Here is a 57,671-nt window from a genome sequence, read left to right on the forward strand (position 1 = left end):
GTTGATGAATAATCAATAAGTGTAGGATTGCCTCGATAAGCTGTAATGGAAGCTGTATTAATAATGGTACTTCCCTTCTTCAGATGCGGCATTGCCGCCTTAGTCAGGAAGAACATGCTAAATATATTCGTACGGAATGTACGCTCTAATTGTTCCTTCGTAATATCTTCAATGCGTCCTTGAGGATGTTGCTCGGCTGCATTATTAACAAGCGTATCTAACTTGCCAAGTTCCTCTACCGTTTGCTGTACAGACGTTTTGCAGAAATCCTCATCTCCAATATCACCTGCAATTAGAAAACATTTACGACCTTCCTGCTCTACTTGGCGCTTCGTTTCCTTCGCATCGTCATGTTCATTCAGATACATAATTGCTAGATTTGCACCTTCCTTGGCAAAAGCGACTGCTATCGCTCGGCCAATGCCGCTATCTCCACCTGTAATTAAAGCAACTTTACCTTCAAGCTTACCTGCTGCTTTATAATCATTAGCCTCATATTGAGGGCGTGGGTTCATCTTACTCTCTATTCCAGGTTGCTCATCCTGATGCTGTGGAGGTAAGGTCTTCTTGGTTTGTTGATTGTCTGGCATGTTACATTCTCCTTTCATATGCATACTTGTTAGGATGTCATAAGTGAGGTTAAATATACTTCCATGCTTCAAGCACAACGAATCAAGCTTTATTACTACATTGTCGCAGTCATTAAACACTAAATTTCAAGACGTAGTCACAAAAAAGAGACTGTCCTAAGATCTGATTAGACCTACTAGGACCGTCCCTCGACGAAACGATATTACATTTCGAATCGTGTATTATATAACTTGGCTAAATACCATTAAATAAACCATAACAAGCATGCACACTGCGATGATACTACTCATCATACGTAGTTTTCCTGTTTCTACTGCAATGCTTTTATTTTCCTTAATCCCTGCAATAGCCGCCTTTAACGGTTTGCTCATCATGCCACTTACAGCGAATAAAGCAACCAGTAGTACGATAACTACAATCATCCAAGCAACTGAATAACTTCCCTTTGACAACATATAACCACCTGATATGAACTGTACGAGTAGTCCAAATTGAGCAATAATGTTCAAGCTACGAATCGCGACAGCGCTTCCTTCTTGAGCCGGCAATGACAACTTAGAGATTTTAGCAACTACAAATGGTAACAATAAATAGAAACCTACTGATAGAGAACCCAAAATATGTACAAAATACATAACTGAACTCATATTTACGCCTCCTTATACCTTTTCTATGATATCAATCACATTTTATTATACTAAACTAAACTAATAAGTAAAAGAAAAGAAACCTCCTAAACCCATTTAGATGGATCTTGGAGGTTTCATTATCAATCTCTATGCGCTTACTACTGCAATAACATTCCTTACGGAATCAGCGGATTTATCCAGTGCTGCTTTCTCAGAGGATGTTAACTCTAATTCAAAGATCTTCTCGATACCGTTACCGCCTAGAATACTCGGTACACCCATGAATAGGTTGTCGTATCCATACTCTCCTTCAAGTAGAGCAATAACTGGGATGATCCGTTTCTTATCCTTCAATACCGCTTCTGTCATTTGCACCAGCGAAGCAGCTGGAGCATAATAAGCGCTACCGTTTCCTAGTAGATTGACGATTTCCCCGCCACCAACACGAGTACGTTGTACAATCGCTTCAATACGTTCAGAGCTAATTAACGTGTCAATTGGAATACCTCCAACACTAGAGTAGCGTACTAGAGGAACCATATCATCACCGTGACCCCCAAGAACAAAGCCACGTACATCTTCTACAGAAACATTTAGCTCTTGTGCAATAAACGTACAATAACGAGCAGTATCTAGAACACCTGATTGTCCGATAACACGATTCTTAGGAAATCCTAACGTTTGATAAGCTACATAAGTCATAGCATCAACAGGATTACTCAGAATAATTACAACGGAATTCGGTGCATAGGTCTTAATATTCTCACAGACTGACTTAACGATTCCAGCGTTAATATTAACTAGGTCATCCCGGCTCATGCCTGGCTTACGTGCAACGCCTGCTGTAATAATAACGACATCAGAATCAGCTGCATCCTCATAGTTAGAAGTACCTGTGATCTGACTGTCAAATCCTTGAACAGGACTCGCTTCCATCATATCCAGCGCCTTACCTTTAGTTGGATTCTCAAGTGCAGGAATATCAATAAGTACAACATCCCCTAGTTCCTTCTGCGCTAACATAAGTGCTGTAGTTGCTCCGGTAAACCCTGCTCCGACTACTGAAATCTTATTCCGTTTCAAACCCATGAGTAATATCTCCCCCTAGACTACATATTATTAATAACTTCGTCTGCAAACTCCGAACATTTCACTTCTTTAGCGCCTTCCATTTGACGGGCAAAATCATAAGTTACTGTCTTAAGGTTAATGGATGTCTCCATACCTTTGTAGATCAAGTCAGCAGCTTCTGTCCATCCCAAATGCTCAAGTAGCATAACTCCGGATAGAATAACGGAACCTGGATTCACAAGGTCTTTATCCGCATATTTCGGTGCAGTACCATGCGTAGCTTCAAAAATAGCATGTCCTGTGACATAATTGATATTTGCTCCTGGAGCAATACCAATACCACCAATTTGTGCTGCTAATGCATCCGATAAGTAATCTCCATTCAAGTTAAGCGTAGCAATAACGTCAAAATCGGTAGGACGTGTAAGCACTTGTTGTAAAGCGATATCCGCAATCGCATCTTTCACGATGATCTTGCCCGCTTCTTCTGCTTCCTTCTGTGCTGCATTAGCTGCTGCTTCACCATCTTTTTCCTTAATGATGTCATACTGAGCCCACGTGAATACTTTATCTCCGAACTCTTGTTCAGCTACTTCATATCCCCAGTTCTTGAATGCACCTTCGGTGAACTTCATAATGTTACCTTTGTGAACTAGCGTCACCGTTTTGCGGTTGTGCTCGATAGCATATTCAATCGCTGCACGAACAAGACGCTTAGACCCATCTTCAGATACTGGCTTGATCCCAATTCCCGATGTTTCTGGGAAGCGAATTTTGTTCACACCCATTTCATCTTGTAGGAACTTAATAACTTTCTTAACTTCTTCAGAACCTTCTTGATACTCTATACCTGCATAAATATCCTCCGTATTCTCACGGAAAATAACCATATCCACAAGTTCAGGGCGTTTCACTGGAGATGGAACACCTTTGAAGTAACGTACTGGACGTAGACAAACATATAAGTCTAACTCTTGGCGCAATGCCACGTTCAAGGAGCGAATACCTCCACCAATCGGAGTTGTCAAAGGTCCTTTAATCGCTACGATATATTCACGGATCGCTTCAAGCGTATCGTTCGGTAGCCACTCTCCGTAGTTGTTAAATGCCTTTTCACCTGCAAAAACTTCATACCAAGCAATTTTCTTAGAACCGCCATATGCCTTATCAACAGCTGCATCCAGAACACGCTTCGAAGCTTTCCAGATGTCACGTCCTGTTCCGTCACCTTCGATGAAAGGAATGATCGGGAAATTAGGAACTTTCAGTACCCCATCTTGAATTTCAATCTTGTCACCTTCAGTAGGAAGTTCGTACTTTTCAAGTTTAAACATATTTAATATATCCTCCTTACAAGTTTTATTTATCAATGCAAGATGTACCTGCTCTAGTCATTCTATCTTAAATTAACGTAACTCAATAGGAATATATTTCTGATCTAACAATCCTACATATTCCGCACGTGGACGAATAATACGATTGTCTACCCATTGCTCTAGAATATGCGCAGTCCATCCTGATACACGACTTATAGCAAATATCGGAGTGAACAGTTCACTCTCGATGCCAAGTTGAGTGTACACAGATGCGGAATAGAAATCAACGTTAGGTCTTAGTCCTTTTTGTGTCGTAATCATTTCATCAATTTTAATAGACATATTATAAAGATTCATATTTTCTTTCATTTCACCAAGCTCGCGGGACATCTTCTGAAGATGCTTAGCACGTGGATCTCCGTTCTTGTATACACGATGACCAAATCCCATAATCTTCTCTCGCTTGTCTAGCTTTTGCTGAATGTAGCTCTCAACCTGATCAACCGTTCCGATACTTTCTAGCATTTTCATAACTGCTTCATTAGCTCCACCGTGTAGGGGACCTTTGAGCGCTCCAAGAGCCGATGTAACGCCTGAATAAATATCAGAGAGTGTAGCTACAGTTACACGTCCAGCAAACGTAGAAGCATTAAACTCATGATCCGCATGTAATACAAGAGCTTGATCTAAAGCTTTAATAGAAGTCTCATCTGGTTGCTCATCTCTAAGCATGTAGAGGAAGTTCTCTGCAATAGACAATCCCTTTTTAGGAGCTACAGGTTCCTTACCTTGGCGAATACGAGATAAAGCGGCTATTATGGTTGGCAATTGCGCTTGCAATTTAATAGCCTTCTTCTCATTCGCTTCACGACTCATATCATCTGCTTCTTCGTCATACAAGGCAAGTGCAGATACGGCTGAGCGAAGTGCTGCCATCGTATTGGCGTCTTTGGGATACAGCTTTATTTGCTCAATAAGATGCTGTGGGATAGGTGCATAGGTGTCCAAATCCTGCTGTAACTTCTGTAATTCAGCAGCATTTGGTAACTTGCCAAACCACAATAAATAAGCTACTTCTTCAAAGCTCGCATGTTCCGCAAGGTCATCTATATCAATGCCTCTGTATGTAAGAACACCGTCCACGATTGAACTAATGGAAGAAGTTGCGGCTACAATGCCTTCCAATCCTTTGGTAGCTGTCATCGTACATCTCTCCTTTTGTAAAAAATGAAATTTAAACGAGGACTCAATAACCATGAAAACATTTACATTTTAAAATATTAAAAATGCTGCCAAACGATGGAACCTTTAATTATCATACTGGATTTTGTCTGATATGTGAACATTGGACGCGCTTTTTCACGCATTAAATTGTTTTATCGCTACTATAAACATTTTTTTTGTAACCCTTTTCAAAAAAAAATATTTATACCCTTAAATTTGTATTTTTACATTTATTTGACTTTGTTATATAATTCCAATAAAAGGGGAATGACTCTTGGACAAAGTGATGACCAAACGAATTTTAAGAGGGTTATGGGTTTGTGTTGCTTTTGTTAGTTTAGGATTCGCCATATACTGGCTCCTCCCTCTGTTATACCCTTTCGTGATAGCTTGGTTAATCGCTTATCTTATCCATCCGTTGGTCACTTTTCTACACCTTAGAATAAAATTTCCGAAGTGGCTCGCCGTCACTTTCTCTATATTCGTAACCTTCGGGGGAGCTATTCTTATCTTTTCCGCGGCAGTGACAAGAATCGTCAAAGAATTAATAGGATTAAGTCAGACTTTTGATCTACATACAGAAACGTGGAGGGACTTTTTTACCTCTTGGACGGATAATGCCCACATACAGAGTATCATCAGCGAAATTAATAAATTCTACACAGACAATCCCAATTATCAGAATGCCATCAATAATAATATTAGTAAAACTACACAAACCGTGGGTACAGCGGTAACAGACTTTGTCACAGGATTCTTTAACGTTGTGCTTGGATTCATCTCTGCATTACCCTCTATGGGGACTATTCTAGTCATCATCCTTCTTGCTACCTTTTTTCTCAGTAAAAACTGGGATCAACATAATTCGACACTAATCGGTTTATTTCCTTCTCGAGTTCGTCAACCTATCCGTGAGATTTGGAGTGATCTCAAAAAAGCTTTTCATGGATACATCCGAGCACAGCTTATTCTCATTTCAATTACTGCTGTCATTGTAATGACCGGTCTTCTCATCCTTCAGGTTCCCTCAGCTTTTACAATTGGTCTCATGATCGGTCTGGTTGATTTACTACCCTATCTAGGTGTTGGCATTGTATTGGTTCCTTGGGCCATCTACACACTTCTAATTGGGGATATGGTTCTAGGGATCGGATTATCCATTCTTTATCTAGTGATTCTAATTGTGCGTCAGATTATGGAGCCCAAAGTTCTAGCAAGCAGTGTAGGTTTAGATCCTCTAGCAACACTCATTGGCATGTTCGTTGGACTTAAGCTATTTGGGGTATTGGGCCTGTTAATTGGCCCCGTCAGTCTAATTATTATCGGTGCATTCAATGGAGCTAACGTATTTAGAGATCTCCGTAATTACATTGTGGGGGGGGGAGATTACGATGACCTGAGAAAGTAAACGATCTGTTAAAGTCTCTTGTGGAATGTCATATTTCCATTATCAATCTTTTTCTTGATCCATTTCAGTATCATGAAGCGGTATAAAGGGCGTGTGAGTGGGAATAGCATCGTAAAACCGATAGCATCAGTCACAAACCCAGGCAACACTAACAACATTCCTCCTATAAAAACACATAACCCATCTACCATGTTTCTACCCGGGATTTGGCCAGAATTCATCTGAACTTTGGAGTTCTCAATGACCTTACGTCCTTCAAAGCGCATCATAACAAATCCAATAGCTGAAGTCATAATGGTCAAGAATAGTGTGTTGGTTCCTCCGATTCTATCTGCAACCCAGTTGAAACCAAATATTTCAACCATAGGGATAGTAATAATAGCTAATACGATCCATTTCAACATGATGATTCCTCCCTTACTTATGTGCTATATAACAAATCATAACGTTTCCAGATGTAATAATCCAGTCGACTAGTCGAGAGCCCCTAGGATGATGGGTAAATATTAAAAAAACATTTCACAAATTGCCTCCGGAGGGTTGTATGAGACTACAAATCCAAAAAAGCAGTAGCCCATAACGGCTACTGCTTCCAATCTAGCTATAATAAAGCAATTATAATTAAGTTAATTCTACACTAGGCTGATTTTGATAAGGTTCGTGGAACCTGAACGGCCAAGTGGAACACCAGCTGTAATAACAACTAGTTCGCCTTCTTTAACTAGTCCGGAATCAAGACCACCTTTAAGAGCATAATCAAACATTTCATCCGTTGTAGATGCTAGCATACCTTTAACTGGAGTAACACCCCATGTAAGAGTTAGACGACGCATTGTACGATCTTCCGTCGTTACAGCAATAATCGGTGCCTCAGGACGATACTTGGATACGACACGAGCCGTATGGCCTGTCTCTGTTGAAGAGATAATCGCCTTAGCATGCAAGTCCAATGCAGAAATGGCAACAGATTGGCTGATTGCTTCCGTAATGGTTGTTTCTTGAGCTGTACTTTGTTTCAAGAAAAGATCACGATAATTAAGTGCTGATTCTGCTTTCTCAGCAATGCGAGACATTGTGAGTACAGATTCAACTGGATATTTACCAGCAGCTGTTTCACCAGACAACATGATAGCGTCAGTTCCATCAAAGATGGCATTAGCTACGTCACTTGCTTCAGCGCGAGTAGGACGTGGGTTACGTTGCATGGAATCCAACATTTGAGTAGCTGTGATGACAGGCTTACCTGCACGGTTGGATTTTTGAATCATGCTCTTCTGTACCAATGGTACTTCTTCAGCTGGAATTTCAACCCCAAGATCTCCACGTGCAACCATTAGGCCGTCAGAAACTGCTAGAATTTCATCGAGATTATCTACACCCTGTTGGTTCTCAATCTTGGAAATAATGTGAATGTGACCCGCATTGTGACTGTTCAACAATTCACGAATTTCAAGAACGTCTGATGCTTTACGAACGAAAGAAGCTGCAACAAAGTCGATGTCCTGTTCGATTCCAAAAATGATATCATTAGCATCTTTCTCTGTAATACCTGGCAGAGAAATGTTAACACCCGGTACGTTAACGCCTTTTTTGCTCTTAATCGTACCTCCATTGACAATGCGGCATTTAATTTCAGTTCCCTGAACTTCTACAACTGTCAGACCAATCAAACCGTCATCGATAAGAATAGTTGAACCCGCTTGTACATCTCCTGGAAGGTCAGAATACGTTATCGAAAGACGATCTTTGTCTCCCAAAATTTCTTCCGTTGTCAGAGTGATAAATTCATCCTGAACCAGTTCAATCGGTTCTACTGCAAGCTTACCTGTACGAATTTCTGGGCCTTTAGTATCAAGCAAGATGGCAACAGTCTTGCCTAGTTCCTGACATGCTTGACGAATGACTTTGATCCGGTTTCCGTGTTCTTCAAAGTCACCATGAGAAAAGTTCAGGCGAGCTACGTTCATGCCAGCTAGAATCAATTTTTTGATGTTTTCTAACGACTCACTAGCAGGACCGATAGTACATACAATCTTAGTTTTGCGCATTAAGGATTTCCTCCGTTTTTATGTTATCTCTGTTTGTAATCTTTTCAACTATTAAATTTACTACATTTACATCAATTTGTATAGGAACTTTATCATACTATTCATTAATTAACGGCTGAGGATTAGCCGTATCTGAGGGTAAATTCTGTTCAATGGCGAACTTACCAAGCTTACGGAATTTAAGATAACGATCTTCCTTCAGTTCTTCAGCATCCATCGCCAAGAGCTCTTCCACATGCCGAGTTAAACTGTTCTTAATCGCATCTGCTGTTATTACATAGTCCCGTTGCGCTCCCCCTTGAGGTTCAGGAATAATTTCCTCAATCACTTCAAATTGGAGTAGATCTTGGGCCGTAATTTTCATAGCTTGTGCTGCTTGATCCGCTCTGGTGGCATCCTTCCAAAGAATCGAGGCTGCTCCATTAGGGGAAATAACAGAGTAGATCGCGTGCTCTAGCATAAGTACCCGATTTCCGACTGCCATCGCAAGTGCTCCGCCACTTCCACCTTCTCCAATGACCACACAAATAACAGGCACGCCCAGAATAGACATTTCCCGTAGATTTCGAGCAATTGCCTCAGATTGACCTCTCTCTTCAGCAGTATTCCCAGGATATGCTCCCTTAGTATCAATAAACGTAATGATAGGGCGCTTGAACTTGTCCGCTTGTTTCATAAGTCGAAGCGCTTTTCTAAAACCTTCCGGGTGTGGACTTCCAAAGAAACGAGCAATATTCTCTTTAGTATCCTTGCCGCGCTGATGCCCTAGAACCGTTATAGGAATACCATTCAGTTTAGCAATTCCGCCAACAACAGCTAGATCATCTCCGAACATTCGATCCCCGTGCAACTCAATAAAATCTGTGAATATAAGTTGTATTAAGTCTAGCGATGTTGGACGTTGTTGATGCCTTGCAAGATGCATTTTTTGAGGTGCTGAAATTTGAGAATAAATTTCCTTCTCAAGTGTGCTATAACGTTCTTCTAATCTGGCAATCTCATCGGTAAAGTCAATCTCTTTTTCATGTCCGAACGTCTTTAGTTCTTCAATCTTCTTGCGCATTTCAACTAAAGGCATTTCAAAGGGCAACTCCCCCGCCATTTAAATGCCCCCTTTCACACAATGAAATTCCAAAAGATTTGCGAGCATCGTGCGCATCTCTTTCCGGTGCGTAACTAAATCCAATTGGCCATGAGCCATATTATATTCCGCTGTTTGGAAATCGTCTGGAAGTTTCTGACGAATGGTTTGTTCAATAACAAGCCGACCTGCAAAGCCGAATACTGCCCCTGGCTCCGCGATATTAATATCACCAAGCATAGCAAAGCTAGCAGACACGCCCCCAGTAGTCGGGTCAGTGATTACAGAAATATAGAGCCCTCCCTGTTCATTAAAACGTGCAAGAGCCGCACTTGTCTTGGCCATTTGCATTAGGCTGAGTATACTCTCCTGCATTCTGGCACCACCAGATGTTGAGAAAATAATGAGTGGTAGCTGTCTTTCCGTAGCTGTCTCAATAGCTCGGGTAATTTTCTCCCCAACCACTGATCCCATACTTCCACTAAAGAAGTCAAAGCTCATAACCGCTACTACAACTGGGTATCCTGAGAGAGTACCTTGTCCCGTAATAACAGCTTCACGCAGACCGGATTTCATGGCCTGCTCTTCAAGCTTTGTCACGTAACCTGGAAACTGAAGTGGATCTACAGATATCATTTGACTATCAAACTCTTCAAATCCTTCTGGATCTAAAGTGATCTGTATCCGTTCTACAGCATTTAAACGCATATGATAACCGCAGGTAGCACAAACCTTCAAATTCTTCTCCAGTTCTTTACTATACTGGATTGTGCCGCACTTACTACATTTGCTCATTAGACCTTCCGGAACTTCCCGTTTTGGGCGTTCGCCCTCTACGTTGCTATCCCGTCCCATGCGTTCTGAAGGAATGGTCGCGTATTTTCTTTTTTTCTGAAATAAGTCTTTAAACACAACTACACCTCTTCAGCCGTTGATTTGTTGGCCGTTCTTTCCTTTAAACCTCTATTATACACAATTTAAAAAATCTTATAAAATAACGTTACGGACGTAAAATAGAATTTAGCACTTCCTGAACCTCTTCAAGTTCTCCAGAAGGAACCAAAATCTCAAATTGTTGTTTGGACAGGTTGATTGGACGGCTTTGAACCAAAAATCCTTCTTCTGTTAACTTGGCTTGAATCCTGTCCGCAACCTTAGCGGTAGGCGCGATGTAGATTACCGTCCACACTTCAAATGCCCCCTAATCTCATTTTCTGAGCTGATATAATGAACTCATAATACCATAATTATCTTTTTTTTCGCAACAGAGGGGGCCTAATTCAGGCCCGTTTCAACATCCTCAGATAGTAAATAAAGAGTAGCTCCTTCAAATCGATGTGCAATTCTCGCTGAAGCAGCAGCGGCCAATCCGGCAACTAAATCATCCAAAAATACATGGATCTCATCTTTTTTACTGTTTAATCTATCAATAATGCCTACCTTTTCTTTATCCAAATAACCAAAACTTGTAAGTCCGATCATTCCATAGACATTAATAATACCGAGCGCCAAAGTCTCGTCTACTCCATACAACGGCTCATCCGCTTCCATAATGGATTGCAGTGGCTGTGGTAGAAGCTTGCGCTCTGCTAATTGATCTAGGGCAATACCTGTATAAAGTGTATATTGTACTTCACGTTTATTAAGCACTGATCTGACACTGAGCAAGCATTCTTCTACTGTTAACTGTGGATGATACACAATCTGAAGTTTATATACGATCTCCGCTATATCTTCAATTGTGACTCCTCTAGATTTAAGCAAAGCTTCAGCTATTGCATATGACATAGTCATTCCTCCCGCATTTGGATACACCTATAGTTAAATAGTTAAATTTGTCCATGTTGAGTATGTTGTCCTCAGGTGTTCCTAAGTGTATGCGAGAGGGTTCTGAAATGTTCATATTATATTCAAGATCAACGCTAAAACTAGTGTTTGAACAAAAGTAATAGTGCCGATAGATGATCGCTACGCTGAAAGATTGTTCTTCCGATCGCTGTTGCCCCCAGACTTCCTGATTATACCGCTTATTAAGGTAAAAATTCGATTCATAAGTGTATGCTTTCGAAGTAGCTTTACACAGGAAAGCTTTTAGGCGAACGCTAACGCTTCTCCAGAACAATTCCGTCCCCTTCGCTACGATTTGCATAGACTTCTGTTTTCAGCAATGACAAATTATGATTTAGAGCCTACATTCATTATCATTACTTTATTCGTACCGACCCATCGCCTAACATTTGCTCCATCTCATGGATAAGCTCATCAGATGGCTCAATACGATATTGGTCACTGAGCGCTAGCAACTTCTGACTTTGTTCATAGAACAATACCGTCGCGACAGAACCTGGATGCTCCTGTAGTAGTATCTTCAAGCGTGTAAGAAGCTCAGGATTCTCTGCCTGTGCTCCAATCTTGACAAATACACGACGTTCTACAGCCGCCTTATCCTGCTGTTTCACATTATTAGGTGCAGCTTGAGTCAAGGTGGAAGCAACCTTAGGAGCGTTCTCCATAGACGTTTGGTTGATAGAACTAGGACTAACTTCAACAACCTTATCCATGACTTTTGGCTGTATAGAGGACATCGTCTTTCTGGATATAGCTGTGGGTGCAGTTCGAGTTGACGCCCCCCGTTTCACCAATTGCTGTAAAGCAGTTGCATCTAAGGGTAGAACTTCTTCTGCTAGTAGCTTAAAGCCCTCATCTTGTTGCTGCACTCTAGCTCGTAGTCCAAGCAAGGCCCCCTTCTCAATCGATGATGCACTCTTCTTCCATGTCTCAGGGAAGAGCACTACTTCACAGCGCTCAATCTGGTCTTCTATATCCATGAATGCCATCGCTTTACCTTGTTTCGTCATAATAATCTTCGTCGAGACGATCATTCCTGCAACGATTACTCTCGAATCATCAGGCACTTCACTAAGATCCATTAAGCGATCTACACCCGCTTCATTTATTAAAAGATCATAATCATCCAAGGGATGCCCTGAAAGATATAAACCGAGTAATTCACGTTCTAATTCGAGCTGCTGAGCTCCAGTAAATAATGGAATGTCAGGATACTCAATATTCCAATTCGCACTTTCTACGAAATCGAACAATTGAATTTGTAAGTCATCTCGTTCTTTACGCCACTTCAAAGCGGCATCGACGGTCTCATCCAACATCGCTAGCAGCTGCGCCCTATGGCCAGGTAATGAGTCAAATGCACCTGCCTGAATCAAAGATTCAATAACACGTTTATTACATACGCGTAGATCAATACGCCGACAGAAATCCAAAAGACTCTCGAATGGTTTCTCTTCTCTAATCAGAATTATATTCTCTACAGCCTGAGTACCGACATTTTTAACTGCGCCCAGTCCAAATCGAATATTCCCCTGTACCGGTGTGAAGAGCACACCACTTTCATTCACATTAGGTGAGAGAACGCCAATCTCCATTCGGCGACACTCCAGCACATATTCAGCTACTTTACGATGACTTCCCATTACGGCAGTCAGCATAGATGCCATGAATTGGACTGGATAATGTGCCTTTAGATAGGCGGTCTGGAATGCCAATACACCATATGCAGCAGCATGGGCACGTGGAAATCCGTAATCAGCGAACCTGACGATCATATCGTATACACGATTAGCTTCTTCTTCCACATACCCTTGATTAAGGCTTCCTTCGACGAAGTGACCCCGCTCTCGGTCAAGCACTTCGCGTTTCTTCTTTGAGACGGCGCGTCGCAACAGGTCCGATTCTCCAAGCGAGAAACCAGCCATAAGAGAAGCGATTTGCATAATCTGCTCCTGATATACGATGATGCCATGCGTATCCTTAAGAATAGGCTTTAGATCTTCATGCGGATACTCCACTTCTAGTAGCCCATGCTTGGCCTGAATATATTTAGGAATGAATTCCATCGGTCCTGGACGATACAGAGCTAGCACAGATATGATATCTTCGAATTCTGAGGGCTTAAGATCCTTCAATACACGCCTCATTCCGGTGGATTCAAGCTGGAATACCCCTGTCGTATCTCCACGTCCTAGCATGTCATACGTGAGTGTATCATTATCAGGGATATGGTCGAAATCAGGCACATTCCCTGTCATTTCTTTAATCCATTTCATGGAACGTTCAATAATAGAAAGAGTTCTTAATCCTAGAAAGTCCATTTTCAACAACCCGATACTCTCCAGATGTTCCATCGAATACTGGGTTAAGGCTGTCTTCTCACTGCCGACTTGTAAAGGGACTACGTCCGTTAAAGGATCACGTGAGATCACGACACCTGCGGCATGTGTAGAAGCATGGCGAGGCATTCCTTCAACCTTCATAGCCATATCCAACATATTGCTGATTCTACCGCCTGCATCATGCAGCTTCTTCAGCTCTTCATTCAGTTCAATCGCACGATGAATGTGAATACCCAATTGAGTTGGAATAAGCTTAGCTGCTCTATCTACTTCTCCATAGGGCACATTCAGTACTCGTCCTACGTCTCTTACCGCAGCCTTTGCAGCCATCGTTCCGAATGTAATAATCTGAGCCACATGATCTTTCCCATATTTATCAACGACATATTCGATCACTTCATCGCGCCGTTCATCACTGAAATCGATATCGATATCTGGCATACTGATTCGTTCAGGGTTAAGAAAACGTTCGAAGAGTAAGTTATATTTCATAGGATCAACATTCGTGATCTGAAGCACATACGCCACGAGACTCCCCGCTGAAGAACCCCGTCCCGGGCCAACGACAATCCCCTTTTTATGCGAATATGCGATAAAATCCCACACAATGAGGAAGTAATCCGCAAATCCCATGTTCTCAATCACACCAAGCTCGTAAGAGAGACGTTGTTCAAGCTCTGTCTTAGTCTCCGGCTCGTTCCAACGAATCGTTCCTTGATACCTTTGCTCAAGTCCCTTTTGACACAAATGACGTAAATACATAGCTGAAGTCAGATCATCCGGAATGGGATTAAATTCAGGTAGAATATATTTCCCAAACTCAAGCTCTAAATGACATTTATCCGCTATGGCAAGTGTGTTATCAAGAGCCTGCCGAATATGCGGAAACAAGCGGGTCATTTCCTCCCCACTTTTGAAATATAACTGATCTGTGGGCATTCGCAGTCTCTGTTCATCCTCAACGTTCTTGCCAGTACCAATGCAGATTAATACATCCTGCATTTCTGCATCCTCTCGCTGGAGATAATGTACATCGTTCGTCGCTACGAGTGGGATTCCTGTCTCTTCACTGAGTTGAACTAGGCTCGGGTTGACTCTCTTTTGCTCAGGTAATCCATGATCCTGTAACTCAAGATAGAAATCCTCGCCGAATATTTCTTGGTAACGAAGTGCCGCCTTACGCGCCTCTTCATACCGTCCATGTAATAAATGCTGGGGAACTTCTCCTCCAAGACAAGCACTAAGACAAATAATACCTTCGCTATAATTTCTGAGCGATTCTAAATCTATTCTAGGTTTATAATGAAAACCTTCTAAATGCCCAATTGAGCATAATCTCATCAAATTACGGTAACCGATCTCATTCTTAGCTAACAATATTAAATGATGAATAGGCTGATCCTTACGGCTGCCTCGTTCTTTACGTGAACCTGAAGTGAAATAAGCTTCGCAACCAATAATAGGCTTAATCCCTTTAGCCTTACATGCTTTATAGAACGGAACAGCGCCATACATGACTCCATGATCCGTCAGTGCTAGTGAGGTCATCCCGTAATCGGCAGCTTGCTGCACAAGGTCTGTTATACGTGCTGCTCCATCCAGAAGACTATATTCACTATGAACATGAAGATGAACAAAAGAAGCCATGTCACTCCTCCTTTTCGCTGATATTTCAATTTGCCAAGAAGAAACGGCTTCGTCGCCGTGCTGAAAGTTACAGTAACCGTTTCTCGTAGAAAAATAACCAAATTATAGTGAAAATTTATGCTTTCTTATATTTTCAAATAAGTCTTTCTCTTATTTTATCATAATCCACTAGGCAACGCCCATAGAATGGAATATAAAGGTCCCTCGGACAGGCGGTATGAGGAACCTTCTGTACTAGGAAAGGGGAACTATTCATGAGCACTTTTATAACCAAATCTATATTGGACTTCTTCATTGCCTTCGGCATCGTATTCGGAGGCGCAATGCTCGGCGGTGTAGGGGCTGTGGCTTCTCTGCAACCTCCCACACAGACCATGCTCGATATAGCAGATCGAATTAAAATATGGGCGCTAGCTGCCGCAGTTGGTGGAACCATTGATCCCATGCGTGTCATCGAGAGCAATTTCTTGGGAGGAAACCTATCACCAGCTATCAAACAGATTCTCTATCTACTATTTGCTTTTCTAGGAGCACATATGGGCAGTGAATTAGTGAAGTGGATATGTAATGGTAGAGATTAGAAATGCGAGTTCCTCCATTTAAGCGCTTCCGTCCATTCTCACAGTTGGCCTCTATCTTTGTATTAGGTATGATCGTAGGAAGTGTCATGTATAACGGAATATTTCATGCCAGTTATAATAATCTATGGCTCAAATATCAAGAATCTAGGATCCAAATAGAGCAATACGCTGAAGACATTAAAACTTTAAAGAAATATAATAAGCAGCAAACGGTGATCAAAGAAATTAGAGTTCGTGCCGAGCAGCAAGATCCACCACTAGATTCCATTACTGTGAAGGAGGTTCTGCTCAAGCTCAGCAACGACTTAGATGTATTAAGGGGACGTAGTGTATTCGAAATCGATACTGATAACAAAATCACAAGATCATTACTGAACGGAAAAATCTATACTGTGCGTGATAAAGAATATGAAGTTCAGATCAAAACCATGCTGATCTTGGAAGGTGTACTGCAAGTTTGGGTCGAAATCACTGTTTCTGTGCGTTCCTAGCTTAATCGTGATAAAATATAAGCAAATTTATGGATAGTCTAAGGAGAACAACATTGTATGATTACTTTTATTAAATATCTACTGTTTCTATTATTAATTTCCTCTTGTGTCGCTTCTGCATACTACAGTCTTCGTTCACGTCGTTCTTCAAATCCTATGGATCGTGGGTTATATGGTGCTCAGATGAATATCCTGATGGGTGTTATGCTCGTTATTCTATCCATTATTTTCATGTTCATATTCAAAGGATCAACCCCATCTATTATAGTTGAGTGCTTATTCCTGGTCCTCGGTGCATTTAATATCTTTGCAGGCATTCGTAATCGTAGCTTCTATACGAACCAGAAAATCAATTCATAAAGCTGCTTCACATTTACATTGCGTTCTAATAAGCCCACATCATTCTACAGAACTAGGATGATGTGGGCTTATTAGGGGTGAGAGATTAACCATGTTCAATAGACTGTAGCATCATTACTGCCTTAGAGACGAGACTATCTTGATGGGTAATTTCGATCTCCAGCTTACAGGTACGTCGGCTCATTTCGAGTAGCCTTGGCATGATCACGATAGGGTCCTCAATCTGAACTGGGCGTACGAAATAAGTTGACATGTTATCCAGCACATAATCGTAACCCGAAATATCCTTAGCTGACTTAAATGCCGCCTGTGTCATCACAGTAGCTAGTATACCTTCAGAAATCGTACCTAAATGCGTCGCCATCTGAGGCGTTATAAATCCATGAAAGAACAAGCGATTTTCCATATCTCGTTCTTCAGCAATACCATTCCATATCAAATGATCAAAGGTCTCACCCAAATGAGGCTGTTGTTGCGCGTTTCTCATTGCCTGCAACACCTCTTTACGTAGAACCGTAGCTACTAATTTACGATTACGATCCACAATCGGTAAGAAATCTATACCTTCCCACATCATAATCTGAGCTGCCGAAGCGAGCGACGTCTGCAAGCTTGTCGTAATGGGATTACGAATCAGAACCTTCTCTATACTATGATCTTCTGCTAGACCACTGACATCCCGTAAGTTAACGATACCGATCACCCGATTCCATTCATCGGTAACTGCGAATCTCTGTTCAGCAGTCCGTTCTGCCAGTGTCTTACATTCTGCTACAGTACTCGATATTTTAAGAGAGTTGAGTCTCGGCTTATGCCCTACGATATCTTCAACAATCATAATTTTCTTCTTAATTAATCGATCAAATATCGCACGATTGATCATAGAGGCTACAGTAAATGTATCATGCCGAGATGAGAAAATAGGTAAACCTAGTTGATCAGCAAGCACTTTCACTTCACGGCTGATTCCAAATCCACCTGTGATTAATACACCTGCTCCTTGCTCCAACGCTAGCGAATGTGCGTCATCACGGTTACCAACAATCAACAAGCTTCCTGCATCTATGTAACGCACCATCGCATCAATTTTCATCGCACCGATGACATATTTATGCAGGTTTTTATGGAGTCCATCAGCGCCCCCAAGGACTTGACCTTCTACAATATCTACCACATCCGCAAAGCTTAATTGCTCAGAAATGTTACGAGGCTTCTTCTCAACACGAACGGTACCAATCCGCTCTTTCGTGATAACAATGCCAAGATTCTCTGCTTCCTTCACTGCTCGATAAGCAGTTCCCTCACTGACCCCCATTTCTTTGGCCAATTTGCGAACCGATATTTTGCTCCCTACTCTTAAACCTTCAATGTGTTGTAGCAACTGCTCATGCTTAGTAATCGTATCGTCACGGCTCTCCAACTGTTACACCCCCACCCTAAAATCTGTACTATACTGTACTTATTATATCATGTTATTCCTATAAAATACTAATTACAAATAGCAGCTCTTTAATTTAAGAGCTGCTACGAATAACAAGATAATAAACGCCTTAGACCCTTATACACTCTTACTTTTCTGGGGTTCTTCAGACCATTTCAATTGCCACTGAGCAAGCTTGGCAGCTCTAATCCGATCAAGTGCTTTCTTCTTCTCCTCATCTACACCTAAAAGGAAATGTAGATGAGCTCCAATCACCAAGAAAGCAAACATCACCCATACGAGACCAAATACAGAAACCCAACCATTACCTGTGCTAAAGGATAGGTTTGGAAGAGCATACAATAGCATGCCTAAGGCCAATAGCATGTACAAGAAATTCTTGAATTTCCCTTTTTTCTTCATCCGCCATACAACTCCTTCATCTTGAATCTATATTTCTATTCTATGAAGAGTTCAGATGAAATATGATAGAAGATTTACAAGAATTGCAGAATCACATCTTACATCGTTGGTCCGTATACATGTTGAAGACTATCTGAAATAATTTTGTTCACATCTTCAATGATGACGCTAAGACGACGCTCAGCCTCGAACAATCGGCGAATATTTAGGTTCAATGTAAGGACATCAAATGTCTTCTCCATGGTTTCCATTTCTTCTGGTGAAGGCATATCTCCAGACATCATGCGTTGTTGAAGTTCCATTTGGCGCTCACGGAAATCCTCAAGCATTTGTTTCCCTTCAGGGTCTGTCTCAATAATGCTCATAGCAGAGCTAATTTCTTGAACCTCTTCACTTTCTTTGAGTGCCTTAGCTAGATCATGTGCTTTGTCATAAATATTCATTGTGTATTTCCTCCTTAGAATTCCTCTTCATTTCGAAAAATGGTCAATCACCAAGGGATATATGTCCTCATATGATGAATTACATGCAATGTTCAGATACAATCCATATCTGACTCAAGACATCAAGTTGTTGTTGGAAGGAGATCCACGATGTCCAAAAAAAAGATATCGGTCCAAATGTTCAAACCGGGCATTGTGCAGGAAAATACGATCTTGCTCGGCGAGCGGCTTGTTAAACGGTGGAAAATACCCACAAATCGCCCTCTGCAATTAGCATTTGGTTCCTTCAGACAGGAGATTATCGTCATACCTATTCCTAAATACATGGGTATGAGAATCAGTACAACGTTATCTAGGCAAATGGGTCTTCACTCTGCCCCCCTTCTGAGAATCAAATATAACGCAGGAAGTCGGACGCTTCGTATAGGACCACTAATCGGCGTCATGATCAGTCGTGATTACCCTGAAATGCCTGATAAACCATTTGGTTCCATCTCCCTGTTCTGCCACGAGCTAGTCAATGCCTGCAAGAAGCAGGGCGCATATGTATACTTCTTCACCCCGGATCAGATCAATCCGAATCACAGCACAATGAAAGGCTGGATCTATGATCATGGCTGGCGTGTGACTGACATGCCCGTCGCAGATGTCGTGAACAATCGCTTGACTTCACGAAAGTTAGAGAATAAACCTAGCGTACAGCATTTCATGAAAGAAGTAAAATCCTTGCACGGAAGCCACGTTTTTAATGAGAAATTTCTCGATAAGACTGAGGTTTTCGATTATTTAAAGCAAAACACTTCTCTCATACGCTTTATGCCGGAGTCTTATTCCCTGAATGGTTATGATGTACTGAAGAAAATGTGTGCTCGTTATCCTGTCGTATTTCTAAAGCCAATCCGCGGAAGTCTCGGTAAGGGAATTATTCGTATTACAAAACAAACTAACGGTACCTTTCATACTTTATCCACCAATGTGGGCGGTACACACAGGCAAATATATGCAACTCTTCCCAAGTTACTCTCAGCAATTTCAGGAAAAATGAAAAGTACACGGTATCAAATTCAACAAGGACTCAATCTGATTGACCACGGTAAGCATCCTGTCGATTTTCGAGCTTTGGTGCAAAAGAATGGAACAGGGAAATGGAATGTAACGTCCATTGTGGCTCGAATAGCAGGTGGTAACCATTTTGTATCCAACTTAGCCCGGGGTGGTAGTCTCAGTAATGTTAAGGAAGCTGTAAATAAAAGTAATATGCCATTAGCTGCCAAGAATTCCGCCTTTGTCAATCTACAACAAGCCTCTTTACAAATTGCTACGGGTCTAGACGCTCTCATTCCAGCACATTTCGGGGAACTCGGAATCGACCTTGCAATGGATAACACAGGGAAAATATGGTTGTTAGAGGTCAATTCCAAGCCATCCAAGAACGATAACACGCCCCTGAATGAACAAAAAATAAGACCCTCTGTCAGACAGCTCATTCAGTATTGCTGTTATTTGTCAGACCTTTAAAGGAGACGGTCATGACTCCTACTATCATCGGAACGCTAGGAATTTACTGTTGTAGTAAACTCGGAGATCCTCCATTCACCGAGCAACAATTCTGTCGTAATCTAAGCCTTGCCGGTATCAAGTACGGTCTTCAGGTCGTCGTGTTCTCCTCTGAGGGAGTACACGCTGATCAATCAAATATACACGGGTATAAATATGAAAAGGGGCGCTGGGTAAAAGCCCAGTTTCCATGGCCAGATATGGTCTATGATCGGTTTCATTATCACAAAGGAATCCCTCTGGGTGCAGCGTCGAAGGTACTCTCCATGGCTTCTAGAAGCAAATCTTGCACGATGTGGGCCAGAGGATTACCCGGCAAGTACAAAGTTTATAACGTCCTACAACAAGACCCTGACATTCGTTCCTATCTTCCCCCCACCTTTCCTTACTCAGGTCCCAAATCTTTAGAGAAGTATTTACTTGATTATGAGGGGCAAGTGTTTATGAAGCCCCAAGCAGGTTCACAAGGTAAATCAACCCTTCATATCCAGCTAGACGATCATCAGACGGGGTTGCTTAACATCCATGGTCGTGATCGCTACAACAAATCATTCATACGGAAATTTAGGAATCATGATGATGGTTTTAAGTGGATTCATCATTTCATTAAGCAAACCCCGTTCATCATTCAACCCTACTTACACCTCTATAACAAGCAGCAGCATCCTTTTGATGTACGTGTGCTGATGCAGAAAGAGTCGCATGGAAAGTGGATGCTTACGGGCATGGCGGTACGTGAAGGAAACTCAGGCGAGATCACCTCTAATCTGCATGGTGGTGGAACAGCAACCTCCGTCTTTCCCTTCTTAATCAAGGAATTTGGAACTGCGCAAGCTGAGCAGATGGTGGCTGTTCTACACAAAATATCGAGGGATATTCCACCAATATTAGAAAATTATTATGGTCGTTTAGGCGAACTTGGCATCGATATCGGTATTGATTTCGAGGGAAATATTTGGCTACTTGAAGTGAACTCTAAACCGGGACGCACCTCCTTTAATCATATAGGTGATCCCCGTAGTGCAGTTCTGGCAGCAGAGAATCCGCTTCGTTACGCCCGTTATTTATTGCTTCGACAACTTAGGAGGGTAAATTCATGAGTTTGACTTTTTGTAACATTCATTTTTCGCAGCAGCCCGAGAAAGTCGTCTACATTTCAAATACACTAAGGAAAAGTCTAAAGCTATCTGACAAAAATAAAATTCAACTTCGCTTAGGGACGTATATGGTTCCAGCAGCACTCAAAACGATAAATAAAACCGGAAATCACCTTTATTTAGGATCCGGTGTGCGCAACAACATCTATGTCCCTAAATCAGGTGGAGTCTATGTTCGTAACTTGGAGGAAAATGAATTCCAACTTGGTCCCCTTGTCGGTATTTTATCTGATGGTCTCACTTCCTCTGCTTTACAACCCTTCGGTTCAAGAACGGGCTTTATCAAGCAATTGCTTAGGGAAGGAAATAAGAAGTGCTACATCTTTGTTTTCACACCCAAAGACATTAACTGGAGTCAAGAGAATGTACGCGGATATTTCTTGAACGAAGCGGGTCAATTCACTCGTAAGACTGTCCCTCTCCCTGACGTAATATATAATCGACTTCCCAGCCGAAAGGCAGAAACAGGTGGTACGATGCATCAATTGAGGGAGCGGTTTGCTCGCAAAAAGATTCCCTTTTTCAATTGGAGTTTCTTTAACAAATCAGACATTTACAACTTGATAGAGAATGATAATACGGTTAATCGTTATGTCCCAGAATCCATTATGAATCCAAGTACAGACAAAATAAAAGATATGTTAGATCGGCATCAATTTGTCTATTATAAGCCCTCTGGTGGTAGCCTGGGTAAAGGCATCTATCGCCTAACTTACCTACCTAAACGTGGTTATTTCGCCCGATATCGTAAAAGCACGGAGAATGTGCTCCTGAGATTCAGTAATTTCAATAGCCTTATGCGTATGCTCCAATCTAGGCACGGAAAATCATTACATGGTTACGTCATTCAGCAAGGCATACGTCTAATTGAGATAGACAATTGTCCCATTGATTTCCGCTTCCATATGCATAAGAACGGTAGTAATCAATGGGTCGTAGTCGGCGTTGGAGCTAAGAAAGCCGGACGCGGTAGCGTAACTACACATCTAAAAAACGGTGGGTCCCTCATGACACCTGAGCAAGCACTTAGTCGTACCTTCGGTTCTAAATCAGAGGAAGTATTAAAACATGCCAAACAAGTAGCCATTGCGCTTGCTGAAGCTATCGAATTCCATCATCAGCATCTTCTTGGTGAAATCGGATTTGACTTAGGAATTGATCAAGATGAGAAGATCTGGATGTTTGAAGCCAATGCCAAACCAGGTCGATCCATTTTCAATCATCCTTCCCTAAAAGACGAGGGAAAAGCCTCCGTCGAACACATCCTGGAACACTGCTTATACCTAAGCAAGTTTCGCAGGAGGGATATCTTGTGAATGACCGATATATTGAAGGTACCAAACCCGTTGTAGCTATATTGACCATGCCAGACCCTATCAAAGGGTTTCGAGGAAATCACGCTAATTTTGGTGACATCGTACGTACAGGGAAGAATTTGGGCTTTCCTGTCTATGTTGTTACGGTTCGAGACTTGAAGTTATCCGAACAAATGGTCAAAGGATACACGCTGAATACGAACGGCGAAGACTGGGAAACACAGTATTTCCCATTACCTCAAGTGATTTATAATCGCATTCCCCAACGAGAAGATGAAGATAAGCCTGCTGTTCAGCATAAAATTAGTGCTTGCTTGCACCATCCTCATATCCGTCTCTACAATCCCTATTTTTTCAACAAATGGCATCTATTCGAATGGCTTAAAGCCTCCAAGTCCACTGACTATTTAGTACCCATGACGAAGAAGCTCAGTAGAGAAACTTCATTAGCCAAAATGCTTGATAAATACTCCTTCTTATATCTCAAGCCCGAGAGTGGAAAAGCTGGTAAAGGTATCATGATGCTTAAGTATCAAAGCGGTAAAACGCTACCCTACAGATTAAAAATTCAAAGCAATACAAATAGCATTACGTATAAAGCTGCAACCATGAAAAGACTTTGGAGTCGACTCAAAAAGGAAACGGGTAGCTCACCTTATATTGTACAACAAGGTATTGAGCTAGCCACGGTAGATAATCGTCGTTTTGATCTTCGCATTTTGGTTCAAAAAACAGGCAAAGGTCAATGGGGAATTACAGGTGTAGGCGCTAGAATGGCTGGTTCTAGGAGTATTACTACACATGTGCCAAGAGGGGGAAGTATTGAGAATCCGCAGAAGCTACTCTCAACATTATTCGGACCGGACATGAGAACTACGATCATGAATCGTGCAAAAACCGCATCTTTGCTCATTGCTCGTCAAGTTGAAAAAGCTTCTGGATTTGATTTAGGCGAAATGTCGATGGACTTAGGCATCGATGATATGGGAAAAATCTGGTTCTTTGAGGCCAATGCCAAACCCATGAAATTTGATGAATCCCATATCCGCAAACGGTCATTAGAACAGATTTTTCAATACAGCCAATATTTAGCACGCCAAACAACATAAACATCACTTATTAAAGGAGGTGAAGGGATGCACATCTCATCCTTGAATACTGTGACAGAAAGACAGTGGCAGAATCAACATCAAAGTGTTATTGATTTCATTAAACATTATGGCGATAAACGAATAACTTTGGATTCTTATCGTAAGTGTTCCAGACTGAGTAAGAGCACACTCCAGCATCCAGGAGAATCTCTACTTATAGCTACGGTTCGTGGAGATCGCGGTAGATCACTTGCAGGTGTAAGCTTCGTCTCTGGATTTGGTGATGATGTCTGCTTAATCGTCGTGCATCCCTTATACCGCAACCGACATGTGGGTACCACTCTCTTATCTTCCCAGCTCGCAACCTTAGGCCGCCTAAGCTGTCATGTCGCTCTAGATAATATAAGCAGTCTCAAAATGTGCTTTAATGCAGGACTTACGGGTCATTCATTAATGGTAGGTCCTACCGATAAACCAACCCTTAAGCTTAAAGGATCATATGCTACAATTACTTCTAACCAAGAAGGTGAACCGAATTGTCAACTCCCGTCTTAGGTATTCTAACGCTATACCTCAATGATAATAAACAGCTAGAGGAACGACCGGTTTACCAAAACATGATTATTGAAGGAGCGAAGTTAGGCCTCGACATTTATATATTCACGCCCATGGATGTTCATGATACGAATAAAAAAATCCATGCGTTAATGTATGATCCACAACGAAAGAAATGGTATCGCAAGTGGCGTAATTTCCCAAATATGATCTATGATCGCTGTCGTATTCAGAACAGCCATAGGTTCCAACAATTGTTGATATTCCGCAAAACCTACAATCATCTGCTATTCCTAAATCGTCCATTACGTAACAAATGGACCATTCATGAAGTACTATCTAAACGAGTTAACTTGCGGAAACATCTACCTGAGACCAAAATGTTCAAAAACTTATCCGATGTCAAAACGATGCTTCAATCCAAGCCCATTCTATACTTAAAACCTGTTAATGGAACGGGTGGTCGTGGAATTCTGCGGATCGAAAAGCTAAAGGGATCATCTCAACAATATTACATTCAGGGACGTAACCAGCAAAGAAAAATCATTTCTCCTCAAAAGGTGCACTCAGCTCGTCTAGGCTCCATTCTTCATACTTGGAATATGAAAGATCGATATCTCGTCCAAGAAGGAATTCCTGTTGAGCTACCGAATGGACGTGTTCATGACTACCGAATGCTTGTTCAGAAGAATAGACAAGGAGATTGGGCTTTAACAGGAATAGCTGGACGTGTAGGTGCGATGCGAAGCGTCACCTCTAATCTACATGGGGGTGGGAAAGCGGTATCTATAGATACCCTTCTAGCACAGTGGATTCCAGACGGGAAAAGAAGGCTACAAGTCAAGAAACAAGCCGAAAGACTGGGACTGGAAACTGCAGCTTATTTAGAGGAGACCTATGGCGCGTTGTGTGAACTCGCCCTAGATTTAGCAATTAATAAAAAAGGGGATGTATACCTCCTAGAAGTAAACCCCAAACCAGCCAGAGAAGTATTTGCTAAAAGTGGGCAAAAGCATATTTATCGGCAAGCTATTATCACGCCCTTAGAATATGCACTGTGGTTATATCACAAAAAAAAATCTCCCCCTATTCCGAAGGAAAAAGAAGAGAGTGAGTAAATAATATAGTCGAATGATCAACAAATCAATATTCTCTCTCATACAATAATAAACATTGTACCAATACAAGAAGAAACGGCTTCGCCGTCCTAAAAGGGACGGTAACCGTTTCTCGTAGAAATATAAGCAAAATATAGTCAAAACTTAACCCTTCTTATATTTAGAAGAAGGAACTCCTCAAGTAGAGCGAGTCCCTTCTTCTTATTTGTGTTACACCACTACTTGTGTTCAGTTGATGTACATAGCGTGCAGGTTAAACAACCGTACCATATATCGAGAACCACTGATTCTGCAGCTTCCAACCGTCGCTCTGCCATGCCAGTACATTCGTCACATATCCGAAACGATCAGCGTGATAGAGTCCGCTTACTCCCTGCATTGCCATTAGTTCATATACTCCATTTCGATCAAAATCAACCGGATATAAACCGCTAAGTGGATCTACAAAACCCTCTACGGGTGCTTTTAAAGTACCGTCCGAGTTATAAATTTGATCTAAATACGCTTTACCGCGCATTGTAATATCCAATAAATATACACGCTGTGTATTCGTATTGGTCAATTGCAACCTGTAGTCGTTCAAATAATCCACCTTATACTTCCAGTAATCATTGTACGATTCAGAGTTGAACAGAAGTTGTGCCTTCCCCTCGGCTAAGGAATACAAATCATTAAATGTTGTCGCTCCTGATCCACCACTTTCAATCGTTACTAAGATGTCTGAAATTCGATCTCCCGTAAAATCACCTATAAACAAGCGAGGATTATAACCCGCATTTTCACTTGGCGTAATCTGGTAGGTCTTTGACGTTGCACCATCTTTAATTAAAAGTCTAATTCCAGTAATGAACGGACTGCTGGGATCCTGTTGAATTCCTATTAGCCATATTTCATCAGGTACACCATCTCCCGTCACATCCCCACGTCCACTATCCAGAATATGCTCTCTATTCAGCGTTTGGCCCCCTGCTGACCTTGTGGCATAACTAGGCATACCATTCATATACTGCATCATTATATCTGCTCCTTCGTATAGGTATTTACCTATACTGTATGAACAGAGGAACACTGAGGTGCTTACTTCGGGTAGGGTAGGATAGGCCAATACATCGGAACCAGTCTTTATTGATTTCTAAATATATTCTCTTTCGAAGGATAGAATTATATCTTTTTTGCAAAATCAACTAAAGCTTGCGACATACTATTAATTTCATCCATCGATGCATTTACCTGCTCAGTCAACGCGGCCTGAGTCTGTGTTAAAGTCGTCATATTACCGATATGATATAGAATCTCCTCAATAAGTTCCTGCATACCACTCAAGCTATTCTCGATATTCGTGGTCGCATCCGCGCTATGAATGGATAATTTACGAACCTCTTCAGCAACGATGGCAAAACCACGCCCCATCTCACCAGCACGTGCCGCTTCAATGGAAGCATTCAACCCCAATAAATTTGTTTGATTGGCAATTTCTCTAATAAAAACCGAGATATTTTTTGTTTGATCCGCACTAATTTTGGCCTTATGGGCAGCATCTGTGGATTGCTCCTGTGCAATAGTCAGCTCTTGTGCTTGATCTGTTACGGAATTAATACCTCTAACCATCTCACTAATCGATTCAGAAAGTTGTTTCATTTTAGTATTCATTACTTGTACGACTTCTACTTTATTCTTCTCATGGGTAACATCTCTTAACGTTCCAGCCACTCGCAGTGGCACACCCTTATCATCACGAATAGTTTCTCCTCCTGCATGATACCAGCGATACTCACCGCTTTTTAGAAGAAGACGATAATCAAGATCATATGGGGTTTGTCCTGAATGGTCATTCATATGGTCAGCAAAAGCTTGGATGGTCCGTTCATGGTCTTCAGGATGTAATCTGCTACTCCAACTGCTGAATACATTCGGGAAGTCCTCCTCATTGTTATATCCAAGCGTTTGTCTGAATTGCTGTGACCACCAAAATTCATTCTCTGGATTGACCACATCCCCTGCAACAACAGTCATATCCCAAGGTGCTTCAACCAATGCTCGATTGATCAGATCGTAACGTGTTACCAGAGCCTCAAGCTCTTGGCCTTTGACCTTGGCATCATGTATATCCAATAGTGCACCTGCTACCCGTAGCGGAACGCCATTCTTATCCCTAATTGTTGTACCTGTGGCTTGGAACCAACGATACTCACCACTTTTCAGTAACAATCGGTATTCCAGGTCATAAGGAGTTTTACCCGAATGGTCATTCAAGTGAGCCGTAAAATCCTCAAGCACTCTACTTTGATCTTCGGGATGGAGCTTAGACGCCCAGCTATCAAGAATGTTAGGGAAATCCATTTCATCCCGATAGCCGATCATTTGGCGAAATTCATCCGTCCATGTAAATTCATTGTTAGGATTCACGGGATCACCCGCTATTACATTCATATCCCACAAACCGATTTGAATAGCTTTGGTGACCAAATCAAGACGTACAGTTGTGTTTTGGGCAGATTTTCTTATAAGTTCCAATACAGCGTTCACATTCTCTGCAATTTCTTTCGCTTCTAAGGAACCTTCCGTTACATGAAGTAATCCAGAAAAATTATTCTCTTCAACAACTTTTAATAATTTTCTACTTTCTTTCAATATGGAAGTGAGTGGATTAGCTTGAGCTTTCTTTAAAAACATAAATCATTCTCCCTCTGAATAAAGCTTCCAAAATTCTCATGTACAAGCCTTACGAACCACGCTTCCGTTCTAACCCTTCAAAAGTGTGTAATATCCGTCGCAATGCAAGCACATAGCTGTTAAATTTATCATATATCATCTTAGAACGATGTCAATATTCAACATAAATCATTAATTTTCGACAATCAACTACCATTAGAATATAGATTACTATATACAGCAGATATATATTGTGTAGCAAATCAATAAAAAATAAGTGTACAATATAGAAGGAGGTGATAGAAATGGACAATGAAATACTTCGTTATACCTTTGCCTATATCGTTATATCTACAGGAAATGAAGAACAAATTAGCGTATTTGCTGATAATAAGGAGACAGCTCAAGAGCTTGCTCTAGAAACTGCATTTGATTATGAATTTACTTCTAAAGAAAATATTCAAATGGGCAAACTTCTAAGTATTAGTAAAGCAGTAGGTGATAACTACGTTGAATGCGCTGGTTGCGCATCCTAATATATGATCTTAAATAATAAGACAAGATACTCAATGAGTATCTTGTCTTATTATTTAATGCCCGATGTCTAATGTAATGACCACAAACCCATATTCTTCATGAACACCTAGGCTCAACGAACAAGAAACACTAATGGTGGAGGAGCACTGCTTCTCTGAAGCATGTAGTAAAAGCCACGAAATTAATCGCGTGGCTTTCTCCTCAGAACACCTTCTGCTGCTGCCGATCGTCCTTAATCATCTCTACCGCTTCTCTAAACCGAATCGCATGGATAATCTCACGCTCTCGTAGAAACTTCAAACTATCCTGCAAATCTACATCATCGGTCATGTCGATCAGCCACTGATATGTAGCACGAGCCTTCTCTTCGGCGGCTATATCTTCATAAAGATCGGCCAGCGGATCACCTTTGGCTTGAATGTAGGCAGCCGTGAAGGGAACCCCGCTTGCATTCTCATAGAATAGTGCACTGTCATGAGCGGCATAATGGGCGCCAAGTCCTGCCGCTTTTAACTCTTCCACTGTCGCATCTTTAGTTAGCTTGTAGATCATCGTGGCTATCATCTCGAGATGGGCGAATTCCTCCGTACCAATATCCGTCAAAAGTCCGATAACCTTATCTGGGATAGTGTACCGTTGATTCAAATAACGTAGTGCAGCAGCCAGTTCTCCATCAGCTCCGCCGTACTGTTCTGACAAATATTTTGCCATCTGAGGATCACATTTACTAACTCGAACTGGATATTGTAACTTCTTCTCATAAACCCACATGAGCAAACGTCACCTCCGTTAATTTCTAAACTTGCCAAGGCCAAGGACTTTGTGACCATTCCCATGGATATTTAGAAAAAGCACGACCGAAATTCTGAAGAGGACCATATACTTCTTGAAATTGCTTTGCTAATTTTTTACGTTCTTGGACAAGTTGATTAAATTGCTCAATACTTTTAAGATCATTGGGATGCGTATCCAAGAATAAATTGAGTTCAACAAGTGCGAAATCTACCACTTGGAGTTGCTCCAACCACTCATAATACTGCTTATCACAAAATGTGGGTTCCATCGACTTCTCCCCCTCTTTGTGTGCGTCTAGAAGTATATGGACTGTAGTAGGCAGGCCACAATGTTCCTAACCTTAACGCTTCCGGCAGACTGTATTGCGGTAAATCAGATGGCTGAAAAACAACGTACTGGTTGGGTGGAACTACATAACTCTTAAATGGCAATGGTGGGCATGGATCAAACGGACTGACAAAGGGTTTATACCTACGTTCCTGAGGGTTCAAGCAGACGTCCTCCTTTGGGTTGCTAACTCCATCGTTTATACTCTTCATTATTAACATATGACGTTAGCCCAGAAAATGAACTATTAAATCAGATTCAACAAAAAAAAACCCTTCTGCTCGAGGATTATTCCTCTTTACAGAAGGGTTAACAATTGTGATATTTAAATCTACTCTAATCCACTATAGGTTCTTCTTCGATGGTATCATCCATCTTGGGAGCTCGTTGTATAGTCACGCGTGTCACCCGAAGACGAGTAGATTCCCCAACCATGAATATCATATTTCCTACCCGTACTTTCATCCCCTTAGAAGGATTCCCTTCCAGCTCTTTGAACAGCCACCCTCCGATGGAGTTCACCTCATGATCCTCAATGATAACACCTGTCAGATCATTAACATCTTCAATCATCATTCGTCCATCGACGGAAATCTGATCACCATTAATCTCCACGTCAGGTCGTTCGTCTTCGAATTCATCATAGAGTTCTCCAACGATCTCCTCTAATATTTCCTCAGCCGTTAGCATCCCTGCTGTACCTCCATATTCATCCACCACAAGTGTCAGCTGCGAGTGCTTCTTCTGCATTAAGCGAAGCACATGACTGATCTCCATCGATTCTGGCACATTTAGTATCGGTCGAACCATGGATAAGATATTAGCTTGATGCTCTTCATCTGCCAACAATAGATCTGTGATATGTATGAAACCCACAATGTGATCCTTATCTTCAACAGCAACAGGATATCTTGAGTGTCTTGTTTCTGTAATGATTTTCAAATTATCTTCAAAGCTAATGTTAGCATATAAGCAGATCATATCTGTCCGTGGAAGCATAACCTCTCTCGCTAACAAATCTGAAAATTCAAAGATATTGTCCATTAGCTTCATTTCATCCTTATCAATCACACCACTTCGAGCACTCTGATTCATCAAAATACGAATCTCTTCCTCGGAATGCGCTGCTTCGAGCTCACTAGCAGGATGAATGCCTACAAGACGTAAAAGGGCATTAGCTGAGGCATTCAACACCCATATAAATGGGAATAATACCTTATAGAAGAACATCAGAGGGGCAGACAGCAACAGAGCTGTCTGTTCTGTTCTCTGAATTGCAATCGACTTAGGCGCTAATTCTCCAAGAACGATATGTAAAAATGTAATGATACCAAAACCAATGGTTACAGATACAGTTGTAATTAACGTTGTATCTACAACACCCAGCTTATACATGATGGGTTCGACCAAAAGCTCGGAGATTGCGGGTTCTCCAATCCATCCAAGACCCAATGAGCTGAGTGTGATTCCGAATTGAGTCGCAGATAAGTATGCGTCCAGCTTATTATTTACTTTAAGCGCATAATCTGCTAAACGATTTCCTTCACTAACGAGCTGTGTCAGTCGAGTTTGGCGCATTTTCACAAGTGAAAACTCGGCTGCAACGAATATCCCATTTAGAGATACAAGCAGCAGTACTAGAAATAAATTTAATGCTAGTTGTCCGAATGCAAACTCATGCAATACAAACGCCTCATTTCTATAATCTGTTAGCCTTTCGTGTCTTGAAGTCAATATCTTTGTAATACATGTCTGCCACAATTAAGTTCGGACCACAACAGGAGACAGCATCGCAATGACAGTTGACCTTCTGATTCAATGGATGGCCATATGTCCATTGATCAAAAATATCATCAAGCCTCTGATTACTAATATTACCAAATGAAGGGATATCTGCAAAATCAGTTACGTAAACATCTCCCGAGAAAAGGTTCACGTTCACACGGTTTCGACCATCGGGATCATTACGTACCGTAATATTCTCTTGTTCGAATAGACGACGTAATAACATCCGATCTTCCTCAAGACCACTACAAGCATAGAATGGCAATGTCCCAAACAACATCCAAATATCCTTATTCCGTGCATCCAGTAATTTATGGATAGCTGTTCTAACCTCATTCAAAGACAGGACTGGAAGTTTCGATGCAAAATTGGAGGAATACATAGGATGAACTTCATGCCTTACACACCCCATGTCTACGATCAACTGATGTATTTGATCTAGCTTCGTATGTGTACGGTAGTTAATCATGGACTCAGCAGAAATAAACATTCCTGCTTCACTAAGCTTATGAGCATTATCGATCATCGTGTCGTACAAGCGGTATGCTGCTTGCTTACTTACAGGATGTCCACTATTTGCAAACCCTACTTCATGGAAATCATCCCCATTTAAATAATTGAATGAAATGTGCATAACATCAAGATAAGGAAGCAGCTTCTCATAACGGTCCATTCCCAATGTGAGGTTAGAATTAATCTGTGTTTTGATTCCACGATCTTTAGCATATTTAAGTAGAGGTACGATGACCTCATCAAGAGTTTTTTTACTAAAAAGGGGTTCTCCGCCTGTCATACTTATCGTCTCTAGATGCTCAACCTCATCTAATCGTTTCAACATCGCATCTAATGGAATGTATGGCGCTTCCTTCATCACTAACATATCGCCAACGGCACAGTGCTCACAGCGCATGTTACATAGGTGAGTAACGGTCATCTCTACACTGGTTAATACGTGCTTACCATAGGTGCGAAGAGAAGTAATGGGATCCCAAGGATCATAGTTGGGTGACATTTTCTGAACATTAACCTTTTTATTATCTGAAATCATATTTTTCCACCTTATTTCTTTTATTAGCCACAAAACTTACAACTGGGAACTTTACTATGGATTACGATCTGCATCCCTTTTTCATCGGCGCCTCTTAAACATCCATGCTGGACTCCACCAATTGGCTCTACCAAGTAATTTCTTTAGAGCCGGAACGAGTAGAATTCTAATAATAGATACATCTAATATCACTGCTACTGTCATACCAAGCCCCATTGCCTTCATGATCTCATTATCCGTAAAGATGAAAGCACCATAACCGTTCTGAAATACAATAACGACAATCCCCATACTTGCTCCCAAACTTAGCAAATTCATAATAACCGCTTTTAGCGGAAGAATAATAGAACGAAAGGCAAATAGAAGGACACCATAGGTCATTATAATTATGAAAAAAAGAACCCAGGGTATCCCTTTTTCAATTCGTTCCATGATATCTAGACAATTCCTCACTAATTCTTTTGCTAGATAACGAGGTCGTTAAGTTCTCCCCCGTCGTACTCTCCATCACGATATCTAGTGTCGCAGCAGACATCCCCAAGCTCTCCTCAAGCTTCTGAATCCCAATCTGCGAAGAACTTCCCACAGGTGTAAATCCATTGTCTTTCAATAAAGCAGGTGTATGAATTGCAAAAGGAATCAGAATAGACAGCAAAAAAAACCATGTAGCTACGACGGCCCAACGATAGCGAAATATGATTCTTCCCCACCGTTGAAATGGCTTCTCCACCTGTCGACGCTTCATGAGTTTCTTTAACCTCCCTAGTCATTCCAATGAAGTGATCAAGATTCTATGTCCCCAACGTGGGTAACAACAACCGACAGAACCTGAGTCAAATCCAAGTCATAAGGAGCCTCGTATAATTCCCCAGATGAATTAGTCATTACACGAACTACGGGCCGTTGGGGCATATTACTATCAATTTTAGACACAACCCCAGTTTCACCTGTACTCAATTTCACCGACATTCCCGGAGGATAGATAGCTACCTTATCACGAAACAACTCTAATTTCTTCTGATCATAGAGTGTCCCTGAACCTGCATACATAACCTCCATCGCTTGATGAGGTAACATGGCCTGTCTATATACCCTATGGGATGTCATAGCATCATAAGAATCCGTTAAGCCAATCCACTGTGCATATTCATGAATTTCTGAACCTTTGAGTCCATGGGGATACCCTGTTCCATTGAGACGTTCATGATGCTGTAGTGCGCAATGTGCTGATAACAAAGGAATATTCGGCTCATCTTTCAATATTTTAAAACCAATTTCAGTATGAGCCTTCATCTGTTGATATTCCTCTTCACTCAGTTTGCTTGGTTTATCCAGCAACTTCTTCGATGTCTGTGTCTTGCCGATATCGTGGAGCAGAGCGCCCATACCTAATACAGATAACTGATCTCGACTATAACCATTTACAATTCCTAGAATTAAGGTATACACACATACATTTAGTGAATGCTTATATAAATAATGATCTGTCATATTCATATCCGTCAACATAATCATAGAAACATCTTGAGATCCCAGATCATCTAGGATGGAATCCATCATTCCTGAGAAACTTTTACCTAAATGATAACCCCCTTTGGAAATCGTAGAGGTCTTCGAGAGACTCTGAAATTGGGTGCGAATCGTTTGGAGAGCTTTTCTTCTAGTCTCTTCATGAATCACTTCTGGAATCTCAATGTCTTCCGTTAAAGCATCTTGGATGTAGATATATCCAATACCAAGTTCATTTAAGCGACGTATAATAGATGTGTTTAATTCTACTCCCTCTGCTAACAAAATTAAACCTTCATCACTATATATTTTCTTTCCAATCTTCATCCCCTGCTGCAACATGTGAATAGGTAATAACCGCAAAAAACATCACTCCTAGATTATGAAACTGGTAACCAATAGTTTCTCGGTCAACCTCATGTCGCCATTCATTAACCACCCGTTACCATTTCTAGTGCCAGAGATTGATAAATTAGTTCAATATAAAAATCCAAAATACGGCTGCAAGCACAAATCTATATATTGCAAAGTGAGTGAGTCTAATCTTTTGAATAAGTTTCATGAAAGCCAATACTACAACGTAAGCAACGACAAATGAAATGAGAAATCCAATTGCAAAATAACCGATAGTCGTGCTATTGAAATATTTATAAGCATCAAGTAATTCATAACCAGAAGCAGCGCACATAATAGGAATAGCAATTAAAAAGGAAAAGTCCGCCGATGCTTTGTAACTAACCCCACTAATCATACCTCCTGAAATGGTAGATCCTGAACGTGAGAACCCTGGCCACAGCACCGAAATAATTTGAAACATCCCAATAGACAAAGCTTGTTTATAAGTCATCTCATCCATATCTTCAGCTGTTACAGTCACCTTTGATTTATTATACCATTCTGCAAAAATCATGAATATACCACCTGCAACAAGCGCCCACACGACTGTATTCGCATTAAATAAGCTTTTAATAAAATCTCGTGCAAAAAAGGCGACAATAAGTGCGGGTGCAATCCCTAAAATAACATGAATCAAATTCAGCTTAGAACCTGATCTTGCAGCGTTCACAGATGTTTTACGATTCAAACCTAGGAGGTTCAGAATCCGGCGCCAATACACCATGGCAATGGCCAGTATTGCTCCTAATTGAATGACAATCTCAAATGTTTTCATAATCTCTGATTGATCGTCGTGCCCTAATAATTTGGATGTTAGAATCATATGGCCTGTTGAAGAAACAGGAATAAACTCCGTTATTCCCTCAACAATACCCAGAATAATTGCTGTAATTGTATCCATAAATCCTCCTCTAATATAAAACTTTCAAAAATCGAACCATTATTCAGTAATCCATTTCATCATGTTTGGTTTGAGATACGTCAATCCATCTAGCTTCATAGCTCTCATCAAGACTACCTGGCCGCTGGAGCTCTGTTCGAAGAATATCTCTTAAAAACTCCGGCATAATGTATCTTATATCCTGCCCGTCAGCAATTCTTTCGTAGCCCACTCTGAAGGTGAACATATCGATGGTTCCTACAACATACTCCTTGATGTCAATCAGAGGTTCTCCTTGAACGCTAACTTCAATAATTCTATCATAAGGGATTCGTTGACTATCGTACAAGACTTTAACTCCATCAAGAGCCATGCTTCCTAAAACCTTTCCGCGAAAACCGTACCCCGTAATCTTCTTTTCTGTAAACTCAGGTAACAAACTCTGTTCAAGAATATAACGTATGTCAGATCCTTTTAGTTTAAGAACACTCACATTAATAGGCGATGGACATAGGCTATGCAGAAGCCCGCTACTAATTTCACCCTCATGAAGTGAACCAAGAAGCTGTCCAGCATTCACCATCGAAAGCTCACACGCTGTGAAATAATATAACGATTGAGCTAGTAAATTTCCAAAAGGTGACTCTTGATCATCTAGATTCAAAGGTAAGACTCGATCCGTTACAGCAACTGTTTGATTTAAGACAGTCTCTGCTTGTTTCTGATGTATCATGAGCGCTTCAGTAATCGTATCTTCTACAAGTGAAAGATCAACAGGTAAGCACTTGCCCGATATAACTCTGAATCCCCCTTCTTGATCTCGCTGCATGGTTACTTTACCTACATATTGTCCGAACTTACCTGTTGCGCAAATCGCTGTATTTCCAATGAATAGGGGCTCTTCCAGCAGATGGTGCGTATGTCCTCCCAATATGAGATCAATACCTTCAACCTGTTCTGCTAATAAACGATCCGTAGGTAATCCTAAATGCGATAACACGATAAGAATGTCCACTCGTGGTCTGAGATATTTAATTTGTTCCTCTAACGCGGAAATAGGCTCAAGCGCTCTCCAACCGATTAATCTATAGAAATTATCATATGGCGCGGTTGCTCCTGTAATTCCTATCGTAATATCACCCTTGGTCAAGATGATATAGTCTTTCATCCACGGTGGGGACGTTCCCCCTTCTACCTCTCGAATATTACAGCAGACAATAGGACATAACAATCCAGCATATGCACTGCTTAGAATATCTGGAGTAAATGTCAGTCCTTCATTGTTACCGATCGTTATCGCATCATATCCTGTAAGATTCAGAATATCTGCATTGACCTGTCCCATACTTCCTTCTGTCTCCATTGCCATGCGATCCATATGATCACCTATATCCAGAAGTAAAACTGGACTATCTGAAACCATAGATTTCTCATAATTAATCAACGCTGCGATCGAGCTCACTGTTTCAAAATGGCTATGTATATCATTTGTATGAAAAATGGTTAAATGTCCGTTATGATCCAAGGCCATCTTGTGCTTTCCCCTCTCTACATGACTTACAGAGAATACATGTATCTTCTTAGTTAACTGTAGATACCTGTACTGAAGGCTCTTCTAATACATAATCATAACATTTCCATAATCAATATGGTATATTTAAGGAAATATCAGACATGCATGAGGTGAATAACAATGCAAATTACAATTAGACTCTTTGCAGGTCTAGCTGAGAATATAGGGACCTCTTTATTGAAATATAACATCTTAGAGCTACCGATTACCACTGATCAACTCAAATCAGTACTATCTGTAGCCTACCCACAAGCCGCTTCTCAAATCACAGCATCATTTGTCGCTATCAATCAAGAATATGCAATGGGTCATGCCCTCATTACTGACAACGATGAGATTGCTTTGATCCCTCCAGTCTCTGGCGGGGATGGACAAGTACAACCGCCTGTTAACCAAAGCTCCCTAGATGGCATGTACGTTATTACAGATATTCCTCTTTCTATAGAAGAGGTAACGACTAAAGTATTAAGTAATAACCATGGAGCCAACCTCTTATTCGTCGGCACTACAAGAGAAATGACAGGCGATCAACGTACCGTTCATTTGGAGTATGAGGCCTATATTCCAATGGCACTTAGTACGTTAGAGAACATAGGCAAAGAGATGCAGGTAAAGTGGCCTAGTATTCAATGTGCCATCTCACATAGAGTGGGCACTGTTAATATTAAAGAGATTAGTGTTATTATTGCTGTCTCTACAAGCCATAGAGATATCTGCTACGAAGCGAGTCGATATGCCATCGAACGATTGAAGCAATCAGTCCCCATCTGGAAGAAGGAAATCTGGGATGATGATGGGTCACAATGGAAAGGTCCACAAGGGCACTGGGACCCTACTTCTTCTAGTAAATATTAATGAAAAAACATTGTTAATCCAATTTTTTCCTGATAAAATCAATAGTAATACTATCTACTTACTAATGAAGGGACTTATACCAAATGAGAGTACATGTAACGGATTTAAAACCCGGTGATACTTTACTATCGGATACATTTAATAGAGTTGGATTACATGTCCTTTCAAAAGGAACTGTTCTGAAGACAGAAGGAATCAGCCAGCTAGTTAAACATAACATCGAATATGTCGACGTCGAACCTGTGACAGAAGACGATATTCTAAAAGAATCAGCTGCTCTTCAGGATTATCTCTATAAGACTAAACCTCAACTATCTCAAGTTGTAAAAGGTTTTGGCAACCTCTTTCTTGAAGCAGCGAATACCGGTAAAGTGAATGATACTGTGGTTGATGACATCATGGAACCTTTAGTCGATCAACTAAGAGATCACACCGATGTTGTATCTTTATTACTTGCACTTGATCAAAAAGATGATTATACATATCATCATTCTATGCAAGTAGGTATGCTATCTTATTACATAGCTTCATGGCTTGGCTATTCTCAAGAAGATTGCTACACCGTTGGTAAGGCAGGCTATTTACATGACATAGGTAAATGTAGAATCCCCCTTGAAATTTTGAATAAACCGGGCAAATTAACCCCTCAAGAGTTTGATCAAATCAAGCTGCATACGACTTATGGATACGAGATTATTCGTGAATCCAGCTCCGATAAGGATATAGCACTCGTTGCATTACAACATCACGAACGTGACGATGGTAGTGGTTATCCGCTTCAACGTTCGGAGCATGAAGTACATCCATTCTCACAAATAGTAGCCGTTGCCGATGTTTATAGCGCAATGACAACGAAGCGAGTATACCAATCGAAGCAAGAGCTATTAGTCGTTCTACGGGAAATTCATAGTCTAAGCTTCGGTAAGCTCGCCCCTAAACCCACGCAAGCTTTTATACGACATATGCTTCCTAACTTCATTGGCAAGAAAGTATTACTCTCTTCCGGCCAATCGGGGATCATCATTATGACAAATCCAATCGATTATTTCCGCCCATTAGTACAAATAGATACGCTCTTTATTGATTTATCTGTTGAACGGTCATTATATATTAATGAAATATATATGTAAATTGAATATAGTAATAATAAGGGACTCTTCTCAGGCAATCAGATATGCCAGAGGAGAGTCCTTATTCTGATCTTTGCGTCTTGTTCATGAACGTTTTGTTAGCTATCAATGTAATAAATAAAACTAGAAGCAGGGCCACCGACATCGAGATGGTGAAACCAAGGAACATATGTGTACCCCTAACGTTAAACACACCACAAGTCCCCCGCTGTTGCCTACAATCGCTATTCGTTTTATTGTCTACTCCTAAGTAATAATTCCTAACGGATAGTAATCCCTAGAGTGTTATCCGAATAAATACTTTATCCTTTTCATACTGAAAATAAATATCACCCTTGTATATCTCAACTGTTCTTTTAATAATCATTAAACCATTACCTCTTAGTGCATCTCTATTTTTTTTAGTTGTATAGCCATTTTGAAATAGCCTCTTTTGTTCATTAGCTGTAAGTTGAGCCGTGTTCTCCACTGCAAATACATATTTCTCACCAATTGTTTTACATATAACACGGATCTGTTTAGGCTGATCACCCAAATAAGCCTCCGTTGCTTCAATGGCATTATCCAAAAGATTAGAGTAAATTCTCGCCAAGTCCATAGAGTCCACTCTAGTATACTCATTCTGATCCGTCTCGAAGTACATTTGTATACTTTTAGATTGGGCAAACTCCCACTTGCTTCGAAATAAAACGATCAGAATCGGATTCTTAATACATAATGACATCTCCACAATTCTGGTTTCCATTGTCAGCTGTTTTAAATAGCCGTTCGCTTTTTCATGCAACTGCATGTCCATTAATCCGTTTAGAACCTGAAGATGATTCATCATGTCATGTCGGCTTGATTTAATTGCATCTATGACTCTTTCAAGCTCTGAGATATACATTTTTTCCGATTCTTTCAAATCCTGTTTCGAACGAAACTTATACCATTTGTTTAAGATGAACGCAACAATTAACAATAAAATAGCAAATAAAATATCAATTACAAAAATGAAGAAACTACTTTTAAGGACTTGGTGACTTATTTGCTCTAACTCCTTAGCATCAATGTCAATTGCAATAACACCAAGAATCTTTCCATCGTCACTGTAAAATGGTACTCCGACAGATAAGTAAGAATCGTTATGCCCGCCTTTTATAATATCAGTAAAATAACTTTCACCATTTTTAGCTTGCCTTACTTGAGTAACAGGAACTGTACAAGGCATACCTATTGTCATCTCTTCCACACCCGCAGGAATGGCAGATACCATAACTTTAGATATATCAGTATCATCAAGCATTAAAATATATACATATAAAGCATTGATTCGATCGTGATATTGTTCTATATACCGTTTTGTTTGTTTGTGATTCTCATCTTCCTGTTTAGATAATAAAAACTTTTGATAAACATCTTTATCTAATCCCACTGCGATACTTTTGGCTATTTCTATATACTGCTTTGCAAGCGTAATTTGAGCCGATTTGCCAGTAGAATAGTAAGAAATAAATAGTTTGACGCTCATAAGCGCGCTTAGCACAATACATGAAACAACAATAAAATATACAATCCTCTTTTTTGAATAAAAACTGTTCAACTTCATCAACCCAGTCCTTTTGTCCTATGTCCTATATCCCTAGATATTATCATCGGAAGAATAGGTAGGATCCTTTAGATTTTTCTTATCACACAGCTGTCCGGACCTGCTATTGTTAATTTCACCTTTCTACGATTAGGGCTCCTATCAAATTGAAGATGTTCTATCGCTTGTGTTTGTTCATTAACTTGGGCCATATGACTCATAGAAGAAATTCTGAAATTATGTAACGATCTATTGTCTACTTAATTATAGTCTACATCTACAAATACTCTAAGCTGATCATTGTTGATTCGTTCCATTCGGGACTTAACCCCTAGGGATAGCGCCTATGCAGGGCGCACTAAACGACCGCTCCCCCATTAATATATCGAGAGGCGGTCGCAGCTTAATGTTCTTTTATGCATGTCTACTTAACAGGGTTATGACTACGTACCATTAACTCTAATTTTCATTCAATCGCTCAGATACTTTATTAAGCAAATAATCCACCGTATCCTTATCATTAAGAATGATGTCCTGAAAAACTTTAGGGACCTTTCCAGCCAAGATAATGAACCAATATGGATTCTCCTCTAGTGCGATCGCTAAACGAAATAACACCTCTTCTGAAGGCGGTGCCGACTTATCATTTTCAATTTTGCTCAAATAGGTGAATTTAATGTTGGCCTTTTCGCAAACTTCATTTTGCGTCCAACCTTTATTCAATCGGAGTGAACGGATATATTGACCAAATGTCTCATTCTGAAGCATAAAAATCTCCTATCTTGATGGTGTCTCACTACTTCAAGTAAGTCTAAGATGTTTAATTTCATATCAACATGTCATCAGGGCAGAACGTCGATGGTACATCACTTATTTTTGCAAATATATGAGATAAGTGAAAAAGCCAGTTATACATTTAGTAAACACCATGAGCTCCTTCATCAATAAAATCAATCAATTCTTTACTATAATCCGCGTTTTCAGGAAATTAAGATGTATTATTCCCATTCAGTTTAGATTACTCCCCCTTTTCTTGAGACTAATCCTCTTATATCATATATCAAGTTGTATGTTGTTTCCATACAGGACCAATATTTCCCTTATACCAATTTTAGGTAAGAAAAAGCCCACGAGAAGGTTTCCCGTGGGCTAAATGAAACTTTAAACTTTAAACTTCCCAATTAACGCATGCAGTTCTTCAGACATTTTTGATAGAGAGTCTGACGATGAGGAAATCTCCTCCATCGAGGCCAATTGTTCTTCAGTGGATGCCGATACGTTTTGAGATCCAGAAGCCACCATTTTTGATCCCTCCGAAAGCTCATCAAAGGTTTGAACCACTTGTTCTACGCTGGCAGACATTTGTTGGGTGGAGGCTGAGACCTCTTGGACCTGACTAGCTACATGGTCTACAAATCCCTTAATCTCCCCGAAAGTTCCTCCTGCAGTATGTACAACACGTATACCTTCGTTTATTTCTTTGACCCCGTTCTCCATCAATCGAATCGTGTTTTCGATACCGTTTCGGATATGCGTAATTAACTGGGTAATTTGCTCAGCCGATTGAGATGATTGTTCGGCTAACTTACGAACCTCACCCGCAACGACAGCAAATCCGCGTCCCTGATCACCAGCCCTCGCAGCTTCAATGGCTGCATTTAGAGCGAGTAGGTTTGTTTGAGCTGCAATATCGGAAATTGCGTGGATAATCTGTCCTATCTGCCCTGAATACTCACCCATTTCTTTTACTTCATCGGCGAGTAGATTAAATGAATCTTGAATCAACTCCATTTGTTCCTCTACCGATTGAACTTCCTCGTTTCCTTCCATTGTTTTTTTAGCAGCTTGAATGGACACAGAAGAAGCTATTTGTGCGTTTGCAGCGATTTGTTGTACTCCAACTGCCATTTCACTCATTGCTCGTGCACTTTCTTCTAGACTAATTGATTGACTCTCTGCGCTAACGGCGACCTCTTGAATGGTAGAAGTTATCGTCTCGGAAGCCTCACTCGTCTGTCCTGCGCTAGCTGTCAACTCCTCCGAAGAAGTAGCTACATGTTCGGCGCTTATCCTAACTTGATTTATTAACTCGCGAAGATTAGCTTGCATGTGATTAAAGGAGTTCGCTAGAACACCAATTTCATCCTTATTTTTTACTTGAATGCTTTCTACAGATAGATCACCTGACGCTATCTTCTCGGCGGCTTTTTCCAAAACTACTATCGGTGTAGATATCATGCGTGAGGTGAAGAAACCAATCAGTATCGCTAGTACTAATGCAGAAACACTAAGTATGGAAACGACCTTAATTGCAGTATCAACCATCTCAGTATTTCTATTGCTCCCTTCATCCATTAATTTTAGCTGCCTATTAGCTACTTCACCTGCGATTGGATCTAGTTGCCTTCCTAGAGGAAGTACTTCATTTTTAAAAAAAGCCATCGCTTGATTTGGATCTTGGCTATTCTGAACCAATTGAAGCAATTGATCATACTTTTGTTTAAACTGTATATTGAGCTCTCCTAATTTTCTAAGCTTCTCTTCTTCTTCCTCATTTTGAACCAACGGCATGGTCTTACTGATTAACGTAGTCAGGTTACTATTGGATGTTTGTAATATATTCTTAAATTCAGAGTCTTTCATTAAGAGATAGCCACGTAATCCACTAGTTTGTTTCGAAGCCTCTACTTGCATGGTTTGAACATTTGATAAGATCACCGCTCGTCTTTCAATTAAGTCAGTATCTAATCGATCTACTTCCTTAAGGTACGAAATTGATATAACACTTGTAATTCCCAATAAGATAGCAATAATTAAAAATGCTCCCATTAGCTTTTTGCCGATTGTTAATCTCATAGTTCTGATGTGTAATGACATGATGAATGCCCCTTTATAGATATTTGATAAGGAAAAATTAAACCTAGTTCTCACCAGGTGTCTCATAGCGAATGTGCAGACGCCCCCATTTTACTTGGATTCTTAGATCACCTGATTCCCCCTTGAATATTGCAACGTTACTAAAACGGTAAATTGGATGACATTCATAACTCACATCCATATTTCCGATATGTATACATTACCGAGGTTATTGCCGTACATCTAAAAGATGATACACACCCATTAGACACTGAATTGATTATAATACAAACTTGCCTTGAATAGCAAGTCAACTACAATTGGTCCTTTAGCAATGCATAGATATATTCATAGGGCCATAAGTCGTAAATAGCTTTCATCAATCTGTTGTTAATTCTGGTCCTGAATGAACTGCGTAACGATCTCGTAGGTAGCGCATACCAGACTTGGATGACGTTACAGTAAAGGATAATCAAAAAGGGGTACAAAAAATACGTGTCCGAGCAACTTGGACATAAGAGCGTCAAAGTAACTGCGAACACGTATTTAAATATCACTGATGAAGATGATAAGCTTTAGCCAATCGAACCTTCCATCTCATGCTTGATAAGACGGTTCATTTCAACTGCATATTCCATCGGAAGTTCTTTCGTGAAGGGTTCGATAAAGCCCATAACGATCATTTGAGTTGCTTCGGCATCTGTAAGTCCACGGCTCATCAGATAGAACAATTGATCTTCTGATACCTTGGATACGGTTGCTTCATGCTCAAGTGTGATGTTATCATTCATGATCTCATTATATGGAATAGTATCCGATGTAGATTGATTATCCATAATCAGCGTATCACATTTAATGTTCGACTTCGCACCCTCTGCTTGACGTCCGAAGGACGCTAGACCACGATAAGTTACTTTACCTCCGTGCTTACTGATCGACTTCGAGACGATCGTAGAGGTCGTGTCTGGTGCCAAGTGAATCATCTTAGCTCCTGCGTCTTGGTGCTGACCTTTACCTGCAACAGCAATGGAAAGGACCATACCTTTAGCGCCGCGTCCTTTAAGAACAACTGCTGGGTATTTCATCGTCAGTTTGGAACCGATGTTACCATCAACCCATTCCATCGTTGCATTCTCTTCAGCTACTGCACGTTTAGTCACTAGGTTATAAATATTAGGAGCCCAGTTCTGGATCGTTGTATAACGAACGCGTGCATTCTTTTTACAAATAATTTCTACCACCGCACTATGAAGGGAATTCGTACTATAGATTGGAGCTGTACATCCTTCTACATAATGTACCAAGCTATCTTCATCAGCGATAATCAGTGTACGCTCAAATTGTCCCATATTCTCAGAGTTAATACGGAAGTATGCCTGCAATGGCACTTCACATTTCACACCTTTTGGAACGTAGATGAAGCTACCACCTGACCATACAGCACTATTCAATGCTGCGAACTTATTGTCAGCTACCGGAATGATTGTACTAATATATTCTTTAACAATTTCAGGATGTTCTCTTAGCGCTGTATCCATATCCATGAAGATAACCCCTTGATCTTCAAGGTCCTTCTGCATGCTGTGGTATACCACTTCTGATTCATATTGTGCAGATACACCCGCAAGGAATTTTTGCTCCGCTTCTGGAATACCTAACTTGTCGAATGTTTCTTTAATTTCGGAAGGAACTTCCTCCCACGTCTTTCCTTGCTTATCGGAAGCTCTAACGAAATATTGGATTTCATTGAAATCCAAATCATCCATGTTTCCGCCCCATTTAGGCATTGGCATCTTGTAGAATTGCTCCAATGCTTTTAGACGGAAATCAAGCATCCATTCTGGTTCATTTTTAATTTTGGATATTTCCATCACAATTTCACGAGTTAGACCTTTACCTGATTTAAATACAGATTCATGCTCGTCGCGAAAGCCATATTGATACTCTTCTACTTCTTCTAATTGTTTAGCCATGTGATTTCAGCCTCCCTTTCATTATTTGTTCAGGTCTTGATCATCTATACCTTTCCGCAGTGCATTCCAAGCTAGAGTCGCACACTTAATGCGTGCTGGAAACTTGTTCACGCCAGATAAGGCTTCAATGTCTTCATATTCATCGAATTGCACATCTTCACCCTTCATAAGGGCAGAGAAACGTGTTGCTAAATCCTGAGCTTCTTCAATAGTCTTACCCTTCACAGCATCAGTCATCATGGATGCAGAAGACATGCTGATCGAGCACCCATCACCAGAATATTTAGCATCTTGGACGATTCCATCCTCAAGTTTGAGTTGAAGTGTTATTTTGTCTCCGCAAGTCGGATTATTTAAATTAATGGTTACTGCATCCTCTTCAAAAGTTCCCTTATTTCGAGGCGTTTTATAATGGTCCATGATTACACGACGGTATAAATCATCAAGTTGCATCGCCAAAGTACTCCTTTGTCTGAATTAAGGCACTAACAAGTCGGTCAACATCGTCTTCCGTATTGTAGAGGTAGAAGCTAGCACGAGCAGTAGAGCTTACTTGTAGCCAACGCATTAGTGGTTGACAGCAATGGTGCCCAGCACGGATAGCAATTCCACTTGCATCTAGTACAGTAGCTACATCATGCGGATGCACTTCTCCTAAATTGAAGGTAACAAGTCCCACTTCACGATGACGTGGACCATATAAGGTAATACCTTCAATCTCAGATAAACGATCTGTCGCATATGCAGCAAGCGTATGCTCATGACGTTCAATATTGTCCATGCCAACTTCTTCAAGAAAATCAATCGCCGCTGCTAAACCTACAGCTCCAGCGATGATAGGAGTTCCTCCTTCGAATTTACATGGAAGTTCCTTCCAATTTGATTCGTAGAGTCCAACATCATCAATCATTTCTCCACCAAATTCTACAGGTTCCATAGTTTCGAGTAACGCCTTCTTACCATACAATACCCCAATGCCAGTCGGTCCACACATTTTGTGACCAGAAAAGGCATAGAAATCACAATCCAAATCTTGAACATCCACGGCCATGTGAGGTGAGCTTTGTGCTCCATCCACGACGATAATTGCACCATTCCGATGGGCAATTTCAGCGATTTGTTTGACAGGATTCACGACGCCCATCACGTTAGAGACATATGCGATAGCTACAATTTTCGTACGAGATGTAACCACTTTCTCTACTTCTGCCAAATCAACTGATCCATCAGGTTGTAATGCTATATATTTCAAAGTAGCACCAGTAGCTCTAGCTACTTGCTGCCACGGGATGAGATTACTGTGGTGTTCCATAGGTGTAAGTACAATCTCATCACCTTCGCCGCAGACAGTTCGAGCATATGAAGAAGCTACCATGTTCAAAGCTGTCGTAGTTCCACGAGTAAAAATAATCTCTTGTGTGCTACGAGCATGAATGAACTTGGCAACTTTCTCGCGCGATCCTTCATATGCATCTGTAGCACGACTACCGAGTGTATGCACACCGCGATGCACATTAGCATTATCCCATTCATAATAATGCTGCAGTGCTTCAATAACGGCACGCGGCTTCTGAGAAGTCGCCGCACTGTCCAAATACACTAACGGATGTCCATTGATCTCCTGCTGCAATATTGGGAACTGCTCTCGGATTAGTTTGTTCATTGTCCTAACTTCCTTTCAACTAGTGACTGAAGTTGGATCTGCAATCCTTCCAACGGAATTTGGGATACCACAGGAGCTAAGAATCCGTAAATCACTAGCGCTTCGGCCTCTGAACGTGAAATACCTCGAGACATAAGATAGTAAATTTGTTCAGGATTTACTTGTCCAACAGAAGCAGCATGCCCTGCCGTTACATCATCTTCATCAATAAGTAGAATTGGATTCGCATCTCCACGTGCTTTAGGACTCAGCATCAATACTTTTTCCGTCTGCTGACCATCGGATTTGCTAGCCCCTTTCTCAATCTTCGTGATCCCGTTAATGATGGCAGTCGCTTTCTCACGCATTACAGCGCGAGTAATCATCTGACTAAGCGAACTTTTACCAAAATGCTGAGCTTGTGTCGTATAGTTTAGCTTCTGCGCACCAGATCCGACAGCAATGACTTTAGCATCTGTCGTGGAACCATTGCCTTTGAGAATTGAATTCGTGTTACTCATAGTGTCTCCGCTATTCATTTCACCAACGATCCACTCAATAGCGCCATCATTCTCAACTACAGCTCGGCGATAACTTAAATCCGTTACATTCTCACCCATTTGGTGAACAGATGCATAACGAACCTTAGCCCCAGATTTGATGAATACTTCTGCAGCTCCATTATGAAGAATATCCCCATCAAGCTCACCAGACACATAGTTATCAACATAAGTGACCGAACTATTCGCCTCTGCCACAATCAGTATATGCGGTGCAAACGTTGCTTGAGCTTCATCTGTAAGGAATATAGCCTGAAGAGGAGTGGTTACTTCTACATTCTTAGGCACATAGAGGAAAACTCCACCATTCCAAAGAGCTGCATGTAGAGCTGTAACGGAATTCTCATCACTCTTAACCGCGTTGTGTAGATAAGTTTTCACTAAATCTCCGTGTTCTCTAGCTGCGGTGTGAAGATCTGTAAAGATAACGCCCTGTGAAGATAATTCAGGAGACAGTTTAGTGTAAACCACACCTGAATTACGCTGAACAATAAGGCTAGCAGACGCTTCCTGATCTTTAATTAGATCTTGAATTGAAGTAGGAACTTCATCCAAAGATTGAATCGCAGTAGCTTCCTGATAAGTTCCGTATCCTTGCGTATTCCATCGATCTATTCTTGTCTTCTCAAGCTTAGGTAATTCCAACTGAGCCGCCAATTCCAATGCTTTTAAACGTAATTCTGCTAACCAATCCGGTTCGTTATTGCGCTTGGAGATTACTTTCAGGCTTTCGGCGTCAACCGGAAGAATGGTTTGTGTTGTCATTTCGTTGTCCTCCTCCCGTTATATTTACGCTTCTTGACCTACAGTTTCATCTTCAATTCCAAGTTCCTCTTTGACCCAATCATAACCTTCAGCTTCTAGACGTTCAGACAATTCTGGACCCCCTGATTTCACAATAACCCCTTGCATCATCACGTGTACAAAGTCAGGCTTAATATAGTTTAGTAGGCGTTGGTAGTGTGTAATCACTAGGAAACCACGATCTTCACTTCTCATTGCATTTACACCATTAGCTACAATTCTCAATGCATCAATATCTAAGCCGGAATCAATCTCATCAAGAATGACAAGTTTCGGATCCAGCATCATCATTTGTAGAATTTCGTTACGTTTCTTTTCCCCACCCGAGAAACCTTCATTCAAATAACGGTGAAGAAATTCTGGATTCATTTCTAGTTCTTTCATTTTGGATTCCATTTGACGAATGAATTTCATCAAAGAAATTTCGCTACCTTCTTCACGGCGTGCATTAATAGCACTACGAAGGAAGTCTGAGTTCGTAACCCCTGCAATTTCACTTGGATACTGCATCGCTAAGAAAAGACCTGCGCGTGCCCGCTCATCTACAGCCATATCAAGTACGTCTTCACCATCAAGAGTTACTGAACCTGCAGTTACTTCGTACTTAGGATGTCCCATAAGCGCAGAAGCGAGTGTACTTTTACCTGTACCATTAGGTCCCATAACTGCATGAACCTCTCCGCCCTTCATCTGAAGGTTGATTCCCTTAAGTATTTCTTTACCCTCGATTGATGCTTTAAGACCTTCAATGACGAAATTTGTTGCCATGTTTTTTTCCCTCCGTTATATAGATGTTAACCCATATTTGATATTTTGTAGAAACCGGAAATATATTAACAGGGACGATGCCCCCGATTTCAATTGTGTTTATACTCATTCTAAACTACTTCGTCTTGATTCTCAATGATTATCACTTATTTTATTAAATTGACTTATTCTTATCCACTTTCACAAGAAATTTTCGCATTCAAAAATGAATAATCATCCTCTGAACCCTTATTAAGCTGATTCCACCCCCTTGATATTGATTATCAATTGTAACAAGAAGAATTTCTACCTGTGAACGGATTCTTTTCGGCTAAGAACGTTATTGATTTCAATTTACAACACCTGAAACTTGATATGTTATCCATATTGGTGTCATGACTGACAAATGGAAGTTAGACAAATAGAATAAAAAGATAGAATTACATGTACGAAGAAAAGATAAATCAGTAAGGTGAACGTAGGGGATAAATGGGGATTTCGTAATATAAAGAATCGCCGTTCTACTCCTTTATCGAAAGTGAACGACGTTTTAGTACATTTTTTAATCCGACTTATCTTGAAAATATCTTGAATTTCAAAATCAAACATACTGTTTTTTTGACTTTAAATATTGAATCGGATTACAGCCATATTTTTTAAAAAAAGCCGCAGAAAAGTTGCTTGGATTGCTATATCCTACAGCCGCCGCTGCCTCACCAACATTCAATTGTTCAACTTGCATTAAGAATACACCCTTTTCAAGTCGTTGATCCCGAACATGTTCAAAAACAGTCATCCCAAACAACTCTTTAAAGCCTTTCTTTAACTTGAACTCGTTTAATTCCGATGCTCGCGCCAGCTCTTTCAGGGAAAGTGGATTTTCGAGCCTATCAACAATGATTTCCTTGGCAGCATAAAGCTTTTCGATATCTTGTTTTTTCATATAAAACCCTGTATACGAATCATTTTCTCTCGTATATTTTTCTAAAACAAGCAAAACAATTTCCATGATCTTACTTTCCATATGCAATTTCTTTAATGAACCCCTATAGGACGAGTGTACCATCTCGTTTACTGCTCGTTTGAGTATTATTGAATCCTCCAAAGGGTTTATTCGCCCCATCTGACTCTTTAAGCAGTTCTCAACGCTTCTGTAATCGTCCGCAGACTCAAAGTAGCTCAGTAACTGTTCCGGTGACATCCTAATTTCCAGACATTGATATCTCTGTTTTGATTTCTTGAACAAATAAATTTCGCTATCTTCTATAGAATATACATTGCCGGGTTGTACTGAAGTTGAAAAATGGTTCCCCTTGTAATAACAGTCGGCGTTGCCACTAAAACAATAATTGATCTCAAAAACTCGATCTTCATAGATATACTGATTCCAATCTTCTTCCAATATCATATCCGAAATGACAACTTCAATACCTTGTCTAATTTTCAGACGGGAAATGCTCCCCTTTCCCAGAAGGGGTGAAAGAACAAGGTGTTGTTCTCCCCCCTGTTCTGTTGCACTCTCAGCTAGATAATCAGAAAGCCCGTCAAAATATCCATGTATATTATCCGATCGAATAATCTGCTCCATATAAAGCACCTCCTATTTGATCCCTGAATTCATTTGCATCTAAATTACAACCTTATAAATCTGATTTTATCGTAGCACCAATGAGAATTGTTATCAATGAGTTTCAAACTTCAGACGAACCAGGGAATCTCTTCTGTCGAAAAGGCTCGCCGTCCTTAAAGGGATGGTAACCATTTCTCGTAGAAATATAAGAAAGTATATTGAGAACTTATACGTTCTTAATATTATAAAGAAAAAAGGCTTGGCCGCATTCATCAGCCAAGCCTACCTTCTTATTATTGAAATGAACTTTTATGTTTAACCTAACAATGAGCGAAGCATCCACATATGTTTTTCAAGATCACCTTTAATAGTAATTAACATGTCGCAAGTAGGATGATCTTTAGCATCTTCTGCAAGAGTGATACCTTCATCTAATTCCTCGGCAACAGTAGCGAAATCCTCAATGATAGTTTGCACCATTTTACGAGCATCTTCTTTACCTTGCGCTTCTTGAATAGTTGCAAGTTCAAGATATTCTTTCATGGTTGCTGTCGGATTACCTTTGATAGTCAACAAACGCTCAGCTATTTCATCCATCTTCAGAGTTACATCATTGTAGAGCTCTTCAAACTTCACATGTAACGTTACGAACTGTTCACCTTTAACATACCAATGAAAATTATGAAGCTTTACATATAATACGTTAAAATTAGCAACCTGTTGATTCAGTGCCTGTTCCAATGTCTCATTTTGTGATTTAGTTGATGTTGTTTTTGCCATTATAATCCCTTCCTTTTCCATAAAGTATAAGTATGTTTCCTTGCCCACAACTAAGTAGTTAGAATAATTAGGAAGACAAGCTACAAGCAGTTTTCTTAGACACTAATATTTCTTGTTATTCACAATCAAAAGTCTGTACTTCCTAAAATTACTCAATCTCTATAATAATATTTACCCGCTATATACGGATATGAAACAGGTCACCCCCAATAAAAATAGTTTAAAATCATCCTATTTTCCGTTATACTGAATTACCAAGTAACTGAGTAGGTTTTTTTTGATCTACCATTCATTCTGGAGGTGACTCTTTTGTCCACTTATCATCCTTTAACTGTTAATGAAGCTATGGCCTATGCCAGAACTATACCAGGTTACTTTGACAATAACTCAAACCTTCAATGTTCCGAAATTGGAGATGGGAATCTTAATTTAGTGTTTATCATTACAGATCAAGAAAACCATAAGAGTATCATTGTCAAACAAGCCCTCCCTTATGCGAAAGTCGTAGGAGAATCTTGGCCGCTATCACTGGATCGTGCTCGTATTGAACGAGAGGCCCTTCTTATGCAGTCTCAACTATGCGCTGACCTTGTACCTGAAGTCTATGCCTTTGATGAATCCATGGCCATTACAGTAATGGAGGATCTTAGCGATCACGCCATTATGCGCAAAGGTCTACTTGAAGGGAATAATTATCCACTGTTCGCAGAACATATAGGTAGATTCCTTGCCAACACATTATTTTATACATCAGATCTTGCTATGAACCCACAACAAAAGAAGGAACAAGTTAAAAAGTTCATTAACCCAGATCTGTGCAAAATTACGGAAGACCTCATCTTTCAAGATCCCTACCAACAATCAGATAACAATAATTATGCTGACAATATAGCCGACGAAGCACTTGCCCTTCGCGACCACCAGGCTCTTCATCTTGAAGTTGCTCTTCTTCGTGAGAAGTTTCTAACCCAGACCCAAGCATTGCTTCACGGGGATTTGCACACAGGTAGTATCTTTGTGACTCAGAAGTCTACAAAGGTCATTGACCCAGAGTTCGCCTATTATGGTCCTATGGGATTTGATATCGGTGCAATCATTGCTAATTTACTACTGAACTACGTTGCACAACCCGGTTGGATAAATGATGAACTCACTATCCAAGAGAAACAAGCCTCCCTGCTACTTACGGTAGAGAACACTTGGAATGCATTTGAATCTAATTTCCGCACACTTTGGAATAAAGATGTACAAGATATCATGGCCACAACGCCTGGTTATCAAGATATATATGTTGCTCAACTTCTAAAAGATACGGTTGGCTTTGCAGGTTGCAAAATCATTCGCCGCATTGTGGGGCTATCCCATGTAATCGATATTGACAACATCAGTAACGATATTGCACGTGAAACGGCTCAACGTAAAGCATTGTCTATCGGTAAACAACTCGTTCTTAGTAACCGTAATATAAATTCTATTCAAGACTTAATTGAAATCGTTAAGAACACATCTCAAGTCACAACAGAAGGAGTTATCTATGAATTCAAATAATCAGGTAAATTCACAACAACAACAACCTCTATCGTCTCTTCAGTGGGAGAAAGACCATTTAATACTTCTAGACCAGCGTCTTCTACCCGATTCTATTATTATGTTAAATTTATATACTGCCGAAGAGGTATGGGATGCTATCCATACCATGAAGGTAAGAGGGGCTCCTGCAATCGGAATTGCAGCTGCCTATGGTATTGTTCTTGGTGCACAGAACAACACTGACATCGATGTCAAAGACTGGCTCGATGATATTATAGAAGTTAGTCGTTATCTAGCTACTTCACGCCCTACAGCAGTAAACCTCTTCTGGGCGCTTGATCGTATGAAGGACAAGGCCTCTTCTCTTGTGCACGCTGGACATGGAATAATCAAGCTCAATGAGTTGCTACTATCCGAAGCTCACGCTATACAGATAGAGGATGAGGAAGTCTGTCGACTTATTGGAGAGCATGCTCTTCCCCTCTTTCACGATGGTATGGGCGTATTAACACACTGTAATGCCGGTGGATTAGCTACAGCTAAATACGGTACAGCTCTTGCGCCTATGTATCTTGCACATGAACAAGGGATTCACTTGAAAGTGTATGCCGATGAGACTCGCCCAGTACTTCAGGGGGCACGACTCACAGCCTTTGAGCTTCAACAAGCAGGTATTGATGTCACACTCATCTGTGATAACATGGCGGGTATGATCATGAAAAAGGGCTGGATTGAAGCTGTCATCGTCGGTACGGATCGTGTAGCTGCCAATGGCGATGTCGCTAACAAAATCGGTACCTATAGTGTAGCTGTACTAGCTAAAGCTCACGGTATTCCTTTCTACGTCGCTTGCCCCCTCTCCACGATAGATTTATTGACAGAGACCGGTGATGATATTCCAATTGAAGAGAGACCCGCAGAAGAAATAACAGAAGGATTCGGTAAAAGAACAGCACCCGAAGGAATTAAAGTATATAATCCTGCCTTTGATGTTACTCCCAATGAATATGTGACTGCGATTATTACTGAAAAGGGAATCATTAGAGCCCCCTTCAAACAAAATTTAGCTGCCATATTCGCTGATACTCAAACTTCATAATAAAATAAAAAGAGACCAATTCGTTAGATGAGTTGGTCTTTTTCAAAATATAAGAAAGCTTAAGCTTTTACTATACTTTACTTATATTTCTACAAGAAACGGTTACCGTCCCTTTAAGGACAGGGAAGCCATTTCGTCTTGAATATAACTATGACATTCTCAGTAATGCATCTTTACCTAACATTCCAGTATGAATTCCCAACTTCTCAGCCTCAAAGGTAACGGATTCAAGTGGTGCATCCAGTAAATCTTGAAGAGTTCTTACGCCTACAGCTCTACCTGCAATAATCTGCCGATCAGCAAGCTTCTCATTCAATAGGTTTACATCTAAAGCACCACACATAATATAGCCTTTTGAAGTGTTAATGGTGAGTAAAGTTGTCTTAGGTAGTTTCACCTCAACACCGACCATTGTTTGGTCATTAATAACAATAGGTACAACATTGATCATAGCATGGCACCTCCCTATGTCCTACACAACATTATTAGTATTCGGATCAATATGCATTGGTGCGAAAGATCATTCGCAAATTTTGTCGAAAAGGTAAAAGAAACGCCTGTTCTACGCCGAAAGGACTATTTTTTATCCCAATTTAATGGTATAGTTTATGAGCTGTTGGAACATTTCACTAATAAGCTGGGGGAACTATGGATATTAAAATAGGAAATGAAGATGAAGATAGCGGATACTTATTCAATGTTGATATACTAATTAAAGAAAAATCAAATGCACTTGCCTTGCAATTATTAATGGAAATGATAAATAAGAATGAACAAGTACTGGATTTTCGAGTTAAGTCTGGAATAGAGCTGGGAGAAATTATTGAAAGTTTAATTCAAAACAAGAAAAAATCGATGATTTCTAAAAACAGTCTTAAGAATAACACCTTTTCTAAGCTTGGCAACAACGAAAAAAGGGTACCTATATTGCCTATCCCTATAGAAGATAAACCTCAAATAGAGACAACCAAATTGACACCAGCGACTGTAGGATCATCGTTATATAATGATGATCCTACAGAATGGATTAATCTATGTATTAAAGGTAATCGATTAGTTCGTATGACAACGAATCGACAGGGTCAAAAAAAGAGTATTCCATGTCGTATTTTAAACTATGATCAAACAAACCAATTGATTAATGTTTATCATGTAGATGAAAAACAAGTATACTCCTTCCTGTTAAATGAAATTGATGAATTCGATGCTCGCTAGTATCAAGGATAAACGACTTCGTTTACCGATGAAACATTAGAACGGCTATACTTTCCAATATTTCAAAAAAGAGGACCCAAGGGTCCTCCTTTTAATTTCATTTAGCTACTTTTGCCTCGGCGTAGTACATCTGACATGAAATATAACCAGCCAATAATGAAAGCAATGCCACCCAATGGGGTGATTGCACCCAACACTTTAATTCCACTAATACTTAATATGTAAAGGCTACCTGAGAACACTATAACCCCAACGATGAACATCCAACCTGCAACATTGAGTTTCTTAGATTCGCCCCGTTGTCCCACCGTTATTCCTACTAGAATTAACGCAAGTCCATGAATCATATGATATTGGACACCCGTCTCATAAACTTCTAGCGCATCCTTACCAATTCTAGGTTCCAATAAATGGGCTCCGAAAGCACCTATGGCTACTGAAAGAGCCATTAACACTGTGCCCCATTGAATAAATGTACGTTGCACAACAATCCATCCCCTTTCCAAACTAATCTGACAACCTCTGTTCCATACTACCTCATACTCTTTGTGTTTGCTAGCGCCATCAAAATGTCTACATAATAAAATGCACAAACCTTGATTTTTGCAACCAAATATGGAAGAGTATTAACTATACTGGAATATGGATAAGGAGAGATCGATAATGGATTCACATAATTCTCATGATTCACAGCAACAAACTATTGTAGAAAGCGAACATTATAATTCCACGATGAGTTTTCAATCGCCGATTGAATTGAAGCATTCAGGACCCGGAATAGCTTCCTTCATTATTAGCCTTGTGAGCTTATTAGGGTATATCGCAATTGTAGCCATTGCTGGTGCGCTAATTGGCCCTTATTTAGAACCAAATGGTAACGGATTCATTGGTTCCCCTAGTCGTGAGATGGTTACCAATCTAGGAACTTTAGGCATCGTTGTTATTGTATTCTTACTCAGCAATCTCATTGGTGTCATATTAGGTATCATTGGCGCAGCTCTAAAGAACAGAAAGAAAGTATTTGCTATTATAGGCTTAATCATGAATAGTATCGTTCTTGTTGTTCTTATCGCTTTCTTCGTCATCAGTATAATTTCCGCAACAACAATCACATAAAATAAGGGTGGGTTATCATGCCAAAAATTAAAATATTTGCTGACAGTACATGTGATCTACCTAGTGCTTGGATACATAAATATGAAATTGACATCGTTCCGCTCTATGTCGTTTTCGGAGATGAGTCCCTGCGAGATGGAATCGATATTACACCGACCCAACTCTACCAAAGAGTATCCGAAACAGGCAATCTCCCGAAGACTGCCGCACCCTCCCCAACTGATTTCATAACTGCCTTCACACCCTATATAGACCAAGGAGATCAGGTATTATATATCAGCCTCTCTTCTGAATTATCCTCAACCTATCAGAATGCACGAATTGCAGCTGAGGAATTTCCAGAAGGAAGTATTTCCATATTTGACTCACTCAACTTATCCTCTGCTATAGGATTATTAATTATGAAAGCGGTCCATGCAGCAAACTCAGGGAGCAATTTAGATGAAATTATGAGTCTGTTACATGCTGTGAGACCTGCAATAGAGGCTGAGTTTGTCATTGATACACTTGAATATTTACACAAAGGTGGGCGTTGTTCCGGTGTGCAAAATTTTATCGGAAGCCTATTAAAAATTCGTCCCATTATTAAAGTATCTAAGGGTCTAATGATTCCTGCTAATAGAGTACGGGGTAAACGTGAGAAAGCTGTTGAACAGTTACTTCTGAATGCACTTGAGAAAAAGGATCAAATGGATTCTGGTCTCATCTTTGTCGTTCATTCCCTTGCTGAGGAAGATGCTCTTATATTACAATCTACCTTACAGCAACAAACGGGTGCTGAAGTCGCTCTGGCCACAGCCGGTTGTGTTATTTCTAGCCACTGTGGGCCGCATACAATCGGGATTATGTATAGCAAAAAGACCTTATAATGGCTAGCATGTTAAATATTCAATTTAAAAAAAAAACAAAAAAGCCAAAGAAAGAGCATATTTGCTCCTTCTTTGGCTTTTATTCAGCTCATAACTCAATGTCTGACCCATTTCCACCCGATATGATAGTGCATATTAG

The 57,671-nt window shown here is 40.5% G+C and carries 57 protein-coding genes (1 of these 57 only partly in view); 18 read left to right on the forward strand and 39 right to left on the reverse strand.

All coding sequences use genetic code 11. The features are described from left to right. From UB51_RS15150 to UB51_RS15170, 5 genes are all read right to left on the reverse strand, one after another. Positions 1-590, reverse strand: partial view of an SDR family oxidoreductase gene (locus tag UB51_RS15150; protein ID WP_044878011.1) — the 5' portion only. Its footprint begins 280 nt before the window's first position; only the first 590 of its 870 coding nucleotides appear in the window; its start codon is at positions 588-590; its stop codon lies off the left edge, out of view. A 222-nt stretch (positions 591-812) separates the two neighbouring features. Then, the gene (locus UB51_RS15155; protein ID WP_044878012.1) at positions 813-1,238 is read right to left on the reverse strand and encodes a hypothetical protein; all 426 of its coding nucleotides are present in this window, start codon (positions 1,236-1,238) and stop codon (positions 813-815) included. 129 nt (positions 1,239-1,367) lie between these two features. After that, positions 1,368-2,309: a malate dehydrogenase gene (mdh, locus tag UB51_RS15160; RefSeq protein WP_044878013.1), complete on the reverse strand. Its 942-nt coding sequence runs from the start codon at positions 2,307-2,309 to the stop codon at positions 1,368-1,370. A gap of 20 nt (positions 2,310-2,329) precedes the next feature. Continuing rightward, entirely contained in the window at positions 2,330-3,625 is a 1,296-nt protein-coding gene (gene icd / locus UB51_RS15165; RefSeq protein WP_044878014.1) for an NADP-dependent isocitrate dehydrogenase, read from the reverse strand. Between the two features lie 72 nt (positions 3,626-3,697). Then, positions 3,698-4,810 (reverse strand): citrate/2-methylcitrate synthase, encoded by a 1,113-nt coding sequence (locus UB51_RS15170; protein WP_044878015.1) that lies wholly within the window; start codon positions 4,808-4,810, stop codon positions 3,698-3,700. Between the two features lie 295 nt (positions 4,811-5,105). Here UB51_RS15170 and ytvI point away from each other — a divergent pair, with 295 nt between their 5' ends. Then, on the forward strand, positions 5,106-6,239 hold the full coding sequence (ytvI, locus tag UB51_RS15175; protein ID WP_044878016.1) for a sporulation integral membrane protein YtvI: 1,134 nt from the start codon (positions 5,106-5,108) through the stop codon (positions 6,237-6,239). An 8-nt stretch (positions 6,240-6,247) separates the two neighbouring features. On the opposite strand, the gene UB51_RS15180 is transcribed toward ytvI, so the two are convergent. From UB51_RS15180 to UB51_RS15210, 7 genes are all read right to left on the reverse strand, one after another. Continuing rightward, positions 6,248-6,643, reverse strand: a complete 396-nt coding sequence (locus UB51_RS15180) for an FxsA family protein (RefSeq protein ID WP_044878017.1) — start codon at positions 6,641-6,643, stop codon at positions 6,248-6,250. A 228-nt stretch (positions 6,644-6,871) separates the two neighbouring features. After that, positions 6,872-8,287: a pyruvate kinase gene (gene pyk / locus UB51_RS15185; protein WP_044878018.1), complete on the reverse strand. Its 1,416-nt coding sequence runs from the start codon at positions 8,285-8,287 to the stop codon at positions 6,872-6,874. 97 nt (positions 8,288-8,384) lie between these two features. Continuing rightward, positions 8,385-9,389, reverse strand: a complete 1,005-nt coding sequence (locus UB51_RS15190; RefSeq protein WP_044878019.1) for an acetyl-CoA carboxylase carboxyltransferase subunit alpha — start codon at positions 9,387-9,389, stop codon at positions 8,385-8,387. After that, on the reverse strand, positions 9,390-10,280 hold the full coding sequence (gene accD, locus UB51_RS15195) for an acetyl-CoA carboxylase, carboxyltransferase subunit beta (RefSeq protein ID WP_044878020.1): 891 nt from the start codon (positions 10,278-10,280) through the stop codon (positions 9,390-9,392). Positions 10,281-10,368: 88 nt separating this feature from the next. Next, positions 10,369-10,557: a hypothetical protein gene (locus tag UB51_RS15200; RefSeq protein ID WP_044878021.1), complete on the reverse strand. Its 189-nt coding sequence runs from the start codon at positions 10,555-10,557 to the stop codon at positions 10,369-10,371. A gap of 86 nt (positions 10,558-10,643) precedes the next feature. Further along, positions 10,644-11,156 (reverse strand): phosphatidylglycerophosphatase A family protein, encoded by a 513-nt coding sequence (locus tag UB51_RS15205; RefSeq protein ID WP_044878022.1) that lies wholly within the window; start codon positions 11,154-11,156, stop codon positions 10,644-10,646. A 416-nt stretch (positions 11,157-11,572) separates the two neighbouring features. Next, a complete protein-coding gene (locus UB51_RS15210; RefSeq protein ID WP_044878023.1) occupies positions 11,573-15,205 on the reverse strand; it encodes a DNA polymerase III subunit alpha in 3,633 nt (1,210 codons plus the stop codon). A 254-nt stretch (positions 15,206-15,459) separates the two neighbouring features. Here UB51_RS15210 and UB51_RS15215 point away from each other — a divergent pair, with 254 nt between their 5' ends. Genes UB51_RS15215 through UB51_RS15225 form a run of 3 tightly spaced genes read left to right on the forward strand, consistent with a single transcriptional unit; the run spans position 15,460 to position 16,637 of the window. After that, entirely contained in the window at positions 15,460-15,786 is a 327-nt protein-coding gene (locus UB51_RS15215; RefSeq protein ID WP_044878024.1) for a YtrH family sporulation protein, read from the forward strand. A gap of 2 nt (positions 15,787-15,788) precedes the next feature. Then, entirely contained in the window at positions 15,789-16,277 is a 489-nt protein-coding gene (locus tag UB51_RS15220; protein WP_044878025.1) for a sporulation membrane protein YtrI, read from the forward strand. A gap of 57 nt (positions 16,278-16,334) precedes the next feature. After that, positions 16,335-16,637, forward strand: coding sequence for a YtpI family protein (locus tag UB51_RS15225; RefSeq protein ID WP_044878026.1), 303 nt, complete (start codon positions 16,335-16,337; stop codon positions 16,635-16,637). 85 nt (positions 16,638-16,722) lie between these two features. Here UB51_RS15225 and UB51_RS15230 read toward each other — a convergent pair whose 3' ends face one another. The 3 genes from UB51_RS15230 to UB51_RS15240 form a co-directional block, all read right to left on the reverse strand. Continuing rightward, entirely contained in the window at positions 16,723-18,057 is a 1,335-nt protein-coding gene (locus tag UB51_RS15230) for a DRTGG domain-containing protein (protein ID WP_044878027.1), read from the reverse strand. Between the two features lie 138 nt (positions 18,058-18,195). Next, on the reverse strand, positions 18,196-18,480 hold the full coding sequence (locus UB51_RS15235; RefSeq protein WP_044878028.1) for a hypothetical protein: 285 nt from the start codon (positions 18,478-18,480) through the stop codon (positions 18,196-18,198). A gap of 98 nt (positions 18,481-18,578) precedes the next feature. After that, the gene (locus UB51_RS15240) at positions 18,579-18,923 is read right to left on the reverse strand and encodes a YlbF/YmcA family competence regulator (RefSeq protein WP_044878029.1); all 345 of its coding nucleotides are present in this window, start codon (positions 18,921-18,923) and stop codon (positions 18,579-18,581) included. A gap of 150 nt (positions 18,924-19,073) precedes the next feature. Here UB51_RS15240 and UB51_RS15245 point away from each other — a divergent pair, with 150 nt between their 5' ends. From UB51_RS15245 to UB51_RS15270, 6 genes are read left to right on the forward strand one after another with little or no spacing between them, the layout of a single operon-like run. Beyond that, positions 19,074-20,441, forward strand: coding sequence for a YheC/YheD family endospore coat-associated protein (locus UB51_RS15245; protein WP_044878030.1), 1,368 nt, complete (start codon positions 19,074-19,076; stop codon positions 20,439-20,441). 11 nt (positions 20,442-20,452) lie between these two features. Further along, positions 20,453-21,580, forward strand: a complete 1,128-nt coding sequence (locus UB51_RS15250) for a YheC/YheD family endospore coat-associated protein (RefSeq protein WP_044878031.1) — start codon at positions 20,453-20,455, stop codon at positions 21,578-21,580. Next, complete coding sequence (locus UB51_RS15255) at positions 21,577-22,953, forward strand: YheC/YheD family endospore coat-associated protein (RefSeq protein WP_044878032.1); 1,377 nt, start codon at positions 21,577-21,579, stop codon at positions 22,951-22,953. The genes UB51_RS15250 and UB51_RS15255 overlap by 4 nt, the downstream gene beginning before the upstream one ends. After that, a complete protein-coding gene (locus UB51_RS15260) occupies positions 22,950-24,062 on the forward strand; it encodes a YheC/YheD family endospore coat-associated protein (protein WP_445322330.1) in 1,113 nt (370 codons plus the stop codon). Before UB51_RS15255 ends, UB51_RS15260 begins: the two co-directional genes overlap by 4 nt. A 27-nt stretch (positions 24,063-24,089) precedes the next feature. Next, positions 24,090-24,599 (forward strand): N-acetyltransferase, encoded by a 510-nt coding sequence (locus UB51_RS15265; protein ID WP_044878033.1) that lies wholly within the window; start codon positions 24,090-24,092, stop codon positions 24,597-24,599. After that, positions 24,581-25,717 (forward strand): YheC/YheD family endospore coat-associated protein, encoded by a 1,137-nt coding sequence (locus UB51_RS15270; protein WP_044878034.1) that lies wholly within the window; start codon positions 24,581-24,583, stop codon positions 25,715-25,717. Before UB51_RS15265 ends, UB51_RS15270 begins: the two co-directional genes overlap by 19 nt. Before the next feature lie 253 nt (positions 25,718-25,970). Here UB51_RS15270 and UB51_RS15275 read toward each other — a convergent pair whose 3' ends face one another. Then, the gene (locus tag UB51_RS15275) at positions 25,971-26,732 is read right to left on the reverse strand and encodes a VCBS repeat-containing protein (RefSeq protein ID WP_234405449.1); all 762 of its coding nucleotides are present in this window, start codon (positions 26,730-26,732) and stop codon (positions 25,971-25,973) included. 146 nt (positions 26,733-26,878) lie between these two features. Further along, positions 26,879-28,390 carry a methyl-accepting chemotaxis protein gene (locus UB51_RS15280; protein ID WP_044878035.1) on the reverse strand — a complete coding sequence of 504 codons (1,512 nt, stop codon included), beginning with the start codon at positions 28,388-28,390 and terminating at the stop codon, positions 26,879-26,881. Positions 28,391-28,674: 284 nt separating this feature from the next. Here UB51_RS15280 and UB51_RS15285 point away from each other — a divergent pair, with 284 nt between their 5' ends. After that, the gene (locus tag UB51_RS15285) at positions 28,675-28,905 is read left to right on the forward strand and encodes a hypothetical protein (RefSeq protein ID WP_044878036.1); all 231 of its coding nucleotides are present in this window, start codon (positions 28,675-28,677) and stop codon (positions 28,903-28,905) included. Positions 28,906-29,107: 202 nt separating this feature from the next. On the opposite strand, the gene UB51_RS15290 is transcribed toward UB51_RS15285, so the two are convergent. From UB51_RS15290 to UB51_RS15330, 10 genes are all read right to left on the reverse strand, one after another. Then, positions 29,108-29,677, reverse strand: a complete 570-nt coding sequence (locus UB51_RS15290) for a manganese catalase family protein (RefSeq protein WP_044878037.1) — start codon at positions 29,675-29,677, stop codon at positions 29,108-29,110. A gap of 25 nt (positions 29,678-29,702) precedes the next feature. Further along, positions 29,703-29,969: a spore coat protein CotJB gene (locus UB51_RS15295; protein WP_044878038.1), complete on the reverse strand. Its 267-nt coding sequence runs from the start codon at positions 29,967-29,969 to the stop codon at positions 29,703-29,705. Further along, positions 29,950-30,240 carry a spore coat associated protein CotJA gene (locus UB51_RS27225; protein WP_082063320.1) on the reverse strand — a complete coding sequence of 97 codons (291 nt, stop codon included), beginning with the start codon at positions 30,238-30,240 and terminating at the stop codon, positions 29,950-29,952. The genes UB51_RS15295 and UB51_RS27225 overlap by 20 nt, the downstream gene beginning before the upstream one ends. A gap of 124 nt (positions 30,241-30,364) precedes the next feature. Then, a complete protein-coding gene (locus tag UB51_RS15300; protein ID WP_044878039.1) occupies positions 30,365-31,711 on the reverse strand; it encodes a hemolysin family protein in 1,347 nt (448 codons plus the stop codon). A 16-nt stretch (positions 31,712-31,727) separates the two neighbouring features. After that, complete coding sequence (yfkAB, locus tag UB51_RS15305; protein WP_044878040.1) at positions 31,728-32,861, reverse strand: radical SAM/CxCxxxxC motif protein YfkAB; 1,134 nt, start codon at positions 32,859-32,861, stop codon at positions 31,728-31,730. Between the two features lie 81 nt (positions 32,862-32,942). Continuing rightward, a complete protein-coding gene (locus tag UB51_RS15310) occupies positions 32,943-33,293 on the reverse strand; it encodes an MMPL family transporter (RefSeq protein ID WP_044878041.1) in 351 nt (116 codons plus the stop codon). Beyond that, positions 33,280-33,606, reverse strand: a complete 327-nt coding sequence (locus tag UB51_RS15315) for a hypothetical protein (protein ID WP_044878042.1) — start codon at positions 33,604-33,606, stop codon at positions 33,280-33,282. The genes UB51_RS15310 and UB51_RS15315 overlap by 14 nt, the downstream gene beginning before the upstream one ends. 38 nt (positions 33,607-33,644) lie before the next feature. Then, positions 33,645-34,733: an HD-GYP domain-containing protein gene (locus tag UB51_RS15320; protein WP_044878043.1), complete on the reverse strand. Its 1,089-nt coding sequence runs from the start codon at positions 34,731-34,733 to the stop codon at positions 33,645-33,647. Positions 34,734-34,842: 109 nt separating this feature from the next. Further along, positions 34,843-35,667 (reverse strand): undecaprenyl-diphosphate phosphatase, encoded by an 825-nt coding sequence (locus UB51_RS15325; RefSeq protein WP_044878044.1) that lies wholly within the window; start codon positions 35,665-35,667, stop codon positions 34,843-34,845. A 43-nt stretch (positions 35,668-35,710) separates the two neighbouring features. Then, positions 35,711-37,177: a bifunctional metallophosphatase/5'-nucleotidase gene (locus UB51_RS15330; protein ID WP_044878045.1), complete on the reverse strand. Its 1,467-nt coding sequence runs from the start codon at positions 37,175-37,177 to the stop codon at positions 35,711-35,713. Positions 37,178-37,339: 162 nt separating this feature from the next. Here UB51_RS15330 and UB51_RS15335 point away from each other — a divergent pair, with 162 nt between their 5' ends. After that, on the forward strand, positions 37,340-38,074 hold the full coding sequence (locus UB51_RS15335) for a molybdenum cofactor biosynthesis protein (protein ID WP_044878046.1): 735 nt from the start codon (positions 37,340-37,342) through the stop codon (positions 38,072-38,074). Between the two features lie 83 nt (positions 38,075-38,157). Beyond that, complete coding sequence (locus UB51_RS15340) at positions 38,158-39,204, forward strand: HD-GYP domain-containing protein (RefSeq protein WP_044878047.1); 1,047 nt, start codon at positions 38,158-38,160, stop codon at positions 39,202-39,204. 277 nt (positions 39,205-39,481) lie between these two features. On the opposite strand, the gene UB51_RS15345 is transcribed toward UB51_RS15340, so the two are convergent. From UB51_RS15345 to UB51_RS15390, 10 genes are all read right to left on the reverse strand, one after another. Then, positions 39,482-40,792 carry a GHKL domain-containing protein gene (locus UB51_RS15345; RefSeq protein WP_044878048.1) on the reverse strand — a complete coding sequence of 437 codons (1,311 nt, stop codon included), beginning with the start codon at positions 40,790-40,792 and terminating at the stop codon, positions 39,482-39,484. A gap of 438 nt (positions 40,793-41,230) precedes the next feature. After that, positions 41,231-41,539 (reverse strand): helix-turn-helix domain-containing protein, encoded by a 309-nt coding sequence (locus tag UB51_RS15350; protein ID WP_052675960.1) that lies wholly within the window; start codon positions 41,537-41,539, stop codon positions 41,231-41,233. Between the two features lie 393 nt (positions 41,540-41,932). Next, positions 41,933-43,648 (reverse strand): methyl-accepting chemotaxis protein, encoded by a 1,716-nt coding sequence (locus tag UB51_RS15355; protein WP_234405450.1) that lies wholly within the window; start codon positions 43,646-43,648, stop codon positions 41,933-41,935. Between the two features lie 554 nt (positions 43,649-44,202). Further along, positions 44,203-45,600: a Fe-S cluster assembly protein SufB gene (gene sufB, locus UB51_RS15360; protein ID WP_044878049.1), complete on the reverse strand. Its 1,398-nt coding sequence runs from the start codon at positions 45,598-45,600 to the stop codon at positions 44,203-44,205. Positions 45,601-45,621: 21 nt separating this feature from the next. Then, positions 45,622-46,053, reverse strand: a complete 432-nt coding sequence (sufU, locus tag UB51_RS15365; protein WP_044878050.1) for a Fe-S cluster assembly sulfur transfer protein SufU — start codon at positions 46,051-46,053, stop codon at positions 45,622-45,624. Then, a complete protein-coding gene (locus tag UB51_RS15370; RefSeq protein WP_044878051.1) occupies positions 46,043-47,263 on the reverse strand; it encodes a cysteine desulfurase in 1,221 nt (406 codons plus the stop codon). Before UB51_RS15370 ends, sufU begins: the two co-directional genes overlap by 11 nt. Next, positions 47,260-48,567, reverse strand: coding sequence for a Fe-S cluster assembly protein SufD (gene sufD / locus UB51_RS15375; protein WP_044878052.1), 1,308 nt, complete (start codon positions 48,565-48,567; stop codon positions 47,260-47,262). Before sufD ends, UB51_RS15370 begins: the two co-directional genes overlap by 4 nt. A gap of 24 nt (positions 48,568-48,591) precedes the next feature. Continuing rightward, positions 48,592-49,374, reverse strand: coding sequence for a Fe-S cluster assembly ATPase SufC (gene sufC / locus UB51_RS15380; RefSeq protein WP_044878053.1), 783 nt, complete (start codon positions 49,372-49,374; stop codon positions 48,592-48,594). 580 nt (positions 49,375-49,954) lie between these two features. Then, positions 49,955-50,941, reverse strand: coding sequence for a helix-turn-helix domain-containing protein (locus UB51_RS15385; RefSeq protein ID WP_044878054.1), 987 nt, complete (start codon positions 50,939-50,941; stop codon positions 49,955-49,957). A gap of 297 nt (positions 50,942-51,238) precedes the next feature. After that, positions 51,239-51,703: a Dps family protein gene (locus UB51_RS15390; protein ID WP_044878055.1), complete on the reverse strand. Its 465-nt coding sequence runs from the start codon at positions 51,701-51,703 to the stop codon at positions 51,239-51,241. Positions 51,704-52,012: 309 nt separating this feature from the next. Between UB51_RS15390 and mtnK the strand changes: the two genes are divergently transcribed. After that, on the forward strand, positions 52,013-53,251 hold the full coding sequence (gene mtnK / locus UB51_RS15395) for an S-methyl-5-thioribose kinase (RefSeq protein WP_044878056.1): 1,239 nt from the start codon (positions 52,013-52,015) through the stop codon (positions 53,249-53,251). Then, the gene (gene mtnA, locus UB51_RS15400; protein WP_044878057.1) at positions 53,238-54,332 is read left to right on the forward strand and encodes an S-methyl-5-thioribose-1-phosphate isomerase; all 1,095 of its coding nucleotides are present in this window, start codon (positions 53,238-53,240) and stop codon (positions 54,330-54,332) included. The genes mtnK and mtnA overlap by 14 nt, the downstream gene beginning before the upstream one ends. A gap of 148 nt (positions 54,333-54,480) precedes the next feature. Here the strand turns inward: mtnA and UB51_RS15405 are convergent, their stop codons facing one another. Beyond that, positions 54,481-54,783 (reverse strand): YunC family protein, encoded by a 303-nt coding sequence (locus UB51_RS15405; RefSeq protein WP_044878058.1) that lies wholly within the window; start codon positions 54,781-54,783, stop codon positions 54,481-54,483. A gap of 197 nt (positions 54,784-54,980) precedes the next feature. Between UB51_RS15405 and UB51_RS15410 the strand changes: the two genes are divergently transcribed. Continuing rightward, on the forward strand, positions 54,981-55,547 hold the full coding sequence (locus tag UB51_RS15410) for a hypothetical protein (protein WP_044878059.1): 567 nt from the start codon (positions 54,981-54,983) through the stop codon (positions 55,545-55,547). A 101-nt stretch (positions 55,548-55,648) separates the two neighbouring features. Here UB51_RS15410 and UB51_RS15415 read toward each other — a convergent pair whose 3' ends face one another. Further along, on the reverse strand, positions 55,649-56,032 hold the full coding sequence (locus UB51_RS15415; RefSeq protein WP_044878060.1) for a DUF423 domain-containing protein: 384 nt from the start codon (positions 56,030-56,032) through the stop codon (positions 55,649-55,651). 178 nt (positions 56,033-56,210) lie between these two features. Between UB51_RS15415 and UB51_RS15420 the strand changes: the two genes are divergently transcribed. After that, entirely contained in the window at positions 56,211-56,663 is a 453-nt protein-coding gene (locus tag UB51_RS15420; protein WP_044878061.1) for a hypothetical protein, read from the forward strand. Between the two features lie 17 nt (positions 56,664-56,680). Further along, positions 56,681-57,532, forward strand: coding sequence for a DegV family protein (locus UB51_RS15425; protein ID WP_044878062.1), 852 nt, complete (start codon positions 56,681-56,683; stop codon positions 57,530-57,532). Positions 57,533-57,671 lie beyond the last annotated feature (139 nt).

The sequence above is a fragment of the Paenibacillus sp. IHBB 10380 genome, assembly GCF_000949425.1.
Taxonomy (GTDB): Bacteria; Bacillota; Bacilli; order Paenibacillales; family Paenibacillaceae; genus Paenibacillus_AQ.

Bases quoted from the DNA above. Each gene is read 5' to 3' on its own strand.
- sufB (WP_044878049.1), bottom strand. From the start codon at position 45,600: ATGGCTAAACAATTAGAAGAAGTAGAAGAGTATCAATATGGCTTTCGC.
- UB51_RS15405 (WP_044878058.1), bottom strand. From the start codon at position 54,783: ATGATCAATGTTGTACCTATTGTTATTAATGACCAAACAATGGTCGGT.
- UB51_RS15205 (WP_044878022.1), bottom strand. From the start codon at position 11,156: ATGTCATATGCAATAGCTGAAGCTTTGCTTAAATCTAGAGGAGTCACA.
- UB51_RS15285 (WP_044878036.1), top strand. From the start codon at position 28,675: ATGGACAATGAAATACTTCGTTATACCTTTGCCTATATCGTTATATCT.
- UB51_RS15225 (WP_044878026.1), top strand. From the start codon at position 16,335: ATGATTACTTTTATTAAATATCTACTGTTTCTATTATTAATTTCCTCT.
- UB51_RS15385 (WP_044878054.1), bottom strand. From the start codon at position 50,941: ATGGAGCAGATTATTCGATCGGATAATATACATGGATATTTTGACGGG.
- UB51_RS15315 (WP_044878042.1), bottom strand. From the start codon at position 33,606: ATGAAGCGTCGACAGGTGGAGAAGCCATTTCAACGGTGGGGAAGAATC.
- icd (WP_044878014.1), bottom strand. From the start codon at position 3,625: ATGTTTAAACTTGAAAAGTACGAACTTCCTACTGAAGGTGACAAGATT.
- UB51_RS15235 (WP_044878028.1), bottom strand. From the start codon at position 18,480: ATGAAGAAAAAAGGGAAATTCAAGAATTTCTTGTACATGCTATTGGCC.
- UB51_RS15180 (WP_044878017.1), bottom strand. From the start codon at position 6,643: ATGTTGAAATGGATCGTATTAGCTATTATTACTATCCCTATGGTTGAA.
- UB51_RS15355 (WP_234405450.1), bottom strand. From the start codon at position 43,648: ATGTCATTACACATCAGAACTATGAGATTAACAATCGGCAAAAAGCTA.
- UB51_RS15425 (WP_044878062.1), top strand. From the start codon at position 56,681: ATGCCAAAAATTAAAATATTTGCTGACAGTACATGTGATCTACCTAGT.
- UB51_RS15295 (WP_044878038.1), bottom strand. From the start codon at position 29,969: ATGGAACCCACATTTTGTGATAAGCAGTATTATGAGTGGTTGGAGCAA.
- UB51_RS15250 (WP_044878031.1), top strand. From the start codon at position 20,453: ATGACTCCTACTATCATCGGAACGCTAGGAATTTACTGTTGTAGTAAA.
- UB51_RS15335 (WP_044878046.1), top strand. From the start codon at position 37,340: ATGCAAATTACAATTAGACTCTTTGCAGGTCTAGCTGAGAATATAGGG.
- UB51_RS15390 (WP_044878055.1), bottom strand. From the start codon at position 51,703: ATGGCAAAAACAACATCAACTAAATCACAAAATGAGACATTGGAACAG.
- UB51_RS15330 (WP_044878045.1), bottom strand. From the start codon at position 37,177: ATGGCCTTGGATCATAACGGACATTTAACCATTTTTCATACAAATGAT.
- yfkAB (WP_044878040.1), bottom strand. From the start codon at position 32,861: ATGATTTCAGATAATAAAAAGGTTAATGTTCAGAAAATGTCACCCAAC.
- sufC (WP_044878053.1), bottom strand. From the start codon at position 49,374: ATGGCAACAAATTTCGTCATTGAAGGTCTTAAAGCATCAATCGAGGGT.
- UB51_RS15310 (WP_044878041.1), bottom strand. From the start codon at position 33,293: ATGGAACGAATTGAAAAAGGGATACCCTGGGTTCTTTTTTTCATAATT.
- UB51_RS15220 (WP_044878025.1), top strand. From the start codon at position 15,789: ATGCGAGTTCCTCCATTTAAGCGCTTCCGTCCATTCTCACAGTTGGCC.
- UB51_RS15190 (WP_044878019.1), bottom strand. From the start codon at position 9,389: ATGGCGGGGGAGTTGCCCTTTGAAATGCCTTTAGTTGAAATGCGCAAG.
- UB51_RS15155 (WP_044878012.1), bottom strand. From the start codon at position 1,238: ATGAGTTCAGTTATGTATTTTGTACATATTTTGGGTTCTCTATCAGTA.
- UB51_RS15275 (WP_234405449.1), bottom strand. From the start codon at position 26,732: ATGATGCAGTATATGAATGGTATGCCTAGTTATGCCACAAGGTCAGCA.
- UB51_RS15280 (WP_044878035.1), bottom strand. From the start codon at position 28,390: ATGTTTTTAAAGAAAGCTCAAGCTAATCCACTCACTTCCATATTGAAA.
- UB51_RS15240 (WP_044878029.1), bottom strand. From the start codon at position 18,923: ATGAATATTTATGACAAAGCACATGATCTAGCTAAGGCACTCAAAGAA.
- UB51_RS15215 (WP_044878024.1), top strand. From the start codon at position 15,460: ATGAGCACTTTTATAACCAAATCTATATTGGACTTCTTCATTGCCTTC.
- UB51_RS15370 (WP_044878051.1), bottom strand. From the start codon at position 47,263: ATGAACAAACTAATCCGAGAGCAGTTCCCAATATTGCAGCAGGAGATC.
- UB51_RS15170 (WP_044878015.1), bottom strand. From the start codon at position 4,810: ATGACAGCTACCAAAGGATTGGAAGGCATTGTAGCCGCAACTTCTTCC.
- UB51_RS15255 (WP_044878032.1), top strand. From the start codon at position 21,577: ATGAGTTTGACTTTTTGTAACATTCATTTTTCGCAGCAGCCCGAGAAA.
- sufU (WP_044878050.1), bottom strand. From the start codon at position 46,053: ATGCAACTTGATGATTTATACCGTCGTGTAATCATGGACCATTATAAA.
- UB51_RS15340 (WP_044878047.1), top strand. From the start codon at position 38,158: ATGAGAGTACATGTAACGGATTTAAAACCCGGTGATACTTTACTATCG.
- UB51_RS15290 (WP_044878037.1), bottom strand. From the start codon at position 29,677: ATGTGGGTTTATGAGAAGAAGTTACAATATCCAGTTCGAGTTAGTAAA.
- sufD (WP_044878052.1), bottom strand. From the start codon at position 48,567: ATGACAACACAAACCATTCTTCCGGTTGACGCCGAAAGCCTGAAAGTA.
- mtnA (WP_044878057.1), top strand. From the start codon at position 53,238: ATGAATTCAAATAATCAGGTAAATTCACAACAACAACAACCTCTATCG.
- UB51_RS15325 (WP_044878044.1), bottom strand. From the start codon at position 35,667: ATGGATACAATTACAGCAATTATTCTGGGTATTGTTGAGGGAATAACG.
- UB51_RS15410 (WP_044878059.1), top strand. From the start codon at position 54,981: ATGGATATTAAAATAGGAAATGAAGATGAAGATAGCGGATACTTATTC.
- pyk (WP_044878018.1), bottom strand. From the start codon at position 8,287: ATGCGCAAAACTAAGATTGTATGTACTATCGGTCCTGCTAGTGAGTCG.
- UB51_RS15265 (WP_044878033.1), top strand. From the start codon at position 24,090: ATGCACATCTCATCCTTGAATACTGTGACAGAAAGACAGTGGCAGAAT.
- UB51_RS15350 (WP_052675960.1), bottom strand. From the start codon at position 41,539: ATGCTTCAGAATGAGACATTTGGTCAATATATCCGTTCACTCCGATTG.
- UB51_RS15245 (WP_044878030.1), top strand. From the start codon at position 19,074: ATGTCCAAAAAAAAGATATCGGTCCAAATGTTCAAACCGGGCATTGTG.
- UB51_RS15345 (WP_044878048.1), bottom strand. From the start codon at position 40,792: ATGAAGTTGAACAGTTTTTATTCAAAAAAGAGGATTGTATATTTTATT.
- UB51_RS27225 (WP_082063320.1), bottom strand. From the start codon at position 30,240: ATGAAGAGTATAAACGATGGAGTTAGCAACCCAAAGGAGGACGTCTGC.
- UB51_RS15420 (WP_044878061.1), top strand. From the start codon at position 56,211: ATGGATTCACATAATTCTCATGATTCACAGCAACAAACTATTGTAGAA.
- mdh (WP_044878013.1), bottom strand. From the start codon at position 2,309: ATGGGTTTGAAACGGAATAAGATTTCAGTAGTCGGAGCAGGGTTTACC.
- UB51_RS15210 (WP_044878023.1), bottom strand. From the start codon at position 15,205: ATGGCTTCTTTTGTTCATCTTCATGTTCATAGTGAATATAGTCTTCTG.